We start from the raw sequence: 55,990 nt of genomic DNA, 5'->3' as shown, positions 1-55,990 counted from the left end.
CCGGGGAAGAAAGCTTAGCCACGCGATCGGCGTGGCGTCCGCCACCGAAGTCAGTAGAGAGAAATGCTTCAACGCAGGCCTTGGCCATATCGGGGCCGGTCAGTCGCGCACCCATGGCCAACACATTGGCGTCGTTATGCTCGCGTGACAGTGCCGCCGACAATGGCTCGGACACCAGCGCCGCGCGGCAGGCAGGGTTGCGATTGACGGCAATCGAAATGCCGATGCCCGATCCGCACAAAGCAATGCCCCGCTCGGCACTACCACTGGCAATGGCAGCGGCCAGCTTGTAGCCATAATCGGGATAATCCACGCGGTCGGCCGTCATCGGGCCAAGGTCATCGACCTTGTACCCGCTCTCCCGCAGCCAGTCGGCAAGCAATGCTTTTAACTCAACGGCGGCATGATCGGACGCGATGATGATACGCATGGGATGGGCGATCCTACGGCGGCTATGATTCGGATGCCGTCTCTCTAGTGCCGATCACGGCATTTGGCCATGTTACGATTTTGGGACTGCCATTTTGGATGGCTGAGACAGATCTGTTTGCAGGCGGCACATCCGTCTTGCCTGATTGTTTCAGGCGTTAAACCTGACCATGCGATGAACTCCCGGTTCGGTTCATCCCATTTGCAGGACATCATAACTATTTGAACAGTATGCATTTTTTACCTGATTTCGGATCGATAATCGGGCAAGGGCGTTCTTTCCGCGAATGAATTGAAAGAAATGTGATTATTTAATGGTCGATCAAAGTTTGAGCAGAAGCAGTGTCATTCTGGAGCTTGAGCGTTGCATGGTTCCCGCGTCCTTGGCTGAGAATTCGTTGCAGGATGATATTCGCTCGCTCACTTTCTATAGTGTCGCTCGCTTACCCCAAGAAACTTTGGAGCAAATGAGCATGCTTCCGCAGCAGTGCCATAACAATGTTCATACCTATACGAAGGCTGACCCTACGGGCGAATCCAAAGTGGTGCCCGGCTGGTGGAAGCGAGGCGATGTATTTGTTCTTCACTCAGTCGTTCTATCGCGGGATTTGCTGCACTGTGTAACACCTCATGCAGACGGCGAACCGATATTGTTCGCCCCCGACCCCGCGATTGCTTGGGCTGATACCGATCAGGTGCTGCGTGATGGCCAGTCTTTCCCGACAATCGTCCGCAATGAGCCTGAAGCCGTCATTGCAAAAGCCAAAAAGGCCAGGGACGCCTTGCTTGCGGGGGCGGATCTTGGTTCTGTGGCCTTCCCGTTTTAGAAAGGCGGCGGTGAAGCGTCGCCCGGTTCAATGTAAAGGCCTTGGCCGGTGATCGATAACTGGCTCTCTTTCCCTATCAGCCGTGCTTAGGTATGGCGGGTCTATGTTATTTATAACTCAGTCTTACGTGCGTCATTTCCACGTCAAATATAGCGTTCCCGTATGAGCGGGACGATCCTGTCGCTACTTATGCTCGCGGGGTTGGCGTTACTTGGCGGTGGAACATATCTGCTCTTCAAGAAGCGTGACCGGAAGCAAGCATTGTTGATGCTTGCCGCCGGTGTCGTGATGCTGGGCAATGTAGCGATATGGGCGGTGCCGATGTGATGCCTCCCCTGGTGGGGAGGCATGACGTTCACCGGATGGGTGAGTCTGGCGAAAGGCGCATATCGAGATAATTGTCGACCGATTTCATCAACTGGTCGAGTTCATGTTCGAAAAAGTGGTTTGCGCCACGAATTTCGTCATGGTGGATCGTAATGCCCTTCTGGGTGCGTAGCTTGTCTACCAGCTTCTGAACGGCGCTGGCCGTGACAACTTCATCATTGGTCCCCTGCACAATGATGCCCGATGAGGGGCAAGGCGCCAGAAAGCTGAAATCATACATATTGGCAGGCGGAGCCACCGAGATGAAGCCGCGAATTTCTGGGCGACGCATCAGCAACTGCATGGAAATCCAAGCGCCGAAGGAGAAACCGGCAATCCAGGTGGTCTGCGCTTCGGGATGAAAGCTTTGTACCCAATCGAGCGCCGACGCGGCATCGGACAGTTCGCCGATCCCGTTGTCGAACGTGCCCTGGCTGCGGCCAACGCCGCGGAAGTTGAAGCGAAGCACCGCAAAGCCACGCTTCACGAATGTCTTATACAGCGCCTGCGTAATGCGGTCGTTCATCGTGCCGCCGCCCTGCGGATGTGGGTGCAGGATCATCGCCACGGGCGCACGGGGGCGGGGCGGCGGGCTGAAGCGCCCTTCGAGACGACCTTCGGGGCCAGTGAAAATCACGTCAGGCATGGGACTTGCTCTATGTTTTGGGCCGGGGCGGACGGCAGGCGCGGATGCGGTCTGCTTTCGCCTGTGGCTATGGCGGGTTTGCCGCCTATATAGATGTCGCGCCCTTTTTCGCAATCAATGAGTGTATCTTCCCCTTGGATCGTCTCTATCTGGATCACGCCGCCACGACCCCGATGCTGCCTGAGGCGGTCGCAGCGATGGTCGACGCCATGCAAAGCTGGGCCAATCCTTCCAGCCCCCACGCCGATGGGCGCGCAGCCAGAGCGAAGCTGGAGGATGCCCGCGCCCGGATAGCAAAAGCGCTGGATTGGCCAGGCCACATCATTTTTACATCCGGCGCCAGCGAAGCGATCGCCATTGCGCTAACCCGCGCGAAAGCGGAAGCAATCGTAACTTCATCAGTCGAGCACGACGCCGTGTTACGGGTCACACCCGGGAGCAAGCGGTTGGAAGTAGGGGCCGATGGCTTAGTCATCCTGCCCTCGAATGTTGGAAAGGAAGGACTGCGGGCCATCCAACACGCCAACAACGAAACCGGAGTCGTTCAGCCTCTCGATGACATTCCTCATCTCTTCGCCGATTGCGCCCAAACAGCAGGAAAGCTTTCACTTCCGAACGCCGACATGATCGCGATCAGCGCGCATAAATTCGGTGGCCCGCCAGGTATCGGTGCGCTCCTGATCCGAGACCTCACGACTATCCATCCCAGCGGCGGGCAGGAACAAGGCTATCGCGCTGGCACGGAGAACCTGCCCGCAATCATGGCCATGGCCGCAGCGCTCGAAGCGCCACGCGAATGGCTCAAGGTCGCCGCAAACCTTAGAATGCAGCTCGACAGCGCCATAGCCGACGCTGGGGGCGATGTGGTGGCCGGAGCGTCGCCCCGCATACCAACCATCGCAAGCTATCGTATGCCGGGCGTCTCGGCCCGCGCGCAGCTTATCCGCTTTGACATGGCAGGCATCTCGGTATCCGCAGGCAGCGCCTGCTCTTCGGGCACGTTAAAAGCCAGCCACGTTCTGACCGCAATGGGCTGGGACGAAACGGCGGCAGGCGAAGTAATCCGCGTCAGCTTCGGTCCGCAAACCAGCGCTGCTGATATCGATCGCTTCGTCGCTACATGGCGGACCGTCGCGTCGTGATCTATCTCGATTATCAGGCGACGACGCCCCTCGCGCCAGAAGCGTTCGAAGCGATGGTGCCGTTGCTTCGTGATCAATTCGGCAATCCGCACAGCACCCATCGCGCCGGGCGGCAGGCGGCTGCGCAAGTCGAACTCGCCCGCGACCGAATCCTGATGGCGATGGCTATGCCACTAGGAAAGCTCGTGTTTACCTCCGGCGCAACCGAAGCAATCAACATTTCGCTCATCGGCTTATTACGCTCGGCACCGCCTGCCCGCCGCCGGATCGTGGCGCTCGCTACCGAGCATGCCGCTGTTCGCGATACCGTGCTGGCGATGGACGGCTATGAAACGATCCTGCTGCCTGTCGGACCGGACGGCTTGGTCGATCTGGAAACAGCGCGCGCTGCCATCACGTCCGACACTGCGCTAGTTACGGCTATGCTTGTGAATAACGAGATTGGCGTCATTCAACCTGTCGATGCGCTATGTGACCTGGCCCACGCAGCGGGCGCGGTCTTTCTTTGCGACGCCGTACAGGGCTTCGGGCGTGTCCCGCTCCCCCAGCAGGCCGATGCGCTCACGATCAGCGCGCACAAGGTCCACGGCCCAAAGGGCGTCGGCGCGCTTTGGCTGTGCGATGGCATCACAATCCCCCCGCTGCTTCATGGCGGCGGTCAGGAGGGCGGCCTAAGATCCGGCACGCTCTCGCCAGCTTTGTGTGCGGGCTTTGGTGTGGCCGCGGACCTCATGCATCGCCTTCGGGACAGTGACACCCAACATACCGAAATGCTGTGGCAAGCCGCATTGCGCCTGTTCGACGACTGGACGATAAACGGCAGCATGGGTGCGCGTTATCACGGCAATTTGAATATCCGCCGTGACGGAATAGACGGCGCGCGGTTGCTGTCCGAATGCCGCGACATTGCCTTTTCGCTGGGGTCCGCCTGTGCCAGTGGATCGGGTCGTCCCAGTCATGTCTTGCAAGCTATCGGTCTATCCGACAAAGAAGCCCGGGGATCGGTTCGGATCGGCTTTGGCCGGTACACGACTATCGACGAACTGGAGGATGCTGCGAAGGCGATCACGCAAGCGGCCGAGCGTCAGCTATCGGTCGCCAATGGAGCGCACGGGTCATGACGAAAGTCACATTCATCAGCGCCGACGGCAGGCAGCGGCAAGAGGTGGATGCACCCACCGGCGCCAATTTGCTGGATATTGCTCAAGCTGCCGGACAGCCGCTGGAAGGAACATGCGAAGGGCAGATGGCGTGTTCGACATGCCATGTGATTGTCACGCCGGAAGATTTTGCCCAACTCCCCCGCGCCAGCGAGGGGGAAGAGGACATGCTGGATCTCGCTGCATCGGCCACGCGCAACAGCCGCCTTGCGTGTCAGATATTGCTGACCGATGCGATTGCCAGCCTGACCGTGCAAATCCCGCCGGAAAGCCACAACATGCAGGGAATGTAAGGGATATGCGGTACGTTTTCGTGCTGGCAGCCATGGCCGCGACGACCGGCGTGCCGTCGCACGCCCAATCCGATGTAGGCCGTTTTAAGCTCGAAAGTTTAGAGCAAGCCGCCAAACCGGTGGCAGTGGCGAATCCACGTCAGATCGAGGAATCTACTGGCGGGCGCCTGGGCATCGCTCTGGTGGATGCCGAAGGGAAACTGCTCCTTGGCTTCAATCGCGAAGAGCGCTTTGCGATGTGTTCCACATTCAAGGCACCGCTCGCAGCAGCAGTGCTGATGGGCGCGGAACAGGGTCGCTATGGTATGGATGGCACCCTTCCTGTCGCGCAATCCGATTTGCTCGACTACGCGCCCGTGGTGGCGGCCAGTTTGAAAAAGGGCCGTATGCCAATTTCGGAACTAGCGAAGGCGGCCGTTGAAGTCAGCGACAACAGCGCGGCCAACCTACTTCTGCCGCTGGTGGGTGGTCCGGAAGGTTTTACCCGTTTTTTGCGGGCTCATGGCGACGATGTGACACGTCTGGACCGCACCGAACCCACGCTTAACGAAAATGCCCAAGGCGATGAACGGGACACGACCAGTCCGGCGTCGATGGTGACGGTGATGGCGCGGCTTTTGTTCCAGGATATGCCGACGTCCGCTGCGCAGCAGCTTCGCGGATGGCTGGAAAGCAGTACGACCGGCAAAGCCCGTATCCGCGCCGGTCTGCCCAAAGGGTGGCAGGTAGGCGACAAGACCGGCTCTTGCGGCACGGCCAATAACGACGTCGCGGTGTTGAAATCGCCTGGAGGCAAGGATTACGTGCTGGCGATCTATCTCGACCGTCCGACGGTGGACGCAGAAAATGCTGATGCAGCCATCGCGAGTACGGCGCGCGCTGCTGTAACGATCCTCACTGAGATCGAAAAGCGCGCAGCGCAGTGATCACGGGCTGAATACCAGAATAAGAAACACTGCAAACAAGGTGAGGTGCACTGCGCCCTCCAGCGTAGTGGTCCTCGTTCCTGAAAATGTCAGCGTGTTAAGCACCAGGGTAATCGCCAACAGCACCATGTTGGCCGCAGAAAGACCCAGAACGACGGGTTGGTCTGTAAGCAAGCCGATCAGGAGAACGGCAGGCACGGTCAGCCCAAGGGTCGAAGTTGCCGCGCCAAGGCACAGGTTTATGGCGCGGGTCAACTCGTTCGCCGCCACCGCGCGTAAGGCGGAAATGCCTTCGGGTGTGAAGACGATCATGGCGATGATGATGCCGCTTAACGCAGTAGGCGCGCCGAGTTGGCCGATCCCTGCATCCAGCAATTTCGCAAGGCTTTTCGACAGAATGACGATAGGCAGGATGTTGGCTAGCAAAAGGATGACATGCCGACTGACTGGCGCGGAATTTGGGTTGGCATGAGGCAAGGGTGTCGCGCCGGGCGTATCGTTAGCCGCTCCTGCAGCCATAAAGAAACTCTTGTGCCGTCCCGTTTGCAGCCAAAGAAAAAGACCATAAAGCGTGATAGTCAGTATGGAAAACAATGCTGATTGCACTGGCGATAACGTGCCTGCCCCAGTCGAGGTTGTGAAATTTGGCAGCACAAGCGCAATCATCGCCAACGGGATCGTCAATGCCAGATATGCACTGGCTCCCTGGAGATTGAAGCTTTGCTGACCGTGTCGTAGCCCCCCCACGAGAAGGCCCAGCCCGACTACGCCGTTGAGCACGATCATGAGCACCGCGTACATCGTATCCCGCCCTAACGTCGGCACGTCTTTGGCGCTGAGCATCACGGCTGAAATCAGCGCAACTTCGATGATCACGATGGATAAGGTCAGCACCAATGTGCCCAGTGGCTCACCCAGCGCCTCGGCCAATTCTTCAGCTTCATGAACGACGCCAAAGGCCGCCCAGAAAATTACCCCAAGCAGCCAGATGAACAGGCCGAATGCTATGACCGGCGACATATCCATCGGCTTTATGGCAGGGGCGAACATTACGGCGGCTACGGTTAGCCATGCAATGGGAAGGCGGAACGATGTCAATGTCATGCCATGACCCTAGGCAAAACATGCTCGCTTGTCATTCGCCGCATGGCGCCCAGTCTGCAAATATGGTGCGCATCTCGATACTTGCGCAGCGCGGGTAAAGCCGCCATATGCGCGACGGGAGTCGGGCGGACGTGGTCGTCGCCAACCGGGTCAGGTCCTGACGGAAGCAGCCACAACGATTTCGCTGCGGGTCGTTCCGGCTCCCACCTTTAATCCATGTGACGGCGCACCGTTCGTTTCATGATGATGCGTGGTTTACTCGCGCCAAGCCTTCGACAATATCCATCCAACCCGCTACATCCAGTCGATGACCGATTCCTCTCAGCCTTACCGCGTACTTGCTCGCAAATATCGACCAGGCAATTTCCGCGAACTGATCGGTCAGGATGCCATGGTGCAAACGCTGGGTAACGCGATCAAGCGTGGCCGCCTTGCCCATGCCTTCCTGATGACCGGTGTGCGCGGTGTTGGTAAAACCTCGACGGCCCGCCTCATTGCAAAGGCGTTGAATTGCATCGGCCCGGATGGGCAGGGCGGCCCCACCATCGATCCATGTGGTGTATGTGAGCCGTGCACCGCCATTGCGGAAGGTCGCCATATCGACGTAATTGAAATGGACGCCGCCAGCCATACCGGCGTCGATGACGTCCGTGAGATCATCGAGGCTGTCCGCTATTCCGCCGTGTCAGCACGATACAAGGTTTATATCATCGACGAAGTGCACATGCTGTCGAAGAACGCCTTCAACGCATTGCTCAAGACGTTGGAAGAGCCGCCGGAACACGTAAAGTTCCTGTTCGCGACCACCGAAGTAAATAAAGTACCGATCACGGTGCTGTCGCGCTGCCAGCGTTTCGATTTGCGGCGTATCTCCGCGGAAAAGCTCACGGCGCACTTCATGTATGTTACCGATGCCGAGGGCGTGCGTGCCGAACCGGCTGCGCTGGCTCTGATTGCGCAAGCTGCGGAAGGTTCTGCGCGCGACGGCCTCTCGATACTCGATCAGGCCATCGCGCATGCGGATATGGATGATGGCGGCCCGCTGGTAACGGCTGCGCAGGTGCGCGATATGCTTGGCCTGTCCGATCGTGGGTCCGTGCGTCGTCTTCTGGGCCTGATGCTAGGCGGGGAAGCTGCGCCGATGCTGGAGGCTGTGCGAGAACAGCATGATCTGGGCGTAGAACCGCTGGCATTGATACGCGGACTGCTTGAGATCGTACATGCGGTAACTGTAACCAAGGCCGGCCGGGGCGGAGACGATCCCGCGCAATCGGCCGAGGAGCGCGATGCGCTGGCCGAATGGGCATCCGCACTCAACTTCGCGGCGTTGCATCGGCTGTGGCAGTTGTTGCTCAAGGGGCATGATGAAGTTGCCAGCGCCATTCTCCCGCTGGAAGCGTGCGAGATGGCACTACTGCGCACGGTTCATGCGGCGACTTTGCCGGATCCAGGCGAACTGGCCCGGATGCTGCGCGAGGGAGGTGGCATGCCAATCGCCCCTCAGGCTATCGCTTCCTCGCCATCGCCGGCGGGAAAGCCAATGCCTGACAGCTTCTCGGGACTTATCGAGATGCTGCGTGGCGACCGTAGCTCCGGCAGCGCCAGTATGGCTGTGACACTGCATGATGAGGTTGGTCTGGTGCGCTTTGCACCGCCGGAACTGGTCTTTCGTCCTCGCCGCGCGTTGGAGGCTGGTTTCGTTCAGGAACTGTCAAAGCGGTTGGGTGATATAACGGGGCAACAGTGGCAAGTGATGATCGGCGATGGACCGGTCGAGCCAACCCTTTGGGAGCAAGAGCAGGCCGCCGAGGACGCGGCGCGACAGGCGATATTGGCGACGCCGATTGTCAGTGCGGCGATGGCGGCTTTCCCCGATGCCGAACTGCTGAATACCGAAGACACCGAAAAATGGAGCGTGAGCGCATGAAAGACTTGAATGAAATCCTGGGCATGGCGAGCCGTGTGCAGGAAGAATTGACCAAGGCTCAAGAAAACCTGGATAATATCGAAGTTGAAGGCGTGTCTGGCGGCGGCGTCGTAAAGGTGCGCGCGTCGGCAAAGGGCCGCATCATCGGGGTAAGCATCGACGAAAACCTGCTGGTGCCATCGGAAAAGCAGATCCTGGAGGACTTGATTGCCGCCGCGTTGAACGACGCACGCAAAAAAGCCGATGAGGTCAGCAACGCGGAAATGGGTAAATTGACCAGCGGTATCCCGTTGCCGCCCGGTTTCAAGCTACCGTTCTGAGTAGGTTTTGACGTGTCGGCTTTTCATACCATCGGCCGATTGAACCACTTCCGCCGAACGCCCATATAATAGGGAAGGCGCCATGTTGCGTGCCACGGAGATAGCATGACTACCAATTACCCGTTGTTGCCGTTGCGCGACATAGTCGTATTCCCGCAGATGATCGTTCCGTTGTTCGTCGGACGTGACAAAAGCGTCGTGGCGCTCGAAAAGGCGATGGAAGCCGACAAGGAAATTTTCCTTGTGTCGCAGCTTGATCCTGCGGAGGACGATCCGGATCGCGATGCCTTGTACGACACTGGGGTAATTGCGACCGTCCTGCAATTGTTGAAGCTGCCAGACGGCACCGTTCGCGTTCTGGTAGAAGGCAAACAGCGTGCGCGTTTGGACGAATTGGTTACCCTGTCGGACCACCTAACCGCGAGCGTAGTCGTAATCGAAGATATCGTTGCGGACACGCCGGAAGCGTCTGCGCTTATGCGCTCCGTTGCGGAGCAGTTCGAAAACTACGCCAAACTCAATAAGAAGCTGCCGGCAGAAACGCCTGTGCAGTTGCGCGAGATCGAAGATGCTGGTCGACTTGCCGATGCGGTGTCCGCCAACATCAATGTGAAGGTCGCTGACAAGCAATCGTTGCTGGTGGAAGCCGATCCCGTCAAGCGGCTGGAAATGGTGTTTGCCTTCATGGAAGGTGAACTTGGCGTCTTGCAGGTCGAAAAGAAAATTCGTGGCCGCGTAAAACGGCAGATGGAAAAGACTCAGCGCGAATATTACCTCAACGAGCAGTTGAAGGCGATCCAGCGCGAACTCGGCAATGGCGAAGGTGAAGATGCCGACGAGTTGGCCGAACTTGCGCAGAAGATCGCCAAGACCAAGCTGAGCAAGGAAGCGCGGACAAAGGCGACGGCGGAGCTGAAGAAGCTCAAGACGATGCAGCCGATGTCGGCGGAAGCCACGGTCGTTCGCAATTATCTCGATGTGTTGCTCGGTCTGCCTTGGGGCAAGCGCGGCAAGGTGAAGAACGACTTGCGGCAAGCGCAGGAAATTCTGGATGCCGATCATTTCGCCCTGGAAAAGGTGAAGGACCGGATCGTCGAATATCTGGCGGTTCAGGCACGGACCAACAAGCTGAAGGGGCCGATTCTGTGCCTCGTCGGACCTCCGGGCGTTGGCAAGACGTCGCTCGGTCGATCGATTGCCAAGGCGACAGGCCGCGAATTTGTGCGCCAGTCGTTGGGCGGTGTGCGCGATGAAGCCGAAATTCGCGGCCATCGCCGTACCTATATCGGGTCGCTGCCAGGCAAGATCGTCACGAACCTGAAGAAGGCGGGAACGATGAACCCGCTGTTCCTGCTCGATGAAATAGACAAGCTGGGTCAGGACTTCCGTGGAGATCCTGCGTCGGCTTTGCTCGAAGTGCTTGATCCCGAACAGAACGGTAAGTTCCAGGATCACTATCTGGAAATCGATGTCGATCTGTCCGACGTGATGTTTGTCACGACGGCTAACAGCCTTAACCTGCCTCAAGCTTTGCTCGACCGTATGGAGATCATCCGGCTGGAAGGGTATACCGAGGACGAAAAGGTTGAGATCGCTCAGCGCCATCTGATCGCTAAGCAGGTTGAAGCGCATGGCCTGAAAGATGGCGAATTCGAAGTCACTGAAGCCGCCGTTCGCGACCTTATCCGTTACTACACGCGGGAAGCAGGCGTTCGCACGCTCGAAAGGGAAATTGCCCGACTGGCGCGAAAGGCGCTGCGCAAGATCCTTGAAGGTGAATACAGCCAAGTCGTCATTACGCCGGACAATCTGGCGGACTATGCAGGTGTACGGAAGTTCCGCCATGGCATGGGTGAAGAAGAAAACCAGATCGGCGCCGTGACGGGGCTGGCATGGACCGAAGTAGGCGGCGAGTTGCTTACCATCGAATCCGTGACCGTGCCGGGCAAGGGCGCAATCCGGACCACTGGTAAGCTCGGCGATGTGATGACCGAGTCGATCCAGGCTGCATTTTCCTATGTGAAGGCGCGTTCGCCGGGTTATGGCATCAAGCCGAGCATATTTACGCGCAAGGATATCCATATCCATCTTCCCGAAGGCGCTGTTCCCAAGGACGGCCCATCTGCCGGGATCGGTATGGTTACCTCCATCGTCAGTACCCTGACCGGCATCGCGGTGCACAAGGACGTCGCTATGACCGGCGAGGTTACGTTGCGGGGTCGGGTGTTGCCGATAGGTGGCCTCAAGGAAAAGCTTCTGGCGGCGCTGCGCGGGGGCATCAAAACGGTATTGATACCGGCTGAGAACGAAAAAGATCTCGCGGAGATTCCTGCGAACATCCTTAACGGGCTCGAGATCATTCCTGTCAGCCACGTGGATGAAGTGCTGGCGCGGGCTTTGATTACGCCATTGGAAGCGATCACCTGGACTGAAGAAGACGATCTCGCGGCGCAGCCACGTCCTCTTGGAAATGGGGAAAATGATGTTGCAGTGCGGCATTAAAGGCCGGTTTTTCGGGCTATTGTCTCGAAAAGGGGCATTTTGAAGCTTTGAAACTTCCAAGGCGCAGGATTTTGTCGCTTTCTCTTTGACAGCGGCAAAATCCTGCGCCTTTATTGCCTGCCTAGCCCGCGATTCCCGACGATCAAACCAACAAGGGGTTCCCAGAACATGAATAAACAGGATCTCATTAGCGCAGTAGCGGACAGTAGCGGCCTTTCCAAAAGCGATGCGATCAAGGCAGTCGAAGGCATGTTCGAAGCTGTGACCGGTGCATTGAAGAAGGGCGACGAAGTCCGGCTGGTAGGCTTTGGAACATTTTCGGTCACCAAGCGCAAAGCGTCGACCGGACGTAACCCGCGTACGGGCGAGACCATGACGATCAAGGCATCGACCCAGCCCAAGTTCAAGGCAGGCAAAGGTCTTAAGGACGCCGTCAACTAAACGACCGCTGCGACGAAAGGCGACAGGCGCAACATCTCTCAGTCGTAGTGACGAGCGGTCGGCGATAATCTCGCCGAGCGGTTGGCACGTGTGGCTAGGGCTGGAGAAAAGCGGGGCACGGTGCCCCGCTTTTTCCGTTTTCGGCCCTTCGACGGCACAAGCCGTGCATTGGCCGCAAATGCGTACTTGACGGTTGGGTCCGCTGCGCCCTATGGGCCGTCTTCCCCGCAATTCGCGGGTGTGGCGATCGTAGCTCAGTTGGTTAGAGCGCCGGTTTGTGGTACCGGAGGTCGTGGGTTCAAGACCCATCGGTCGCCCCATTATTTTTATTTTTGCGCATGACGCCGCTGCGCTAAAGCGCGCGGCACATCGCGTTTTCGGGTGGCTTTTCCCGCATCGGCGCATTATTGCGTGGTTCAGTAATTTTATTACGAGGACCATATGACCGCTGCCTGGGATCTGCCTGACTTTGACGACCATGAGGGTGTCCACCTGTTTCGTGACCGGGCTAGCGGCCTGACGGCTGTTATCGCCATTCATTCCACGACTTTGGGTGCGGGTGCCGGTGGCACGCGGTTCTGGCATTATGCCGACCGGACCGACGCAATCACCGACGCGCTGCGGCTGTCGCGCGGCATGAGTTATAAAAACGCCATGGCGGGGCTTCCCATGGGTGGGGCAAAGGGCGTGATCCTGGCAGATGCGGCGAAAACCAAAACGCCTGCAATGCTCGAAGCGTTCGGGCGCGCGGTCGATTCGCTTGGCGGTCGTTACGTGACGGCGGAGGATGTCGGCATTTCCGAAAGCGACATGATTACGATATCCAAGGGGACACGGCACGTCTCCGGCTTGCCGGTCGCGGCCGGTGATGCGGGCGGCGATCCGGGGCCGTTCACCGCCTATGGCATCTATCTGGGCGTCAAGGCTGCGGTCGGGCACGCCTTGGGCAAAAGCGACATGGCGGGTGTGCATGTCGCCATTCAGGGCGTTGGCAGCGTAGGCGGCGGCCTTGCCCGCTATCTGGCCAAGGATGGCGCGAAGCTGACGCTGGCCGATGTGAACAGCGACCGGGCCAAGGCGCTGGCGGCGGAGCTGGGTGGCGAGGCCGTTGAAGCTGAGGCGATCATCGGCGTGGAAGCGGATGTGTTCAGCCCCAATGCGTTGGGTGCGATCCTGAATGAATATAGTATTCCTTTGCTTAAGACGGGAATCGTCGCGGGCGGCGCCAACAACCAGCTTGCGACCCCTGCGGATGCAGCGCGGCTCCATGGGCGCGGTATCCTGTATGCGCCGGATTATGTCATCAACGCAGGCGGGATCATCAACGTCGCCCTTGAATATCTGGGGCAGGGCGACCGAGATGAAGTGAACGGGCGGATCGAGATGATTCCCGACCGGCTGCGCGCGATCTGGACGGAGAGTGCTGCAAGCGGCCGACCGGCGGCCGATGTCGCCGATGCGATGGCGCAGAAGCTGATCGGGCGCGGGTAAGCGCGTCGGTCGGTTGAGCGCGGCTTCGTTTTGAGGGCTGTCGATGCTCGGAAGGTTACAAAGGTGACACTACGTTACCTCCCCGTGGGCGTGTCATAGGGAGGGGTGGCGAGCGAAGATTTTCGCGGAAAGCCTCAAAGGCCCCACTACGTCACCACCCATTGTGGCTGTCCGGGGTTAGATCCCGGATGAAACTTCCCGAAGCCCGACGCGCGCGCTTCCATGTTCCTGTCTGCGCAGGAACATGGTGGACTGTGGTTCTAGGTTGTTCCCCGGCCTTCGCCGGGGAACGGGATGGATCATGTGGTCAGCACCGTCTAATGCCATCATTGTATTTCTCCCTCGCCGCACAGGCTCAGGCCAGCCACAGGCTCCCCGCCTGAGAGACTTAGTGTTGTTGCAGCATGAGGCGCTGCGGTCCTATTCGGCCGCACGAATGTCGCCAGAATGCACATAGTGCAGTCAAATTGCCGCCTGGCTGTCGTGCCTTTGCGTCATGAGCGCAGAGGCGAGAGGGGATACGCGAACAAGGACTTCGTGCAGGGCAACGGGCTAAGCACGGGCGGGGTTTAGCGGAGTGGGGTGTGTGTAGGACAGGGGAATATCTGAGGTTGCCGTTTATCAATTCATGATATATCGATATTCAATAATTTCAGGCATCGGGATTGTCATGCTGCGTGCGACTCGGCTTTCGATTGTGGTGTTGACCTTCGCCAATTGGGTGGCAATTGCGTTCTTCACCTTAACCGTCCTTTGCGTGCTGCTGGACGTTCCGCTTGCTGCAGATCGCGTGAAACGGGTTGCTTTGCCGGGCAACGCTGACACCCTTAAGCAGATTGTTGTGACCATCCTACTGATAGGCATTACGACCAGCGTAGCCGTAGATCGAATTTTCCGCCAAATTCTGTGCATCCTTGATTCTGTCGTAGCAGGTCAGCCGTTTGTGTCGGCAAATGGCTCACGGCTCCGAGCTATGGCGTGGTATTTATTAGTAATTCAGATTCTTGACACCGGCTTCGCTTTTGCAATTCGCACAATCAACCATCTCGTTAATCACGCGCCTTTTGGTTGGGGACCGTCTGCAACCGGATGGATTGCGATACTGCTTCTTTTTGTTCTAGCCCATGTTTTTACACAGGGAGCAGCTATGCAGGATGAACTGGAGGGTACAGTTTGATGCCTGTCAGAGTGCAACTTGACGATCTTCTCTGGCAGCGGCGCATGACGCTCACTGACCTTGCAGATCGCGTCGGCATCACGCTGGCAAACCTCTCGATCCTAAAGACAGGCAAGGCCAAGGCTATCCGTTTTTCAACATTGGAAGCGATCTGTCGGGAGCTTGGCTGCCAACCGGGAGATTTGCTGAGTTTCGAGCTGGAGTGAACGCCATGCTATGGTCGTTACGGAGCGTCTATGTGCGTTGCTGGCGCTATGCTTTTGCTTGCCCTGTGCTATTCAGCTTACCGATCGTGACCGAAGCGATGCAGCACGTCGCTGAGTATAGCCAAGGCTTTTATGCCGATCTCGCCAGCGCCAAGGCAAACGAGCATAGCATGCTCAGGATGGCGTTCGGCACCGTGAAAATATTGTCGGTGCTGATAGCGCGCTATTGGGTTATTCGCTGGTTAGAATGGGGCGATGGCAAACGAACTTTCGGTTTTGATGGTCGAAGCATTGCGACATTCACGCCTTGGCTGATTTTCGAAGCTGCAATCACCTTTCCAACGATCTGGCTACCCGTTTTTGCGCCCTCGCTCGGTAGACCTGTCATGATTCTTAGCATCATCTCATTTGTTCTTAGTCTGCTCTTTTCCGATTGGAGCCGAGCAGCTTCAATAGGTCAGAGCGGCGGTCCGGTCCGTTCAGCCCGAAAGGTCGCACCAGTATTTCTTTGGGCGTTAGCGTTCAATCTAATTGCATTGCTGCCTATAATGACTTTGCATTACGCATTGATGATGGTCGCAATGAACGGACACCACGTAATACGATGGATAGTATTAGCGGCAGACACAATAGTCGTAGGATACTTAAGCGCTATCGTTTGTGGCGTACCTTGGTTTGTTTCCGAGCATGCTTTAGCGCGGTTCGCTGTTAGGCACGCTAAACTACAGTAACTGAAATAGCAGCATCTCGCCAACCCATCAATTATACCGTCGAAGAAGCCCCGCCAGTTTGCCCTGGATGCGGACCTGTTGCGCGTTGTAGATCTGCGGTTCGTAAGCGCTGTTGGCGGGGTCCAGGCGGACGCGGGGGCCGTCTTTGCGGAAATATTTTAGGGTGGCTTCGGCATCGTCGATGAGAGCGACGACGATCTGGCCGTCGCGCGCAACTTCCGTACGCTGGATGAGTGCGAAGTCACCGTCGAGGATGCCGGCTTCCATCATGGAGTCGCCGGAGACTTCCAGCGCATAATGTTCGCCTGAACCTAGCAGGGCCGCAGGGACGGACAGCATGTTCTGCCCTTCCATCGCTTCGATGGGAACACCGGCGGCGATGCGACCGTGCAGCGGGATTTCGATCACATCGTTGGCGGCGATGGGGATATGCGGCACGGATACCTTGGGCGGAATGACCGCAGGGGTCGCGGCCAGCAGCGCAGCAGCCTTTCGCGCGCGTTCCAGTCCTTCGGGAAGTTTCAGCACTTCGAGCGCACGGGCGCGGTTGGGCAGGCGGCGGATGAAGCCGCGTTCCTCCAGCGCGTTGATGAGGCGATGGATGCCGGACTTGGAACGCAAGTCGAGCGCTTCCTTCATCTCCTCGAACGACGGGGAAACACCGCCTTCCTCAAGGCGATTGTGGATGAACGTGAGCAATTCTTGCTGCTTGGGCGTTAGCATATCAGACCTCATCCTTTGGAACGGACGGGGAACGTATAGGAAACGCATGGGGTCACGTCAAGCGTTTGGCGATTATGCGCGTGAGGACATGCAAGATGCCGTTCCCCTGCGAAAGCAGGGGGCCAGAGGGCAACAAAGCACTGCGCGTGAGACCCTGTTCCCCTGCTTTCGCAGGGGAACAGGTACATGCTCAAGGGCGATACGTGCCGCGATTGCCGATTATATCGGCAGGATCGTGACTGGGGTGCCTTTCTCTGCGGCGGCGGAGCCTGCGGAGCGGACGATCAGGCAATCGGCGGCGGCGAGGGCGCGGGTGGCGGCGCTGTCCTGCGCGGTGAGGGCGACGGCACCTTCCTGCGTCATCCGGGCGCGCAGATATTCGTCGCGGGTGCCGGTGGCACCCAGATCGGTGGCCAGCGGCGCCGTGGTGAGGCGCGGCAAGGGCGTGGGATCGCCGGACAGATGACGGACGAGCGGGAGCAGGAACAAGGTTGCGGTGACGAAGGCAGATACCGGATTGCCGGGAAGGCCTAGGAAGGTCGCGCTGCCCAGCGTTCCGGCGATCAACGGCTTGCCGGGGCGCATCCGGATCTTCCAGAAGTCGAGCGTACCGCCTGCCGCTGCGAAGGCAGGGCGGACGAGGTCGTGATCGCCCACTGACGCGCCGCCAGTCGATACGATGATATCGGCGTGGCGGGCATCGAAGGCTGACGTCATGGCGGCAAGATCATCGGGAATTATGCCCATATCGTCGACATCGCAGGGGAACGCGGCGAGCATGGCGGCGAGGAGTATGGCGTTGGAGGAGGGCAGCTTGCCCGCCGGAATAGGCGCGCCGGGGGCCACGAGTTCGTTGCCGGTGGACAAGATGGCTATGCGGGGGCGTCTGTGGACGGGGAGCGCGCCGTATCCGCCGAGCGCGGCGAGGCTGAGTTGTGTCGGGCCGAGGCGGGTTCCGGCGGGGAAGAGCAGATCGCCGCTGGCAAAGTCCGATCCGCGCGGACGGATGTGGAGGCCGGGGGGCAAGGGGTCGTCGGTCGCGGGGGTAAGGGTGTCGCCCTCGCGTGTTGCATTTTCCTGGATGAGTATGGCGTCCGCGCCGAACGGAACGGCGGCGCCGGTGAAGATGCGCGCGGCTTCGCCTGCGCCGAGCGGTCGGGGGAGCGGGCCGCCTGCGCAGCTTTCCTGCGTGACATGCCAGGGGCCATCGCCCGCCGCGAGCGCATATCCGTCCATCGCGGACAGGTCAGCGAAGGGTTGATCGCGTAGGGAGGCTATGTCGGATGCGAGCCAGCGGTTGGTGCAATGGGCGAGGGGCGCGTCCTCGTGGGGTAGCGGACTGGCCAGCGCGAACAGTCGCGCCTGTGCGTCCGCTACGGCGAGCAGGCTCATCGTGCTGCGTGCCAATCGCCCGACTTGCCGCCGGTTTTGGATAGCAGGGCGATGCTGTGGATTGTCATGCCCTTATCGAGCGCCTTTGCCATGTCGTATACGGTAAGCAGGGCGACCGAGACAGCGGTGAGCGCTTCCATTTCCACGCCCGTTTGCGCGGCGGTGCGGGCGGTCGCCTTTGCGGTGACGCCGGTGTCGTCGAGGTCGAAGTCTACCGTCACGGCGCTGAGCGGGAGCGGGTGGCACAGGGGAATGAGATCGGCGGTCTTTTTCGCGGCCATGATCCCGGCGACGCGCGCAACGGCGAGGACATCGCCCTTTTTTACCAGTCCCTGCGCGATGGCCTCGGCAGCTTCGGGGATCATGTCGATACGGCCAGTGGCGACGGCTTCGCGCACGGTGGTCGCCTTGGCCGAGACATCGACCATGCGAGCGGCGCCTTCGGCGTCGAGATGGGTGAGGCCTGTCATGCGCCGAGCAATTCGCGGGTGGCGGCTTCGACATCGGGCTGGCGCATCAATGCTTCGCCGATGAGGAAGCAGCGGACGCCGCGCTCCGCCATGGCGTTGAGATCGGCGCGTGTCGTGAGGCCGCTTTCGGCGACGAAGGTGCAGCCTTCCGGCGCGCGATCGACCAGTTCGTACGTGCGGGCGAAATCGACGGAGAAATCGCGCAGGTCGCGATTGTTGACGCCGATGAGCCGCGATTTGAGTTTGAGGGCGCGTTCCAGTTCGGCAGCGTCGTGGACCTCGACCAATGCGTCCATGCCGAGCGCGAGGGCGGCATCTTCGATATCGGCCATCTGCGCATCGTCGAGCGCGGCGGCGATGATGAGGATCGCGTCTGCACCGATGGCGCGGCTTTCCAGCACTTGCCAGGGGTCGACCATGAAGTCTTTCCGCAGGACGGGAAGAGTACAGGCCGCGCGGGCGGCGATGAGATAATCCTCATGCCCCTGAAAATAGGGCGCGTCTGTCAGGACCGAGAGACAGGCCGCACCGCCCGCCTGATAGGCGGCGGCGTGGGAGGCTGGATCGAAATCGGCGCGGATGAGGCCTTTGGAGGGGCTGGCTTTCTTGACCTCTGCGATGAGGCCGTAGCGGGTGCTGGCCTTGCGGTCGAGCGCCTGACGGAAGCCGCGGGGCGGGGTCTGATGCAGCGCCCGATCGTGTAGGTCTGCGACGGCGATGGCGCTGCGGCGCGCGGCAACTTCCTCGCGCTTGGTTGCGCAGATTTCGGTGAGTTTGTTGGTCATGTGTACGCTATCCAGCAGTTCAGCAGGGCGTTGGCCAGCCCCTTGTTGATGGCTTCGGCAGCTTCTTCGACGCCCGTGGGCAAATCTGGCACGGCGCCCGCGACCATCAGCGCTGCGGCGGCGTTGAAGAGGACGGCATCGCGATAGGCACCGGGTTCGCCCTGTAACAGTGCGCGCAGGGCAGCGGCGTTGTGGGTGGCATCGCCGCCACGGATGGCGTCGATCGAATGGGCAGGAAGGCCCGCATCGGTAGGCGACCAGCGGCGCATGGAGACGATCCCGCTACTCGTAATATCGGCAATGTCGTTGCCGCCTGCGACGGAAAGTTCGTCCAGTCCTTCGTCGCCCGAGACCACCATCGCCCGGTCCGCGCCAAGCATCGCGAGCGCTTCGGCATAGATCGGCACGTAAGCGGGGCGCGCGATGCCGATAAGCTGGCGGCGCACTTTGGCCGGATTGGCGAGGGGACCCATGAGGTTGAAGATGGTGCGGCGGGCCAGAGCCTTACGGATCGGACCAAGGCGTTTGAGGGCAGGATGGTGATTTTGCGCGAACAGGAAGCAGATGCCCAGATCGGCCAGAGAGCGTTCGGCAAGTTCTGCGGCGCGGGTCAGATCGAGGCCGAGGGCCTCGAGCGTATCAGCCGCACCGGATTTGGACGAAGCGGCGCGGTTGCCATGTTTAGCGACTGGCACATCGCAGGCGGCCACGACCAAGGCTACCGCGGTGGACACGTTGAGCGTGTGGTGCCCGTCGCCGCCGGTTCCACACACATCGATGGCATTGGCAGGTGCGGAGATAGGGATCATCCGGTCGCGCATTGCCTCGGCAGCGGCAGCGATCTCAATGGAGGTTTCCCCCCTATCGCTCATGACGATCAGGAAATGGGCGATGTCTTCGTCCGACGAGCCGCCGTCGAGCATGGTTGCGAAAGCCTGCGCGGCGGTAACCGGATCTAGGGGCAGGGACGGATCGGGAAGCGCGGACATGGTTGCTCCCTTAGCCACAGCGCGCGAATCCTGTCGAGCGATAAACCGCTTAATCTCAGGCGCGCTCTTTGACCTTCATGCCTGCAGCCGTCATGAAATTGGCGAGCATCGCGTGGCCATGCTCGGTGGCAATGCTTTCGGGATGGAACTGAACGCTGTGGATGGGCAGGTCGCGATGGCGAAAGCCCATGACCGATCCGTCATCGCTGGTGGCGTTGACGAGCAGGCAGTCGGGAATATCCTCCACGATGAGCGAGTGATAGCGCGTCGCGGTAAAGGGCGAAGGGATATCAACGAAAAGCCCGGTGCCGTCATGGGTGATCGGCGATGTCTTGCCGTGCATCAGACCGCCGCGCACCACGCGCCCGCCGAAATATTGTCCGATGGACTGATGGCCTAGACACACGCCCAGCAACGGCTTGCGCGCATCGGCGCAGGCACCCACGATGTCGAGGCTGATCCCGGCTTCATTGGGGGTGCAGGGACCGGGCGAGAGCAGGAACGCTTCTGCGCCGGAGGACATGGCCTGTCCGGCAGACATGGCATCATTGCGGACGACTTCGACTTCGGCCCCCAGTTCCATCAGATAATGGACGAGGTTCCAAGTGAAGCTGTCGTAGTTGTCGATGACAAGGATCATGACCGCATTACTGCCCGAAACCAGCGGAGCGTGCAATCGCCACCGCTTCGCGCGCTGCGGCAAGAAGTGCCCCACTCTTGGCTTCGCATTCGCGTTGCTCATATTCGGGCACGCTGTCTGCGACGATGCCTGCCCCTGCCTGAACGTGCATCACGCCGTCTTTGAGGACTGCGGTGCGCAGGACGATGCAGCTATCCATATTGCCGTCCGGGCTGAAGTAGCCGACGCCGCCAGCATAAGCGCCGCGCGTTTCCGGTTCCAGTTCGGCGATGATCTCGCACGCGCGCACCTTTGGCGCGCCGCTGACGGTACCTGCGGGGAAGCCCGCGAACAGCGCGTCGAGGGCGTCTTTGCCGGGTGCAAGCTGACCCACGACGTTGGAGACGACGTGCATGACGTGGCTGTAAAATTCCACGCCATAGCTGTCGGTCACGGTGACGCTGCCAGCACTGGCGACGCGGCCGACATCGTTGCGACCAAGGTCCAGCAGCATCAGATGCTCGGCGCGTTCCTTGGGATCGGCGAGCAGGCTGTCGCGATTGGCTGCGTCCTCGGTTGCCGTTTTGCCGCGCGGTCGGGTGCCGGCGATGGGGCGAATAGTGACTTCGCCGTCACGTGCGCGGACGAGGATTTCCGGGCTGGACCCGATCAGCGCAAAGCCGGGGAGATCGAGATAATAGAGGAAGGGCGACGGATTGATCCGGCGCAGCGCGCGATAAAGCGCGATCGGCGGGAGTGTAAAGGGGCTGGTGAAGCGTTGGGCCAGCACGACCTGAAAGATATCGCCCGCGACGATATAGTCCTTTGCCGCGTTCACCATTTCGCCATAGCGGCCATCGGGCAGGATCGGTGTGACGACGACGTCAGGCAGCTCGATAGATGGCGCGGCGTCGGGTATTGGCCCGGCGAGACGCGCCGCTGCAGCATCGATGCGATCATGCGCGGCGGCTATGGCTTTGTCCGGGTCGGTGAAGCTGCCCTTCCAGACAGGCGCAACGAGAAACAGCGCATCGGCCAATCGGTCGAAGATCAGGATGACGGTCGGACGGACGAACAGCATGTCCGGCACGTCGATGGGATTGGCAGCCGGGCGAGGCAGCTTTTCAACCAGCCCGATGGTTTCATAGCCGAAATAGCCGACGAGACAGGCCAGCGCCGAAGGCAGCGCGGGGTCCATATCTGCCTTGCATTCTTCGACGAGCGCCCGAAGTGCGGCGAGTGCGCCATGATCGGTCGGCACGAACGCATCGCGATCGGTCTGCCAGTGCCGGTTGATTGCCGCTTCGTCACCGACAGCGCGGAACACAAGGTCGGGTGCGAGGCCGATAAGACTGTAGCGCCCACGCACCGCGCCGCCCTCGACGGACTCCAGCAGGAAGTCGCCGCGATCCGGCTCGAACAGTTTCAGCGCAGCGGAGATTGGCGTGTCGGTATCGGCAATCTGGCGACGCCAGATGAGTGCCGACCGGCCCTCCGCCAGCGCTTGCCGTGCCGAAGCGTTCCCTTCCAGCTCCGTCGTCATAGGATCAGGGGGTTACGCCGTTGGCGGCGCGCAAAGCCTGCTTCACGGTTGCGAGCGCAGCGGCATCGCGCTTCACACCAAGCTGCTTTTCCATCGCGCGTTCAAACTGATCGGCATATTCGCTGCCCGCGACCTGCGAAAGCTGCCCGCGGACATTCTCGACCAATGCAGGTTGCTTGGCTGCGTCGGCGCGCTGAATGGCGTCAAGCTGGACGATGAAGGTGCCTTGATCGTTCGGAATGGCCAATGTCTTGACGCTTTTGGGTGCCATGGCAAAGAGCAGCGCGATTTCCTCGGGCGGGCGTTCCTGACCGCGCATCAGATCGGCGCGGCGACCGGCAACCTTTTGTGGCGCAGGGAGAGGAACGCCGACGGACTTGATCGCATCGTCGAGCGACATGCCCTTGGCAATCTTCGTCCGTAATTCCTCGGCAACGGCCTTGGCTTTGATCGCACCCTGATTAAGCTGATACTGCCTGGCGACGATGTCCCGCACCTTCGCCAGCGGGGGCGGAGCAGCGGGAATGATTTCGCTCACATCCAGCAGGGCATAGCGCTGATTAGGAATGATCGGCACAAGCTGGCCGTCGTCGTCTGCCGTCATGTCGAAACCGGGCTTCAAAAGCGCCTGCAGATCGGCGCTTGGTTTGAAAATGCTATCCTGCACAGCCTGACCGGTGGAGATAACCGCTGGCGAGGTTTCGATGGCAAGGCCGTTGTCCTTTGCAACTTCGTCGAATGTTGCGCCTTCGGCTACCTGATCTTCAATCCTGCCAGTGAAATCGCTGATGAGTTGGGCCGTCTTCTGCCCCTTAAGTGTTGCGATCAATTCCGGGCGAACCTGTGCCAGCGTACGTTCTGCTACCGTGTCGATTGCGGTGACACGCAATACTTGCCAGCCCAGCCCGGTACGAATGGGGCCGACGACACCATCCTTAGGTGCAGCAAAGGCGGCTTGCACAACGGCATCGTTGCCGTCCTTCGCCAGCATCGCCTTGGTCTGCTTGGTCAGCGTGGCGACAGCAAGTCCGGCTGCGCGCGCGGCGTCCGCCATCGACTTACCGGCCTTCACATCGGCAGCAATCGTCTTCGCGGCTGCTTCGGTCGGCAAAACGAGGCGGTCGAAATTGCGTGTCTGAGTGGCGGCGTAGCTTACTTTGTTCTGATTGTAGGCCGCAGCAATTTCCGCATCGGTAGGATTAGCTGCACCGGCGAAGCGGGCCGCGTCGATCACCGCATAACGCAACTTGCGCTGTTCCGGGATCGAATAGCGATCCGCGTTCTTCGTGTAGAAGTCCTGCAACTGCGCATCGGTGGGCGCAGTCTTCGGCAGGAATGCCGCCGCCGGAATCGCTGCGATGCGGCCAGCGCGTGCTTCGAGAAGCAGCGACGCATAGGGCAGCACGAGGCTGTCGCCCAATCGCACGCCAAGGCTGGCAGGACCGACAAGCTGCTTGCCGATCAGGTCGCGAGACATGTCATCGCGCAACGCCTGCTCGCTGATCCCTTCACGTGCCAGAAGCTGACGGAACAAATCCTGGCTGAATTTGCCCGACGCATCCTGAAAAGCAGGAATGCCGGCGATCTGGCCATCGACCATACGCTTCGACACGCTCATGCCCTGATCGTCGGCATAGGCGCTGACGGTCAGGCCTGCCACCATCTGGTCATAAATTTGCTCGACGGCTCCCTTGGCGATGAACTCGCCAATTTGCAGCCCGGGGTTTTGCTTGCGCTCCTGCTCGAAGGCCCGCTGCACACGCGACTGTAGCTCCGTGACGGAAAGCTTCTCTCCACCGACTTTCGCCGCTGTGCCACCGCCTCCGCCAAGATTGCCGAGACCGCCGGTGTTGGTGATATCGCCAGCCGCAAAAGCAAAAGCAATGACGCCCAAAAATGCCAGCGCAATGAATGCGCCCACTTTGGAACCGAGAAAACGACGGAAAAAACTGAGCATAAGGGTCCGGAACTGAGGGCCAAAGACAAGTCGACCGCCGCTTTAGGGTCGAATCCGGCTGCTGTCGAGTGCAGGCGACGAGTTCGGGTCGTAGGGGTGGACAATATGGCATGAGCCGCTATCGCTGCGCCGCAACATCCCATTTCGTGCAGGAGATCAGGGGTAATGACAAGACGTAAGCTGGTTGTCGGCAACTGGAAAATGAACGGACTGCGCGCGCATCTGCCGCAGGTGGCAGCGATTGGCGCGGAAGCCAGCGCTCATGGCGCAGTCGAAGTAGGCCTGTGTGTGCCCGCGACGCTGATCGGCATAGCGAACGAAGCGCGAGGCGGTGCCTTCATCGGCGGGCAGGATTGCCACGCCAAGGCGACGGGCGCGCATACCGGATGCCTGTCCGCCGAAATGCTCAGAGAAGCAGGAGCGACTTGGGTGATCGTCGGCCATAGCGAACGCCGCGCCGACCAAGACGAAACGGATGCCGATGTGGCTGGGAAAGCGTTGGCTGGCCATGCGCAGGGACTGAAGGTGATCCTGTGCGTCGGCGAAAGCCTCGAAATACGCGACAGTGGGGAGGCCGTTCCCTTTGTGCTGGCGCAACTGGAAGCTTCCCTGCCGGAAGGGGCAGCAGCACAGTGGCTGTCAATTGCCTATGAGCCAGTGTGGTGCATTGGTACGGGCCGCATTCCGACCATGGAGCAGATCGCCGAAATGCACAGCGCCATTCGCGGTGCTCTGGTCAAGCGGATCGGCGAAGACGGCAACGCGATGCGCATCCTGTATGGCGGGTCGGTCAATGCCGCCAACGCAGCCGAAGTCTTTGCCGTGGCAGATGTCGACGGTGGACTGGTGGGCGGCGCAAGCCTGAAAGTCGACAGCTTCGGACCGATCATCGAAGCTGCGGCAGCGTAACGATACGCCAGCGCGAGGTTGAACCGAAAGGACAACCTCGCTATGTGCGCGGCAACAGATATTATCCGGACAGCATAGTCGCATGATTTTCACGTTTCTTCTCGTCGTTCAGGCGATCATCGCAGCCGCCTTGGTCACCGTTATCCTGATGCAGCAGTCGGAAGGCGGCGGCTTGGGCGTTGGCGGCAGTCCTTCGGGTCTGATGTCGGCGCGCGGAGCGGCAAACTTTCTGACGCGTGCGACGACGATTCTTGCGACCATGTTCGTCAGCCTCAGCGTCGTTCTGGCGGTTATCGCATCGGTCCAGCATGCGCCGAGCAGCATCGATACATCGCTTGCCAAGACGGCTCCGGCAGCCCCTGCAAACAACGCCGCGCCGCTGGCGGGTGGCGATCCGCTTGCCGGGGCGGCGCAGTCCGTCGGCAATAGCGCAACGCCCGCAACCAACGAGAGCGTTCCGCTCGCCAACTAACCTTCGCGTTTCGACGTAAAACTTCTTCGCTCGAAACTATTTTTGCGGGCGTGCGGATTCGCGCGCTTGCCCAACACGTTCGTAAAAGGCTAAGCCTCTCATCCCATGGCGCGGTATATATTCATAACCGGCGGCGTGGTCTCCTCGCTTGGCAAGGGCCTCATGGCCGCCAGTCTTGCAGCATTGCTGCAGGCACGAGGATATCGCGTGCGAATCCGGAAGTTCGATCCTTATCTCAACGTCGATCCCGGCACGATGTCGCCGTATCAGCATGGCGAAGTCTATGTGACTGACGACGGGGCGGAGACCGATCTCGACCTCGGTCATTATGAGCGCTTTACCGGCGTCCCCAGTCGGCAGTCGGACAATGTGACGCAGGGTCGCGTCTATCAGACGATCATCACCAAGGAACGGCGCGGCGACTATCTAGGCGCGACGGTGCAAGTCATTCCGCACGTCACCGATGAGATCAAGGCGTTCGCGACGGCTGACACCGATGGCATCGATTTCGTGCTGTGCGAGATCGGCGGCACGGTTGGCGATATCGAAAGCCTTCCGTTCATGGAGGCGATCCGCCAGTTGCACAACGACCTCGGCCGTTTGCAGTCGATCTTCGTCCATGTGACGCTGGTGCCGTACATTGCGGCAGCGGGTGAGTTGAAGACAAAGCCCACGCAGCACAGCGTGCGCGAACTGACGTCGCTGGGCATTCAACCGCACATCCTGCTGTGCCGGTGCGAGCAACCCTTGCCTGACAGCGAACGCGCGAAGATCGCGCTGTTCTGCAACGTACGCAAGGAAGCGGTGATTCCCGCTCTCGACGCGCCGAGCATCTATTCGGTGCCGACGCAATATCATGCCGAGGGACTGGATGACGAAGTGCTGCGTGCCTTCGGTATCGAGGGGGCCAAGGAGCCGGTGCTCGATCGCTGGATCGACATCATGGACCGTCATGCCAATCCCGAAGGCGAAGTGACTATCGGCGTTGTCGGCAAATATGTCGGCCTGCCTGACGCCTACAAGTCGCTCCATGAGGCGCTGGTGCATGGCGGCCTGCATAACCGGGTGAAGGTGCATATCCGCTGGATCGATGCGGAATTGTTCGAGAAGGACGATGACAGCATCACTGCTGCGCTTGAACCGCTGCACGGCATTCTGGTGCCCGGTGGCTTCGGTGTGCGCGGAAGCGAAGGCAAGATCGCGAGCGTCCGTTTTGCGCGTCAGCGGAACGTGCCGTTCTTCGGCATTTGTCTGGGTATGCAGATGGCCTGCATCGAAGGGGCGCGGAACACGGCGGGCATTGCCGATGCGTCCACGACCGAATTTGGTGAAACGAGCGAGCCGGTCGTCGGCCTGATTACCGAATGGATGGGATCGGCAGGCCTGCAGAAGCGGCAGGAAGGCGGCGATCTGGGCGGCACCATGCGGCTCGGCGCGTATCCGGCCAAGCTGAGCGGCAACAGCGTCGTCGCTGGCATTTATGAGACCGATGAAATCAGTGAGCGGCATCGTCACCGATATGAGGTGAACGCAGGCTATCGCGAACCGCTGGAAAAGGGCGGCCTCATCTTCTCGGGCATGTCCCCGGATGGCACTTTGCCCGAAATCGTCGAGCGGCCCGATCATCCCTGGTTCGTCGGGGTGCAGTTCCACCCGGAATTGAAATCCAAGCCTTTCGATCCGCATCCGCTATTTGCCAGCTTCATCGGTGCAGCGCTGAAGCAAAGCCGACTCGTCTAAGAGGGGCTTGGATTCGCGCGCGCCTCGCCGCATAACGGCGGCGAGGGGGCCTCATGGACATTACAGCACTTTACGCAAAGCTGCCGGAACATAGCTTGCTTCGGTCATTGGGGCCGGACGATCTGGCTTATCTGCTGACCGATGCGCGCGAGCATAAGGCGAAAAAAGGCGCGGTCCTTCTGCAGCAGGGCGATCCGGGGGATTTCCTGCTGATCCTCATGGAGGGGCGCGCGCGCGTGACGGTCTATTCCGCCAACGGGCGGGAAATCGTGCTGGAATATGTCGAGGCTGGCACAGTGCTGGGCGAAATCGCGCTGATCGACGGCGGCTTGCGCACAGCCAGCGTCATCGCCCTTGGTCCTGTGCGCTACCTGACCTTGCCGCGCGCGGTGTTCGAGCGCGTGATTGCCGCCAATCACCGCATTGCGCTCCGCCTGATGCGGGAGCTGGCGATGCGGTTGCGGCTCGCCAATGAGACCATCGAAACGGATCGGGCCTATGGTGCGGCACCGCGTCTCGCGCGGTTCCTCCTTCGATTGCTCAAGAACAGCGAAACCGGCGTTATCAGCCTTAGCCAGACCGAACTCGCGATGTTTGCCGGCATCAGCCGTGAGAATATCAACCGGCAACTCGCGCTGTGGGCACAGGGCGGTATCGTCGAACTGGAGCACGGCAAGATCCGCGTGATGGATGTCGATTCGCTGGAGGAAATAGCCGACGCGATGGAATGAGCGGTGCGCCGCACGCTTGACAGCCCCGCAGCACAATGCCAATGCGCGGCTCCCTTCGGGGGCGCGTAGCTCAGTGGTAGAGCACACCCTTCACACGGGTGGGGTCGCAAGTTCAATCCTTGCCGCGCCCACCATTTGCAAATCCGGAAGCTTCCAGACGCTTCCGCATTTCTCCAAAATGCCAAAGAAGTGTAGACGTGCGGCAGCTTCGCGTCCGCATGCGCCGGGGGTCTTGCACATCCAGACGAATTCGCTGTGGGCATTCTGTCGCGGAGTATCGGAAAGGAGAGATATGAAGCGGTCCCGCCTTCATGGTCGGTTTGGCGGCTAAGTTAAGCTAATCCCTGATATAGTTATGCGCCCCCCCATGATCTGATTGCCTGTTCCGACGATAGGCCTTGACCGGGGTTCTCCCGGCCAGACCCGAGTGCCGACGCTGCGTGTTGTAATAGGTGATCCACCGGCCAAGGCCGACCCGCAGTTCCGAGCCGGTCTCGAAGGCATGGAGGTACACACACTCGTACTTCAGTGATCGCCAGATGGGTTCAATACAGACATTGTCCATCCATCGGCCCCGGCTTTCCATGCTGATGCCAATATCGGCGTCAAGCAGCACGCTGGCGAAGGCTTGCGACGTAAATTGGCTGCCCTGATTGGTATTGAGGTCTCTGGCTTGCCGAAGCGGCCCAGTGCCTCCTTCGGCGCCGCGACACAGAATCCAGGTTCATCGTATTCGACAGCTCCCAGGCCAGCACCATGCACATTGCCATCTTCACTTGCGGTAATTGCTGGGAAAACTGGAGGCCAGATTCCAGATATGCGTGATCCAGTTTTATTGATCTTACGCAAAGTCGCGACATTAGCCACTGGCCTAAGCTGGCGCGGCATAAATTGGAGGATGTGATAGCTATGGAAACTCGAGGATATACAACCGCAGCAGAGCATGTCGACGTGATCATCGTCGGCGCCGGAATTTCCGGAGTCGGCTCGGCCTATCGCTTGCAGCAGGACTGCCCGGAGAAAACCTATCTGGTGCTCGAGGGCAAAGATACTTTCGGCGGAACCTGGGAAACCCACAAATATCCGGGCGTGCGCTCGGATTCCGATCTCTACACTTTCGGCTACAGCTTCCGGCCATGGCTTGGCAACCCGATCGCGAGTGCCGAGGATATTCTGGCCTATATGGGCACGGTGATCGAAGAGAACGGGATCGGACCACGCATCCGTTATGGACATTGGATCACGGCCTGTTCCTTTTCCCGCGAAACCGACCTCTGGACGGTCGAAGCCACCCGCAAGTCCGATGGAGCGAAGCTGGTCTTCACATGCAACTTCCTGTGGATGTGCCAAGGATATTATGATCACGAAACCCCTCACATCCCCGATTGGGCGGGCATGGCCGACTATAAGGGTCTATTCGTTCACGCCCAGAAATGGGATCCCGCGACCGACTACACCGGCAAGCGGGTGCTGGTGATCGGTTCGGGCGCGACTGCGGCAACGGTGGTTCCGGCATTTGCCGAAAAGGCGGCGCATGTCGTGATGCTGCAGCGCTCACCAACCTATTTCCTCTGCCGACCGAACCAGAACGACCTGGCCGACCGCTTGCGCGAAATCGGCATGGACGAGCCGACCATCCACAGGGTGGCGCGTACTCAGATTCTCCACGATCAGCTGAACTTCATCAATCGCTGCAATGCCGACTCGAACGAAGTATTCGAGGAACTCAAGACCAATATCCGCGCGTTTGCGGGTGAGGATTTCCCGATCGAGCCGCACTTCGTGCCGAAGTACAAGGTCTGGCAGCAGCGCATCGCATTCTGTCCGAACGGCGACCTGTTCCAGGCGGCGGCTGCTGGCAAGGTCTCCGTGGTAACCGACACCATCGACAGGTTCACCGAAAAGGGCGTGCGGACTGCTTCGGGCGAGGAGATCGAGGCGGACATCATCGTCGCCTGCACCGGCTTCAACTTGCTGGTGATGGGCGGCATTCCGTTCACGGTCGACGGCAAGCCAATCGATTGGCACGAGACCGTTACCTACCGTGGCGCAATGTTCACCGGAGTGCCCAATATGGTCTGGGTCATGGGCTATTTCCGCGCGTCCTGGACACTGCGGGTTGAAATGATCAGCGAGTTCGTCTGCAAGCTGCTTAACCGCATGAGCGAGCGCAAGGCGACGCGGGTCGAGGTGACCTACCGGCCACAGGACGAAAGCATGGCTCTGGCGGACTGGATCGAGGAAGACAATTTCAATCCTGGGTACCTGATGCGCGGCCTCAAGGATCTGCCCCGCCGCGGCGACCAGCCAGAATGGCGCCACAATCAGGACTACTGGGCCGAGCGTCACGAGTTACCGAACATAGACCTCGATGGCCCGGAATTCCTCTACGATGGCCAACGCACCAACTCAGAACCATTGGTCGCGATATGATTATAGGCTTCCGGCCGCATGCCTTTTGGGCAGATTGAACGCTACTGTCCAATCGTCGAGATGTCATCTGTTCCGTATCGATGACATCTCGACCCGTATGAGAAAGAGTCGCGCCCCAACGCCTGGCTCATCAGATCGTTTGCCGAGAAAGTTTGCCGTAATCTGCCTGGGTGGCGATCCTCGCCGGACTATCCCCGGCGCCGCTGGGACGCCGGGGACATGTGCGTGCCTATAAAGTAGCTTACAGCTTCTCGGTGAGTTCCGGCACGATCTTGAAGAGGTCGCCGACCAAGCCGATGTCGGCGACTTGGAAGATGGGGGCGTCCTCGTCCTTGTTGATGGCGATGATGGTCTTTGAGTCCTTCATGCCGGCGAGATGCTGGATCGCGCCCGAGATGCCGATGGCGACATAGACTTCGGGTGCGACGATCTTGCCGGTCTGGCCGACCTGATAGTCGTTGGGGACATAGCCCGCATCGACCGCAGCACGGCTGGCGCCCACGGCTGCGCCGAGCTTGTCGGCGAGCGGGAAGATGTTAGCCTTGAACGTGTCGCCATCCTTGAGCGCGCGACCGCCCGAGACAATGATCTTCGCGCTGGTCAGTTCAGGGCGCTCCATCTTCGCGATCTCCGAGCCGATGAAGCTGGAGAGTCCCTTGTCCCCCGTAGAGGATACCGCCTCGACGGTGCCGGATCCGCCGGTGGCGTCTGCCTTCTCAAAGGCCGTGCCGCGCACGGTGATCACCTTCTTGGCGTCTTTGCTCTTGACCGTGGCAATGGCGTTGCCCGCATAGGTGGGGCGGGTGAACGTGTCTTGGCTCTCGACTGAGAGGATGTCGCTGATCTGCATTACGTCGAGCAGCGCAGCTACGCGCGGGGCGATGTTCTTGCCGTTGGAGGTGGCGGGCGCGATGAACGCATCATGGTGGCTCATCAGTTCCACGATCAGCGGCGCGACGTTTTCCGGCAGCGCATTCGCAAAGGCGGCGTCATCGGCGACATGGACTTTGCCCACGCCAGCGATCTGCGCGGCGGCGCTCGCTGCAGCAGCGCAGCCGGAACCTGCGACGAGCAGATGCACTTCACCCAGTTTGCTGGCGGCAGTGACAGCAGCCAGCGTTGCATCCTTGACCGACGCATTGTCATGTTCGACCCAAACGAGCGTCTTCATGCGGCTACTCCCATGGCTTTGAGTTTGGCGACCAGTTCATCAACGTCGGCGACCCTGATCCCTGCCTGACGCACCGGCGGTTCGACAACCTTGAGCGTTTCGAGCCGGGGGCTGATGTCGACGCCATAGTCGGCGGGGGTCTTCTGCGCGAGCGGCTTTGACTTGGCCTTCATGATGTTGGGCAGCGAGGCATAGCGCGGCTCGTTCAAACGCAGGTCGGTGGTGACGATCGCGGGAAGGGTGAGCTTCACCGTCTCCAGACCGCCGTCGACTTCGCGCGTCACCGAGACGCTGTCGCCCTCGACCTCGACCTTGCTGGCGAACGTACCCTGCGGACGGCCCAGCAGCGCGGCGAGCATCTGGCCGGTCTGGTTGCAGTCGTTGTCGATCGCCTGCTTTCCCAGGATGATCAGGCCAGCCAGCTCTTCTTCCTGCACCTTGGCGAGCAGCTTGGCCACGCCCAGCGGCTCCACATCCTCAGCTTCGATCAGGATCGCCCGGTCCGCGCCCATGGCCAGCGCCGTGCGCAGCGTCTCCTGTGCCTTGGCCGGTCCGATCGAAACCACCACCACTTCCGTGGCAGCACCCTTCTCCTTGAGACGTAGCGCTTCTTCCACCGCGATCTCGTCAAAAGGGTTCATCGACATCTTCACATTGGCCAGGTCGACACCCGTTCCGTCCGCCTTCACCCGTGGCTTCACGTTGTAATCTATCACCCGCTTTACGGGCACGATAATCTTCATCGAGTGGCTTCCTTTCAATCTTTTTATATAATCCTGCTGAGGTCCGTATTCTGCACCATGTTCGCACCGCAAATACAGGTACATAGCTAGCCGGAGAACAGGCTAAGCCTACATTGAGGGAGGCGCATTCCTCATGTGTATCAGGCACGGCAAAGGGTGTTTTACAGTACGGTTTCGAGCATCTTGCTTAAAGCTTCCCGATCCCGCTCGGCAAGTATTTGGATGCATGAACGGGAGGCGGGGAGATGATTTCATGGATGTGGTAAGTAGGACATCCCGAGTCAGCTAAGCGCTATGGGGGTGATCCATTGAGCGCTTCAACCCAATCGACACATTCGTAGCCAGCAACGGCGCACTGAGACAAGTCGCTTCAATCTCGAAGAGCGTAGCACGACAGCTTTGATTGGCATCATCCTGCTTGGTTCATAAATCAGTGCGGTGGCCCGGCCACTTCCTGAACCGCTTGCTGCAGCCATTCCATTACTGCCGAAACCCGCGCCAGCCGTCGCAGTTCGTGATGTACGACGACCCAGAAGCTGCGCTGGACCATGACTGCGTCTGCAAGCTGCGGTACCAGCACCGGATCATTCAAGCCGATAAAATTGGGCAGGATTGCTACTCCAATCCCGCCACGTATCATCGCATGCTGCACATTTATGCTGGAGCTTGCGAAATTCGGCGAGAGTTGCACGTCAACCTCATGCAGATAGCGCAGCTCGTCAGCATAAATGAAATCAGGGATGTAGCCGATTAATGTGCGGCTTCGCAGGTCCTCGATATCCTGCACTCCGCCATGATCACGGATATAGTCTCGCGAGGCATACAGGCCGAGCCGATAGTCCGCGAGTTTGCGCGACAGCAGCGCCCCGCGCGAGGGGCGGGCGAGCATGACTGCCATATCCGCCTCGCGCTTCGAGGGATTGAGAAAACCGTTTGTCGTCACGATTTCGAGCGATATATCGGGATGACGCTCGTGGAATTGTGACAATTGGGGTGCGACTACCCACGTCGCAAACCCTTCTGACATGCTAATCCGTACCGTTCCGGCATAACGGCTGCGCTCTCCAGAAAGATCGCCGCTGGCCGACAGCAGCGACCGTTCCATTTCCTCGGCATGGGCAAGCAGCTTTTTTCCGCTCGGTGTGAGTGCATGCCCGCGCGGCCCGACTTCGAACAGGCTGGTGTTGAGAGACGCCGCCAGCCGATCAATCCTGCGGCCGACCGTGGTTGCATCTACCCCCAGCCGGGCCGCTGCCGTCGCCAACGTCCGTCCGCGTTCGACCGCCAGAAAATAGCGGAGATCATCCCAATGTATCATCGCACCCCTTCCTGCAATAATGCAGCCTATCGATGCAATATGATCTGTTAACAAGCAGAATGATTGGGTCTAGCGTGATCGTCATCTTATTTTGGGTGGTCCGAATAGATGTGCCCTAACGGGCGACAATACTTGGCAGGAGAGTAGAAATGGACCTCCAATTACGCGGGAAGCATGCTGTCGTGACCGGCGCTTCGCAAGGGATCGGACTCGCCGTTGCGACGCTGCTGGCGGAGGAGGGGTGCGACCTAACTCTCGTGGCGCGGAACCGGACAAGCCTGCAGAATGCCGCTGACCAGATCGCCGCCGTAGCGCACGCTGTGCCGCGGTTGATCGTCGCTGACCTGTCCCTACCCGGCGCGATTGACGAATTGGCGAAGGAAGTGACGTCTCTGGACATCCTGGTCAACAATGCCGGTGCGATACCGCCGGGTGGATTATTGGATATTTCATCCGAGCGATGGCGTGCCGCCTGGGATCTCAAGGTGTATGGTTATATTGACCTGACCCGCAGCCTTTATACGCTGCTCACAGTTAGTCGGGGCGTGGTGGTCAACATCATCGGAACGGCGGGTGAACGGCCTGATCCGTCCTATATTGCCGGTGCAGCCGGTAACAGCGCGCTGATGGCTTTTACCAAAGGCATGGCGAAGGGGGCTGCGGTTGACGGGGTGCGCGTCGTCGGCATCAACCCGGGGCCCGTACGGACGGAGCGGATCAAGCTGATGCTGCGTAATCAGGCGGAGCGCAAACTGGGGGATGCCGAACGCTGGCCGGAGCTGGTGGCGAACATGCCGTTTGGACGCATGGCGGAGCCACAAGAGATCGCCCAGGCCGTGGCGTTTTTGGCCTCGCCGCTATCGGCCTACACGTCCGGGGCGATCCTTACGATCGATGGAGGTGGCGCGTAGTCGCTCTCCCTCTCTGACGTCATTGCCCATCGTGGGCTTCAAGCTGAGCGTTAGCTAGAGCGCTCCTACAGTTCGTTCGGTTTGCCTGCATTGCGAACCATAGCCAGAGTTGTGATCACAAGTAGCGGCCAGCTGATTAATGAAAGCGTGATGAGGCCTGTGCGAATGCCTTGCCCCTCTCCTGCAACCCACGTTCCAATCTCGACCGCAGCCAGTGGCCCCAGTCCATAGCCGAGAACGGAGATGATAAGGAAATTGAGGCTGACAATACGGGCTCTCATTCGAGTGGGAGTGTATGACTGAATTGCGATGGGCGTCATGACATTGAATGCCGATCCCATGAACATACCAACGGCGAACCCGGAAAGCTGGAGAACAATGCTGTCTGAGAGCAGTCCCGCAGCATAGCAAGGTGCTGCAAAAAGTGATGGAAGGACGAAGGTGCGCAGAATGCCTTTCTCTGGATCACGATGATACAATCGCAATCCGCGCCACTGCCAGAAAAAGTTTCCGGCCAGTGCGGCGGGAACGCCTACGAGACCCAGAAGATAACCTGCTTCAGAGGCGTTCATGCCATGTTCGCGGATCAGCACCGTTGGAAGCCATATTATGATTGCCAGGCTATAGATGCAATTTATGCCGGTGAGGGACAGCAGCGGTCCCATGAAGCGCATGCGCTTCTTCAAATATTGGATTAGCGCCGCCATGCTTACTTCGGCCGCTGGAAGCGCCTCGGAGATGCTTCGTGTCGGTATCTTTGCTGTGAAGGCGAATATCAGGGCCAGCAATAATCCGGGTAGCCCGACTATGATTAGCGTTGTCCTCCATGTCGTCAGCCCAATGTCGCTGCTGACCGCTTCGGCGAGCCCTATCGCGGCCGCTCCGAGCGCATAAGCACCGATTGTCATGAAGCTGCCGATGGAAGTGAAGAATGCAACCGGCAGGCCACGTTGTGCCGGTTTGAACAAATCGGCAATCAGAGAAATGGCTGCTGGCATGAGCACGGCTTCGCCCAACGCCACACCGCATCTCAGCAGGAATATCATCTCGAAATTCGTTGAGAAAGCGCTCAATATGGTCGCTAGGCTCCAAATGATTACGCCGATAGTCACGACAGTCCGCCGGTTGCGGGTGTCGACAAAATGACCCAGAGCTACGCCTCCGATGGCGTAAACCAATGCGAAGCCCAAGCCTAACAACAGAGCCAATTGCCGGTCGTCAAGGCCGAGGGAAGCAGCAAGCGGTTGGGCCAGCAGAGCCAGAATGCCGCGGTCGAGCCATGAAACGACATAGAGAGCCGCAAGCAACCAGACGGTGTACCAGGCCTGCCTGTTGCTGACACCGGCGGGCGGCAAGATTGCAGCGTCTTGCTCGTTGATGGTGTTGATGGGGTTTCTCGGCACAACTGCTCTCCCAAGACATATTATGTTTATTTGATTTCTGGATTCTGGCGTCAGCCGGAGCTGCCAACTGCTTCCGTCGCCTGCCATTGCTCTAACCGGGCGCTCACCAATTGTAGCGAGTCGACACCGAAATACATGTCGGTGCCACCCAGGAAAGTCGTGGGAACACCGAAGGCACCCCGCGCAATAGCTTCGTCCACTTTTGCACGCAGCGCATCTTTGGCATCCTGCTGGGTGATCTGCCCGAGCAGCCAGTCCCCATCGACGCCTACTTCCCGACAGATATCGAGAAGGACCGAGTTTTCCGAAAGGGGAAGCTCGTCCCTAAAATAGGCCTGATAGCAAGCACGGGCGAACGGGATGAGATGACCGATGGGCTGGAGAACCAGACAGGCACGCATCGCCTTGACGCTGTTAATGGGGTGACCTGCTGGCGGGAAGTTGATCTTTATCCCTGTGATATCGGCCCAGTCCTGCATGACCTTTGCATGGTAGTCTACCTTGCGCGGCGGGAACTTCTCCTTGAAAAGGTTGAATTCGACGCCTGGGTTGACCGCATTGAAGATGCCGCCGACGAGGACCGGATGCCATTCGACAGTGAGGCCGAAGCTTTCGGCCAGCGGCATGATCCGTTCGAAACCGAGATAGCTCCACGGACTGGAGCAATCAAAGAACATTTCAAGTTTCATGGCCGCTCCTCAACTTTGGATGATGCTAGTGGAAAGATTGGCCTCGGGAGGGCGCGCATGGCATCGATGCCGCCGCCCGCAGCGATCCCCCGCTGAACGGCAGGACGGGCGCGGACGAGCGCGAACCACGTTTTCAGGGCCGGATAGTCGTCAAGGGTGAGGCCTTGCGCCTTGTGGGTCATGATCCACGGAAAGCAGGCTATGTCGGCGATTGAGTAGCTGCTGCCAGAAACAAATGCGCCTGTGCGGGCCAATTGGGCATTGAGCACGGTATAAAGCTGACGGACTTCCTTGCCGTAGCGCTCAATGGCGTAGGGGATCTTCTCCGGGGCGTAGAGCAGAAAATGGCCATTCTGCCCGACCATAGGGCCGAGGCCAGCAACCTGCCAGATCAGCCACTGGATAGCGGCATATCGTTCTGCCGGCTCCGGATCAAGGAACAGGCCAGTTTTATCGGCCAGATAGAGCAGGATGGCGGCGCTTTCAAATAGGGTGGTGGGCTTGCCGCCGAGTCCCTGTGCATCGATGAGCGCGGGAATTTTGCCATTGGGGCTCGCCATCAGGAACCCTTCGGGCGGGTCACTTCCCCAACGGACGGGAATAAGCCTGTAAGGAAGGCCCATTTCCTCCAGGCAGATCGTGATCTTCCATCCGTTTGGAGTGGGTGCATAATAGACCGCGAGATCGGCCTCCGACCCGGTCATGGCGCCTGCAGCGTGGATAGCAGCCGGCGGGTGAGAGGATAACCGCGGTCCTCCGGAATACATATCCACGACTCACCATGTTCATCGCCCTCAATGCAAGGCGAAATGGGGATGCACTCGATGTTGCCGAGATGCTCCTTGGCGGCCTCGAACGCCGGATAGGCAGCGAGACGTTCCAGATTGTACAATGTGGGAAAGATTATCTTGGCGGTGCCAGCCTCAGCTTCATTGATGGCTTCATGGGCATGGAGCCAGCGTGCCTGACCAACCTCGTCGACATCGGCAGTAACGGTGCGATCTCCCTCGTGACGGGTGATATAGAAGCGGGTGTCGAAGCGACGATGCGATTGAAATTTTGGATGCCACTGGGCCCAAGGCAGGAGCGCCGCCAGATCAAGCTTGATACCGTTATCACCCAGCAAGGTGCTGAATGGGACTTTCCGCTTCAACTCTGTCTGCAGGGCGACAGCATCCACCGGCATCGACGACTGAAAGGCTACCAGGATACCAACTTCTTCCAGCATTTCGCGAATGGCCGTTACGCGGTGCGCCAGCTCGACCGGTTCGCCGAGTGTGACATCGACCAGGTTCGCATCTGTAGCGGTACGGTGGTCGTCTTCATCTACCCGGCCGCCGGGGAACACCAGCGCGTTGGGAGCAAAGCGCATTTGTGCTGTGCGCTGGATCATCAGATGGCGCGCGGCTTGCCCGTCACTTTCGTAATACAGGATCAGCGTGGCTGCTGCGATCCCTGGCCCCGACACCGTTTCACCGCGTCCATCGCTCATCCTCTGTCTCCCGGTCCTGTTTCCTATCATCATTCCTGTGACGGATAAAGCAACCGACCTATATCTGCATCGATAGTAAATAAATATCGCTTACAAACTGGGACTTTCCATATCTGTGTTGCTTTCAATCGATATGAATAATGGTTTTATGTTTTCGTTCCCCTGTGGGTCGTGGCGGATTAGAACCGTTCGAAATGCTGGCGGGTTCTGCCAGTGCAGGGGAGGATGGAGTCGTGCTTAATACGAATTCCCGCCAAGGCTTTGACGAAAGCCATGAGCAGTACAGAGACACGGTGCGCAGGTTTCTCGCCAAGGAGGCCGAGCCTTATCTCGACAAGTGGGAAGCAGAGGGGATTACCAGCAAATATTTTTGGAAAGCGGCTGGCGATGCCGGTTTGCTTTGTTCCAGCATGCCAGAGATCTATGGTGGCATCGGCCTCGACATCTCCTACGATCTGGTTTTTCTTGAGGAATTATACTATTTGAACTGCCCGGTAGGGGTCAGCCTGCAGTCGTTGATTACTGCACCGTATCTCCTGAACTACGGTTCGGAGGAATTAAAAGCCCGCTACCTTCCCGGCATGATCAGCGGTGAGATCATTACGGCCTTGGGCATGACGGAGCCGGGTGGCGGTTCCGATGTCAAAAGTCTGCGCACGACGGCACGCCGCGACGGTGATTACTATGTAATCAATGGGAGCAAGCTCTACATCTCGAACGGCTTGCTGTCGGACCTGGTATTTCTGGCGGCGCGGACCGGCGGAGAGGGGGCAAAGGGCGTGTCTCTGATCCTGGTCGAAGCCAATTCCCCAGGCTTCGAGAGAGGGCGCAATCTCGACAAGATCGGCCTGCATGGTGCCGATACATCGGAGCTGTTTTTCAACGATGTGCGGGTGCCAATTTCGAACCTGCTGGGCGAAGAGGGGCAGGGCTTTCGTTACATGATGTCCGAACTTGGCCAGGAGCGGCTGGCGATCTCGACAACCGCCCAGGCGCAGGCGCAACGCGCCTTCGACGAAGCAGTCCAGTTCGTGAAGGAGCGCAAGGCTTTTGGCCAGCCGATATTCGATTTCCAGAATACGCGCTTCACGTTGGCGGACATGGCGACACGTCTGCAGGCAGGTTGGGCGCACCTCGACTGGGCCCGCATGAGGCACATGAAAGGCCTGTTGACGTCTGAAGAGGCGGCGGCATCCAAATTATGGCACTCCGAGAATGTCTGGTACATTGTCGATGCGGCGCTCCAGCTGCATGGCGGTGCGGGCTATATGAACGAATATCCGATAGCGCGACTGTGGCGGGATACGCGGATACATCGCATCCATGGTGGAACTTCGGAAATCATGAAGGAAGTGATCGGTCGCCGAATTTGATACATCATCCATCTCTTGGTGGTGCGCTGTCGGCTGACAGGGCGCAGTCATGCGGTCACGCCCCTTCGGCAGCAGGATAGGTTTCAAAGCATGTCTACCTTCATCGATGTTCATTCCCACGTCTCGCCGTTGAATTTCCCTTCTGCGCCGCATTCAGATGTGGCGCCGCGCTGGCCCTGCATGCAGTGCCAGTCGTCGGTCGAAGGCACTTTGATGATCGGCGAAATGCCGTTCAGGAAGCTGGATGCCCGTTCGTGGGACGTGGCAAGACGGATAGAAGACATGGATCGCGAGGCGGTGGACATGCAGGTGCTGTCGCCGATGCCTGAGTTGCTGTCCTATTGGCTAGACCTGGCCGACGCCCAGATCCTGTGCGATGCGTCCAACCACTTGATCGCCAGCATGGTCAGCGCTGCTCCGCGCCGTTTTCGCGGTCTCGGGTCAGTGCCGCTGCAAAATCCGGAGGCAGCGGCGCGCATGTTGCCGCGCCTGAAGTCGGATTTTGGTCTGAAGGGTGTAGAGATCGGCAGCAACATCAACGGCAAGATGCTGGGTTCTGCGGAGTTCGATCCCTTCTGGGCAGCGGCCGAGGCAGAGGGGATGCCGGTTTTCGTCCATGCGCTGCATCCGGTTGCCGCCAAGGGTCTAGAAAAGCCTGACATCAACTTTACCGGATTTGCTTTGTTTCCCGTTGATACGGGTATGGCCGCAGCTTCCATCATCATGGGTGGCGTTCTTGATAGATATCCCGGCCTTCGCATCGCCTTTAGCCACGGCGGGGGCACCCTTGGCGCGATGTTGGGGCGGTTGCAGCTTGGTTGGACAACGACCAAGGGTTTCGAGGGACGAAGCCAGCTTGCCCCGATCGAGCAGGCGCGACGCTTCTTTTACGACACCAATGTCTATGACCCGGAATATTTGGCCTACCTCGCCGTTCGCATGGCGCCGGGTCAGGTATTTGCCGGTACGGATTATCCCTACATGATCATGCAGAACGACCCGGCCCGATGGATTCGCTCGGCCTGCCTGGGGAAGTCGAGCGGAGCATCTGCTCAGAGGCCGCTGGACGGTTTCTCGCCGAGCCGCTCTGATCCGAACGCCGGGCGCATAGCGGCGGTCAGCCCATCTTCCAACGCTCCAGCATGGCCTCTCCGGATTCGTCGGGACCAATTGCGCCTGGCGTGCGCGAGAACCGCGGGGCGGGTGCCTGCTGCACGATGCCCTCGTGCAGAGCATAACCGTTTCGCTCCGCGATCTGGGGATGGGTCAGGACCTCGGCCAGCTCGAGCACCGGCGCCCCGCAAGCGTCGGAGTCTTCAAGGATCGCCGTCCATTCGTCACGGGTGCGGGTGAGGAAGATCGCCGCCATTGCGGCCGACCTTTCGGGCCAGACCGAAGGATCGTGTTGGTCCTCCGCCCACTCCACTGGCGCTCCGATCCGTTGGAGCAGGGTGCGGTAGAACTGCGGCTCGATCGCGGCGACGGCGAATTCCCTGCCGTCCTTGCACAGATAGGGGCGATAGTAGTTAGACGCTCCGACCAGCACGTTATGTCCGCGCGCCAACGACAGGCCGCCAGTGGGCACATGCCCGGCCGCACCGGCGAGCAGGGCGGCGACCCCGTCGACAATCGCCGCATCGACCACCTGCCCGAGGCCCGAACGCTCCCGCTCCCACAAGGCGGCGAGAATGCCCAGCACAAGGAACATCGAGCCGCCGCCAAAATCGGCGACGAGGTTCATCGGTGGCACGGGCAACTCACCAGGGCGGGCAAAGGTATGGAGCGCCCCGGTGATCGCGAGGTAGCTGAGGTCGTGTCCGGCGCGCAGCGCGAGGGGGCCATCCTGGCCCCAGCCAGTCATGCGGGCATAGATCAGGCGCGGATTGGCCGCCATTGCTACCTCTGGACTGAGCCCGAGCCGCTCCATCACCCCAGGCCGGTTGCCTTCGATCAGCACGTCAGCATGCCGAGCGATGTCGAGGGCGCGGGCGACGTCCTCCGGCTGGCGCAAGTCGAGGACCAGCTTGCCCCGCCCGCGCTCCGTGATCGGATTGATGGTGAAGGCCGGCCGATTGGGCCGCTCAATCCGCAGCACTTCGGCGCCGAGGTCGGACAGCAGCATCGCACCGTGCGAACCTGGCCCCATTCCGGCGAATTCGACACACCGCAATCCCTCCAGCGGACCGCGCCTGCCCCCATGCTGCGTCATTCCCGGGTCTCCATCAGCATGTGTGTAACCCTTAGCGATCGCGGCCCATCGGGTGCTGTCCGCTCGGTCGCAATGATCGGGGGCACCGCGTTCCGAAAACGCTGTTGAGAAGGTGTTACATCCCCACTCGCACTGTCAACATACTTGTATCGTTTAACAGCAGTACAGTGTTTGCGACGGAAGTTGCCGGAACGCAGGAGTTTCCTTTTCGCCTTACGGTATCGCAGGTATGCAAGAAGACGATATGCTTCATGTTTCGCGATAGAAGGACATATCGCCCTGAAAATTGGACCGAAAGAGCTGGCGGGGGAAGAGCAACCTCGGCGGGTTGGTTAGTTGGTGGCTGTAGGCCCAACCCAACAGTTGGTGCGCGGTATTTTCAGGTTTGATCTTCAATTGGCTGCTGCAAGGCAGGAGCCGCATCCTTCGTAAGAGGTCGACATGGTCTTACCGTACCCGGAACTAATGAAACTGGAGCGCAATTTCAGTCATAGCTGGAACGAGCGCGACCTCATGATCTACGCTCTCGGACTTGGAATGCCGTCTGACCCGGTAGATGAACGCCAACTGGCCTATGTTTACGAGGAACGTCTCGCAGTCCTGCCGACCTTCCTTTCGACGATCGTGGTTGGGCGGAGCCCGGTTGCCTTCGCAGGCATCGACTATACGACGGTTCTCCACGGTGAGATTGCCGTGACGCTGCACAAGTCGATTCCGACGCGGGGCGAGGCCCTGGTTCAGTCGAGGATTGCTGGCGCCTGGGACAAGGGGGCTGGCAAGGGCGCGGTCTTCAGGGATCATTCGGATTTGTATCTGGCGGGTGAGCAAGCGCCGTTTGCGTCGGTTGTGAACACTGCGTTTGGACGCTCGGAAGGCGGATTTGGTGGACCGAGGGAGGGGCAGCCGATGCCCCACCCCATACCCCAACGCGATCCCGACCGGATAGTGACGCTATCTACCTCGCGGCAGCAGGCCCTTCTGTATCGGCAAACGGGCGACCTGAACCCGCTCCATGTCGATCCCGCTTCGGCGCGCGCCGCAGGGTTTCGGGAGCCGATCTTGCACGGGCTTTGTACCTTTGGCATTTGCCAGCGCGCAGTTTTAGGCGAGTATTGCGGGTATGCAGCCGATGCCCTCAAGCAAATTGGGGTTCGCTTCACGGGAATTGTGTATCCTGGCGATTCCATTCGCGTTGAGATGTGGCGAGATGGCGAGGTCGTATCGTTTGAGGCGTTTGCAGTAGAGCGGGCGCAAAAGGTGATTGGTAACGGCAAAGCAGTCCTAGCCAAGTAGCCCGACGCTGAAATTGGTGCGTGTGGCGAACCTGAGTTCCACCACACGCTAGCTCACGTCGCAGAGCGCAATTGGCTGGATGGGGTGCAGTTTGGCGGACATGAAGGGTCGAGGTCTTGGCCTCCGCATCAGGGTGCCGGTTTAGCGGCGGTGGATCGAACATTCGTTTCAAAGATAAAGTAACATATGGGCGGCACTCCTGCGCATGGGATTGTGAGACGTGCCCCGCGCATTAGTTGGTCGATCGTCTATTCAACTAAATGATATTAAACCATAAAATCAGGTGTCCGAGTATCTATCAGGGCATGCATATCCAATTGCATCAAAGTGGCAGAATGGGATTGGCAGCGTAGCAGATCCACAGTAGATAAAACGCTGGTATAAACCGAAAATGCCTCGTCAGGTTTTCTACCTGCTTCCGGGAGCATGGGGTCGATGGAGAGATGATCATGGAGGATGAAGCGAGCACAGGGCCACTTGTCGGGGTGAAGGTGCTTGAAATCACCACGATGGTCGCCGGCCCGCTGGCGGGAACGATACTTGCAGACTTGGGTGCTTCGGTTATCAAGGTCGAGGGCTTGACCGGCGATCCTTTCCGCAACGTCAGTCCGCAGCATAAGGGCATGTGCTCACACTTTTTTGCCGTGAACCGCCATAAGCATAGCATCCAGCTTGACCTTAAGTCCGAGGATGGGCGCGCTATTGCGCAATCACTGGCTGCCGAATGCGATGTTATGCTCGTCAATACCCGGCCTGCGGTGATGAAACGTCTCGGGCTTGACTACGATCAGTTGAAGCAGGCCAATCCCGGCTTGATATACGTAATGATAACCGGCTTTGGCCCGGACGGACCATATGAAGATCGGCCCGCTTACGATCAGGTCATTCAATCATTGACCGGTGCGATGTTCCTGCAAAGTCCGGAAGGACCACCTGCACCGCTCCGTTCATTTTTTGTCGACAAGTTTGCTGGCACGGCCGCAGTCAGCGCGATAAACGCGGCCCTTTATCACCGCGAACGCAACGGCGGCCAAGGGCAGTTTATTTCCGTTCCACTGATGAAATCTTTCGCGTTTTTTAGCCTCGTCGACAATCTGCACAATCATTGCTTTGTCGAGGGTGAAGAGAAGACGGGGATCGTCAATGTCACGCGCCCCTTTCGGACGAGCGATGGGACGTTCATGGGCTACTTCCAGACCGATGGGCAATTTCAACAGATTTGCGCTGTCTTCGGCGTTGAACATTTGCTTGAGGATGAGCGATTCTCAAACCCTATAAAGCGCGTCAACAACTCCGCCGAGCTGTGGCAAGAGCTTGAGAAAGGCGCCATCAAGTTCAGTTCAGATGAACTTGAAGCAATAGCTGTGCGTGAGGGCGTGCCGATCGGCAAGGTCAATACGGTCGACGAGTTCATCGCCGACCCGCAGAGCCGCCATCTGGAGTGCGTCAAGCAGTATGAGACGGATGAGTACGGCCCGGTTCGGGTTTCGGGCCACCCTGTCGATTTCTCGGGAACACCCACAAACGTCGGCGGAATTGCGCCACGGGCTGGGCAGCATACCGATGCAGTGCTGCAAGACCTTGGCTTCGATGCGGAGCGCATAAGCGAATTGCGTGCCAAAGGCGTAATCCGCTGAATTCGGGTCTTTCAAACAGGACTATGAAAAGGATGAGGTGCCATGGCTGACGTTTTGATTTTGGGTATCAGTCATTATCCAATGCTGATCTGGCCTGATAAGAGCATGGCCGGACTGCTGCAAAAGATGCTGACCAATCCCAATCTTCCCGAGGAATTGAAAACTCCGGCGGGATGGTCGGAGAACATGCGGGAAGAGTGGGGCACCGATCAGGGTGAAGCCGCGGCGGCAGCGCATCGCAAGACGATGCTGGATTGGACGCGCAAGGCACGTGAAGCTCTGGATGAGTTCAATCCCGATTTTGTGTTGATCTGGGGTGATGACCAATACGAAAACTTCAAGGAAGATGTCGTTCCGCCGTACTGCATCAATGCCCATCCGGAGTTTCGATTCCATAACTTCCCCAATAATGTCTGGGGCGAGCCGGTGGAGAAGGAGTTTGTGCTGCCTGGCGTTCAGGCTGCCGCAAAACATCTGGCTAGCGAGTTGATTTCGGCTGGGTTTGACACAGCCTATTCGTACAAGCCGCTGCACCATCCGCTTGGCCATGCCTTCACTAATGCGATCTTTTATCTCGATTATGATCGCAAGGGTTTTAATTATCCCATCCTACCGGTTTCTATAAACTGTTATGGCCGCCATGTTATTTGCCAGAAGGGCGGACTGCCCAATTTCGACAAGGAACTGTCAGAAGCGGATCTCGATCCGCCCGCGCCCACGTCAAAAAGGCTGTTCGACATGGGCGCCGAGACAGCACGCATTTTGTCGGAATCGCCTTATCGCGTTGCGCTGATTGCATCGTCCAGTTGGTCACATGCTTTTCTGACCCAGAAGAACCACTATCTGTGGCCCGATATCCCTGCCGATCGCGCCCTTTTCGATGCGCTGGTAAAACGTGATTATGATTATTGGCGGAACTATCCGGCTGCTGCGATTGAAGAAAGTGGACAGCAGGAAGTGCTGAACTGGTCATGCCTTGTGGGCGCAATGAGTGCGCTGGGGCGTGGCGAGCCGGACGTTGCTGCGTTCGTGGAGACGTGGATATTCAATTCGTGCAAGGCCTTCCTTGTGTCGAAGCCGTGACGTGATGGTCCGGCAGCGGCGGGCCATGGCAATGAAAATGCCCGGTCGCCGGCGGTCTCCGGGCAAAACAAACGGCAGCTCGAGAGACGGGCTTGACTCAATATCCATTGCCATGAAGATATAGAACAAATGTATTATACCTACGGCTGACGGTCCGTCACTGATTGCACATGGTCGGTGATGAAATTCGAATGCCAAGGCCAGCGATCTGGCCCAACCGGGAGAATAAAAGTGGACTTTAACTTACCTGCCGAAAATGACCCCCGACGCCTGGAAGTCCGTCGCTGGTTCCAAGACAACCCAAATCCATCCTACCAGCAGCTAGCCGAAAAGGGGTACACTGTCCCTCACTGGCCAGCCCCCTGGGGGTTATCGGCCGATCCTGAAACGCAGCTGATCATTGAAGATGAAATCAAGCGCGCGGGGATCGCGCATCCGATGAGCATCAATTCGATCGCGGTCAACCAGTGCGGGCAGTCGCTGCTGGTTTACGGGACCGAAGAGATGCGCCAGCGGTTCCTGCCGCCGGCGCTGGCCTGCCGCGAATTGTGGACGATGCTGTTCTCTGAGCCTTCCTGCGGTTCGGACCTTGGGGCATTGCGCACCAACGCCCGGCGCGATGGGGATGATTACATCATCAACGGCCAGAAGATCTGGAATTCCAATGCGCATATTGCCAGCATTGGCGTGGTAATCGTTCGTACCGATCCAAGCGTGCCCAAGCACCGGGGCCTCACCATATTTCTGATCGATATGAAGTCGCCCGCGGTAGAGGTTCGCCCGATCCTCGACATGTCCGGCCACGCTCCGGAATATAATGAGGTGTTTCTGACGGATGTCCGGGTTCCCGCAAGCCAGCGCCTCGGAGAAGAAGGTCAAGGCTGGCAGATCGTGGTCGAACAGCTTCAGACCGAGCGTATGAGCATGGCCAAGCCAGCGGCAGTATGGGGCCACGGTCCAACGGCCCGGGAACTGGTTTACGGCCTGATCGAGACTGGCAAAATCAAGGATCCGCTGATCCGGGAAGAAGCTGCAAAGCTTTACGCCGAAGGAGAATTGCTCCGTCTGCTGAGCGCCCGGAACCTTAGCAACCGAATTAACGGTGCACCGGCAGGGCTGGAGGCCAATCTCGGCAAGATGATTGCGTCTCCCCATGGGCAGCAACTGTCCACGCTTGCCAAGCGCACCGAGGGCGTCGCAGGCATGGTGCGCGATGACGATGAGTTGCCCCGCCCCGATATGGACTATGGCATGTTCGATACCTGGGACTATTGCTATTGGTTCGGTCCAGCCGCGACGCTGGGCGTGGGCACTCAGGAAGTACTCAAGAACACCATTTCCGAGCGCGTTCTCGGCCTTCCCCGCGACCTCGATCCCACGGCCAAGATTCCGTACAGCGAGATCGGCAAGGTGCCAGCGAAGGCTGCAGGCTGAGATAGCACATACCCATCAGCGATCCGGGCGGCCTTAATATGCTGCAGCGATCATTGTAACGAAAGATCAGAATTATGAATTTCACCCTGAGCGAAGATCATCTCAGCCTGCGCGATTCCGCCCGTACTTTCCTTTCGAAGGAAGTGAAGCTGGAGCCCTACCTGCGGCCCGAAACGAACGTAACGCCCGTTGAGCGCGATGGGTTGTGGCAAGCAATTCAGGGTATGGGCTGGCCTGGCATGGTGATACCTGAGAATTATGGCGGGCTGGGCATGACTTACGTCGATCTCGTCATGGTCGTCGCGGAAATGGGGCGGACATTGGCGCCGTCTCCGTTCTTCGGCACACTGGCTGGCGCGTGGGCAATTGAACGGTGCGGCAGTGAAGAGCAGAAGCAGGCATTGCTTCCGCAAGTGGCCGCCGGTGAACTGACGCTCGCTCTGGCCGTGGCCGACCCAAATGGTGACACTAACGGCTTGTCCGGCGGCGCCAAGGCCACGCTCAGCGGTGACCAGTGGACGATCGACGGGCAAAAATCTTTCGTCGTTGAAGCGGGATCGGCAGATAAAATCGTCGTTATTGCCGATGTCGACGGGCAGCAAGGGTTCTTCTTGATCGACGCTGATGCAGTCGGCGTTCAGATGGAGCGGCTTGACTGGCGGGACGTGACCCGTGAAGTCAATGCCATCAGCCTTAACAACGTTGCAGCAGAGCGGCTCTCTCAGGCAGATGCCGATAGCTGGCCTTGGCTTCGCGATCGCCTGTACCTCGTGCTTGCAGCGGAGAGCGCCGCTGGTGCTGAGCAATCGCTTGCCGATACTGTGGCATATGCGAAGGAGCGAGTTGCTTTCGGGCGCCCGATCGGTTCCTACCAGTCGCTCAAACACGGCTTGGCAGAGCTTGCCGGAGGGATCGAGCTGGCCACCGCTGGCGTGCAATTCGCCGCCTGGGCGTTGAATGAGGGTCAGCCCGAGGGCCGAAAGGCTGCGGCAATTGCTCAGAGCTATGCCAGCGACCAATATTGTGCGACCACGTTCCGCAGCATTCAGGTTTTCGGTGCCATCGGTTTCACTTGGGAAATGCGCAATCATTTATATTATAAACGCGCCCGGGCCAATGCAGAGCTGTTGGGTTCGCCACGCGAGCAGCGGGAACAGCTGATATGCCTTCTCGAAACAGAGCATCGCAAAGCAGCGTGAACAATCCGGCGGCGTTTCGATAGGCTGCCGCAATCGACCAATGGAGAAATGAATGCCTCTGGTAAAGTTCGTCAGTGCAGATGGAGTTGAAACAGACGTCCAGATTGATGACGGCATATCGGTTATGGAAGGTGCGGTTAAGGCTGGCATTGATGGCATTGACGCCGATTGTGGCGGCCAGTTGTCGTGCGCGACTTGCCATGTTTATGTCGGTGCGGACTGGATTGAGCAGGTGCCGCAGATGACAAGTGACGAGGAAGCCCTTCTCGAATTCGCAGCAGAGCGCAGAGAGACTTCTCGCCTCTGCTGTCAGATCATGGTCCGAACCGATATGGATGGACTGGAGATACATATCCCCATCTGTCAGGCGGCGTGATAGCCAGGCGGATTGTGATCCATTTGCACTAAATCGCGCGGATGTGGATACTGTTACCTACGCTACCAGTAAACCATGGAGTTAGCTATTCCGTTTTAGGGCATGGAGAGCTAAGCAGCACGCTACCAAAGGGGGGCGTGCTGCGTACTCCTGTCAAACTGGATGGAATTTCGCGAAGATGCCCATTGCCCAAATTGTGAGTTTGGAAGCTGAAGAGCGTACCGACACTCGAACGAATATCAAGGTCGCTGCCCGGATGCTTTTTGCCGAGCGGGGTGTTGAAGCGGTAACGGTAAGAGAAATCGTTGCCGCTGCCGGCGCGAAGAACGGTGGATCTCTCAATTACTATTTCAAATCCAAGGATGGCCTAATCCTTGAGCTGATAAATGAGATTTTTGTCGACCTTAGCAGCGCTTGGCTGGAAGGCCTTTCTACTTTGGACAAAAAGGGTGGTGCCACCTGCGTCCGCGATATCGTAGATGTAATTGTGACGGCCCCCAATGCCGAGTCCTATTCGGACCCCTCGCCGACGGCGAACCGCTTTCTTGCCAGTGTCCTTTTTACCCGACGCAAGCAGCTATCCACCTATCTGGATCAGATGAACTTCCTGGTATTCAGGCGCCTGCTTCAACTGATTTCGACTCTGCGATCTGACATCCCGGAACCGGTCATGCGGCAGCGCCTGATATTCTTTGCGTGGTATCTGCTTTCCGTCCAGTCCGCACATGAATCGTGGAAAGCATCTCGTAAGCGGAGCGATGTGTGGAGCGATGTTGATCCTCTCCACAACCTCGTCGATACGGCAACCGCCCTGCTTGAGGCGGGGACGGCCCTTGGCGTTCCGGGGGGCGCGCCTGGAGGGACCATTCGGCCTCAGAGGCGCCGCACCAAGGCACCCACCCGGTAGGACGTTCCGAACTCCTGACACTGCCCTTAGACAGTCGGCTGGCGCGTTGGTAGCTGCTCAACTGGCCCGCTTCAGCATGTCGAGCGCGATATCGACGATCATATCCTCCTGTCCACCGACCATTTTGCGTCGGCCAGCTTCGGCCAGGATCGAGCGCGTGTCGAGGCCATGGTCGGCGGCCGCCTTCTCGGCGTGGCGCAGGAAGCTGGAATAGACGCCCGCGTAGCCGAGCGTAAGTGTCTCCCGGTCCACTCGGACTGGCCTGTCCTGAAGCGGGCGAACGAGGTCCTCGGCTGCATCCATGAGGGCGTAGAGATCGCAGCCATGGTTCCAGCCGCAGCGCTCGGCGGCGGCAATGAATACTTCGAGCGGGGCGTTGCCAGCGCCAGCGCCCATGCCTGCCAGGCTGGCATCGACACGGATCGCGCCGTTCTGGACAGCCACGATGGAGTTGGCGACGCCGAGAGACAGATTGTGATGTGCATGCACGCCGCGCTGCGTTTCCGGCTTCAGCACCCGGTCATAGGCCTGGAGCCGGGCGGCATATTCGTCCATGTTCATCGCGCCGCCGCTATCGGTGACGTAGACACAGTGGGCTCCGTAGTCCTCCATCAACTTGGCTTGCTGCGCGAGTGCTTCGGGGGGGCTCATGTGGCTCATCATGAGGAAGCCGGAGACGTCCATCCCAAGTCCGCGCGCCGCCTCGATATGCTGCTTGGATACGTCCGCTTCGGTACAGTGTGTTGCCACGCGGACCGAACGGACGCCTATTTCATAGGCGTGCTTGAGATCGTGCACCGTGCCGATTCCGGGCAACAACAGGGTGGTCAGCACGGCATGTTCGAGCACTTCGGCCACTGCGCCGATCCAGTCCCAGTCGGTATGTGCGCCGAACCCGTAGTTAAACGATGAGCCCTGCAGGCCGTCGCCATGGGCCACCTCGATGGCATCTACCTTCGCCCGATCGAGAGCCCGCGCGATCGCCTGGACATGATCGAGACCATATTGATGGCGGATTGCATGCATCCCATCGCGCAGCGTTACATCCTGAATGTAAAGCTTGGTTGCGGTTGGATTGAGAGTCATGCGCGTTCTCCTGCATAATGGCGGACCGCGATCTTCTCGGCGGTCTTCAGCGCGGCAGAGGTCATGATATCCAGATTACCCGCATAGGCAGGCAGGTAGTGCGCTGCGCCCTCCACTTCGAGGAACACCGATACCTTGAGCCCGGTAAAATCTGTCATGCCGGTCGAGGCCATTTCGGGAATGTGCAGCGGCAGGTTGGAACCGATATGTTCGAATTGCACCGCCTGTTTCAGGCTGTACCCAGGGACATAGGTCTGCACATCTGCGACCATATCTTCAACGGACTGGCGAATGGCGTCCTGATCGGCTTCGTCACACAGGCAGTAGACGGTGTCGCGCATAATGAGCGGCGGTTCGGCCGGGTTGAGAATGATGATAGCCTTGCCCCGTGTCGCACCGCCCACATCGACAATCGCCTGGCTGGTCGTTTCGGTGAACTCGTCGATGTTAGCTCGCGTTCCGGGGCCGGCGCTTTTGGAACTGATCGACGCAACGATCTCGCCATAATGGACCTTGGCGACACGATTGACCGCCGCGACGATCGGGATCGTTGCCTGGCCACCGCATGTCACCATGTTCACGTTTGGCGCGTCGAGGTTTGCCTCGCCATTTACTGGCGGGATTGTGTAGGGGCCGATGGCCGCGGGGGTAAGGTCGATGACCCGTTTCCCGTGCGCTTGCAGCAACGCGTTGTGGTGCTTGTGTGCACCGGCGCTCGTCGCGTCGAATACAATCTTGATGTCGGCGAACTCGGGCAGGGCGATCAACCCATCAATGCCCTCTGCCGTCACGGGCACCCCCATGCGGGCGGCACGTTTGAGACCGTCGCTTTCGGGATCAATGCCGACGAATGCCCCCATTTCCAGCACATCGGAGAGGCGCATGACCTTTATCATCAGGTCGGTGCCAATGTTCCCCGAGCCAATGATCGCAACCTTGATCTTTTCCATGCTTCAGTCCCCGTAGTGAAATGAGCACACGCCGATGCCACCGACACTCGCGCGAACTTGATCACCCGGCTGGAGCGCGACCATGGGCCCCAGCGCACCGGCCAAGAGCACGTCACCTGCTTTCAATGGTTCGCCGCGTTCCGCTAGCGTACGGGCAAGCCATGCCGCTGCATTAAGCGGATGTCCCAGTGCGGCGGCGCCGACACCCGTAGAAACAATAGTACCGTTGATCTCCATGACCATCCCTGCTGTCCACAGATCGAGGCCGGGCAGGGACCTGCCATCGTCGGAGAGCACGAAGAACGCGGATGAACCGTTATCCGCAACGGTATCGGCGAATGTGATTTTCCAGTCGGCAATGCGACTGTCGACGATCTCGATCGCTGCGTGGACAGTGGCGACAGCGGAAGCGACCTGATCGGACGTTGTGCCGGGTGAAGGAAGGTCGGCGCCGAGCACGAAGGCGATCTCCGCTTCCGCCTTGGGTTGAAGACATTTGGCCGGGGCGAGCAAACCACCGTCTGGGATGCGCATATCTTCGAACAGCACGCCGAAGTCAGGCTGATCGACACCAAGCTGGGTTTGAACGGCCTTGGCGGTCAGTCCAGCCTTGCGGCCTACTATCCGCCGCCCCTGGGCTTCCCAGAAGCGCGTGTTGATAGTCTGCACGGCATAGGCGCCTGCGACGTCGACCGGGTCGAGACCGTCACGCAGGGGAGGCACAGCGCCTGAAACATAGGCCTCGCGCAGACGGCGAGCCATAACCTCATGGGTGGTGTCGGTCATTTGAAGTTTCCCCTCCGTATCGTGCTGTTTGTCAGGATAAGGCGATGCGATCGTTGATGCCAGCGCGTGACGGTATTGCATTCTCACCTGACAAGAATGCGGAATTCCGCACATTTGTCCGCCGACGCGTGGGTCAGCATCTCATGGCGATGGATAGGGGAAAGCCATTGAAAGCCGTATCCGAAACGAAGCTGGAATTCGGAACTGGGATCATCCGCCGGCCAACCACTAAAGCTTGTCGAGCATCAAGTGGCCAGCGATCGGCCTGCCGAATGCTACGGCCGAAATGAGTGGGTTGTAATATTCCCGAAAATGCCGAATTTTGCCGTTTTGGATGTCATAACGGATGGCATACCGGTTTCTATACTCTGCGCCGGTAGTCATTACCATATCGCCCTTGGCTTCGAGAAATATGCGCGAACCATCGGGATTAACGGTCAGGTTCAGGTCCGTGAAGGGATGAACGGACTCTTCAAGCTGGAAGGCGTTTTTCCAGAATTCCCGGCATTCGTCGAGGCCCCTGAAGGCACGGTAAAGACCCGGTTCGGTGCGTCCGCTCTCGCTCAGGGGAAAATCGATCAGGATATCTTCGTGCATAATGCTTTCCATTAATGCGACGTCCTTCGTCTCCATGGCGAGCATCCAGTTTCTAAGGGTTTCCAAAGACTGGGCACGCGCCTCAGCGTCATCAGGTGGGCTGATATAGCCATCGATCAAAGCATCAAGGTGCGTTGCTCGTTTGGTCATTGCCGTCATCCTCTCTCGTTGAATTGTAGTCGGATTGGGGTGAAAGTGGCTGCCGCCCGACCCGCCAGCATGCCAAAGGTCGATGAGGAGGACAGCGAGGTGCCGCTGTAGTAACCGGCACCGTGAAATCCTCCAACCACCTCGCCTGCAGCGAACAGCCCCGGGATCGGTTCCCCCATCCAGTCGACCACCGCCATATCGCGGTTTGTTGTGATGCCGCCGTAAGTCGAAGTCAGGGCGTTCGCGCTGGCTGCGATACAATATGGCGGCGTATCGACAGGAATGAGGTTGCTCGTCCTGCCAAAATCTGGATCGGAACCACTACAGACACTGGCGTTGTAGCGGTCGATCGTTTGTTCGAGCACTACCGGATCGATTTGCATGCTCGCCGCGAGATCGGGGATCGTATCAGCTGTCCTGATGTAGCCGTTCGCAATCCCTTCGGGATAATTGTTCACTGAACTGTCGTCGATTGCGGTGTTGAGCAGTTTGGCATCGAAAATCTGGAACGCCACACCGCCTGTTTGGCGCATGCCAGCGCTACCCAGGGCCTTGTAGTTTTGTCCCTCGTTGACGAACCGTCGTCCCTCAACATTGACCATGATGCCGCCGGCCATGAAACTGAAGAGCAAGGGCGGCACTTCATCCGCACCCTGAACGCCATGCGGGTAGTTGCGGATAGCGCCGCCGAACGACCCGGACACATAGCCGAGATCGGCCAGACCTGCGCCCAGGTCACAGGCCATGATGATACCGTCGCCGGTGTTCGCAACGCCGCCATGCTTGACGGCATCGAGAAGTTCGGGTGCGAAGATGCCCAGTAACTCCCGCGATCGGGAAAATCCACCGGTGGCGAGGACCACGCCTCGTCGTGCCTCAATCGCCATGATCCGGTCACCAAAGGCGACCATGGCTTCCTTTACCCGGCCATTCTCTGCGTCGCGAAACAGCTTCATTCCCGCACATTTCGATGCATATATAATGTTTGAATGGGCACGGGCGGCCATATGCATATTGGTGATAACCCGCCCTGTGCCCGTTTCGTGAAGGCATCGGTCCATGGCGCTGAGTTTGAACTTCGCGCCATGCTTTTTCAGAAACTCATAGGCTTCGAGCTGATGGTTGACATAGGCATCGACCAGATCGGGATTGTTTTTGTTCTTGCCCGACAGGAACAATCGCTCGCGTAATTCTTCCGGGCCATCGTCGTAACCCGCCTCCTTCATCAGATCGGTACCGGCGAAGATAAAGCCTCCCCCGGCCATCGCCGAACTGCCTCCGGCTTGGGAGGCTTTTTCCAGCAGGAGAACCTGAAGTCCATATTCCGCCGCCGCCAGCGCGGCGCAATGTCCGGCTATACCCGCGCCAAACACGATGACGTCAGCGGACAGGGGAATGTCATCTGTTTCGTGCAACACGCGCAGGTCTCCCGCTCATGCCTGGAAACCAGGGCCATGCCCGGTCACGACACGCGCAAGATCCGCGATAGACACGGGATAGCCGCGATTTCGCCAAGCGATGTGCAGGTCCGGGCGTAGCAAAAGCACCGAGGCATTCAAGGTCTCGCGGGTGTGCGGCTCGTCCAAATGGATCACTTCGAGTGGCGCGCCGATTTTGGCGAACGCCGCTTCAATGGCCGAACTGTCGTAATTCCCCGTAAGATCGAGCAATGTGTAGTCGTTGCCGACAACGTCCTGAATGGCGCGTCCGTCCTTTAACCACATATGTGGAATTCGTATGCCGGGACGACTGTGTATCCGGAGCGGGATGAACTACTCGCCTACTTTACGGAATTCGGAAAGAAGCACGAGCTCATGGAGCACGTACGTCTGTCGACCGAAGTTACGACGGCGACATACGATGAAGCACAAGGAGAATGGACCCTTACGATCGCCGGTTCAGAGCGCACGGAGACGTTCGACTATCTGATCGCGGCAACGGGTTTTTACAACGAAGCCTCCCTCCCCAAAATTCGGGGGAGGGAGCGCTTCAAGGGCGCCTCATTCCACTCTTCGCACTGGCAGCAGAATATAGACCTCAAGGGAAAGCGGGTCGGAATTGTTGGCACCGCTGCGGCGGCCGTTCAGATCGTGCCGGCCATCTATCCGGAGGTGGGCGAACTCAAGATATTCCAACGCACTCCCTCATGGATCGTCCCTCGAAACAACGTCGTTTATTCTGAAGAGCAACAGCGTGAGTTTGCCCAAGACACTGATTCCTGGCGCAAGCATCGCGATGAACTTTATGAGTTCTCGAAAGCGTTTCTCGACAGCGTGTCGGGAAACCCGGAAAAACTCGAAGAGCTTCGAAGCGTTTGCCTAGCTTACTTGGAGGAACAGATTGCCGATCCAGTGCTACGCGCGAAGCTCACGCCGGACTATGATCCGGGTTGCAAGCGGCTGCTGATCACGGGCGACTATTACAAAACGGTGGCGAACTCCAACGTCGCTATCGTGACTGACTCTATAGAGAGCATGGATGAATCCGGTATCGTTACCGGTGACGGAGCCCATCACGATCTTGACGTGGTGATCTGGTGCACTGGCTACAAGATGCCTAACTATCACGGCCCCGTCCACACCACGGGCCTTGATGGCAAGGCCCTAGCCCGTCTTATTCACCGTGCTTAGTTAGAAGGGTTGGCGGGAGTGGCCTAAGCAGTTGCTTTATAGTAGGAAAATGGGTGTCGAAGCCAATCCTGCAACGAGGCAAAAAATGCCACAAGCCACACC

Annotated in this window: 54 protein-coding genes, 2 tRNA genes, 1 other RNA gene and 2 pseudogenes (1 of these 59 cut by a window edge); 33 read left to right on the top strand and 26 right to left on the bottom strand. The window is 59.0% G+C overall.

Features of this window, described 5'->3' with window-relative positions:
• On the bottom strand, positions 1 to 430 hold the 5' portion of the coding sequence (rpiB, locus tag QMG56_RS02710) for a ribose 5-phosphate isomerase B (RefSeq protein ID WP_281821041.1). Its footprint begins 8 nt before the window's first position; only the first 430 of its 438 coding nucleotides appear in the window; the start codon lies at positions 428 to 430; the stop codon falls past the left edge of the window.
• A 313-nt stretch (positions 431 to 743) separates the two neighbouring features.
• Between rpiB and QMG56_RS02705 the strand changes: the two genes are divergently transcribed.
• Both QMG56_RS02705 and QMG56_RS02700 read left to right on the top strand, forming a co-directional pair.
• On the top strand, positions 744 to 1,256 hold the full coding sequence (locus QMG56_RS02705) for a hypothetical protein (RefSeq protein WP_281821040.1): 513 nt from the start codon (positions 744 to 746) through the stop codon (positions 1,254 to 1,256).
• Positions 1,257 to 1,418: 162 nt separating this feature from the next.
• Positions 1,419 to 1,583 (top strand): LPXTG cell wall anchor domain-containing protein, encoded by a 165-nt coding sequence (locus tag QMG56_RS02700; protein ID WP_230188173.1) that lies wholly within the window; start codon positions 1,419 to 1,421, stop codon positions 1,581 to 1,583.
• Between the two features lie 28 nt (positions 1,584 to 1,611).
• Here QMG56_RS02700 and QMG56_RS02695 read toward each other — a convergent pair whose 3' ends face one another.
• The gene (locus tag QMG56_RS02695; protein WP_230188174.1) at positions 1,612 to 2,268 is read right to left on the bottom strand and encodes an alpha/beta hydrolase; all 657 of its coding nucleotides are present in this window, start codon (positions 2,266 to 2,268) and stop codon (positions 1,612 to 1,614) included.
• 173 nt (positions 2,269 to 2,441) lie between these two features.
• Between QMG56_RS02695 and QMG56_RS02690 the strand changes: the two genes are divergently transcribed.
• The 4 genes from QMG56_RS02690 to bla are packed head-to-tail and all read left to right on the top strand — an operon-like array spanning position 2,442 to position 5,789.
• Positions 2,442 to 3,410, top strand: coding sequence for a cysteine desulfurase family protein (locus tag QMG56_RS02690; protein WP_375713633.1), 969 nt, complete (start codon positions 2,442 to 2,444; stop codon positions 3,408 to 3,410).
• Entirely contained in the window at positions 3,389 to 4,531 is a 1,143-nt protein-coding gene (locus QMG56_RS02685; RefSeq protein ID WP_281821038.1) for a cysteine desulfurase family protein, read from the top strand. Before QMG56_RS02690 ends, QMG56_RS02685 begins: the two co-directional genes overlap by 22 nt.
• Entirely contained in the window at positions 4,528 to 4,863 is a 336-nt protein-coding gene (locus tag QMG56_RS02680) for a 2Fe-2S iron-sulfur cluster-binding protein (RefSeq protein WP_281821037.1), read from the top strand. Before QMG56_RS02685 ends, QMG56_RS02680 begins: the two co-directional genes overlap by 4 nt.
• Positions 4,864 to 4,868: 5 nt before the next feature.
• Complete coding sequence (bla, locus tag QMG56_RS02675; RefSeq protein ID WP_375713625.1) at positions 4,869 to 5,789, top strand: class A beta-lactamase; 921 nt, start codon at positions 4,869 to 4,871, stop codon at positions 5,787 to 5,789.
• Here bla and QMG56_RS02670 read toward each other — a convergent pair whose 3' ends face one another.
• A complete protein-coding gene (locus QMG56_RS02670) occupies positions 5,790 to 6,893 on the bottom strand; it encodes a calcium:proton antiporter (RefSeq protein WP_230188177.1) in 1,104 nt (367 codons plus the stop codon).
• Positions 6,894 to 7,006: 113 nt separating this feature from the next.
• Here QMG56_RS02670 and ffs point away from each other — a divergent pair.
• The 10 genes from ffs (at position 7,007) to QMG56_RS02620 (ending at position 15,688) form a co-directional block, all read left to right on the top strand.
• An RNA gene (gene ffs, locus QMG56_RS02665) (signal recognition particle sRNA small type) lies at positions 7,007 to 7,104 on the top strand.
• Between the two features lie 96 nt (positions 7,105 to 7,200).
• Positions 7,201 to 8,820: a DNA polymerase III subunit gamma/tau gene (locus QMG56_RS02660; protein ID WP_281821036.1), complete on the top strand. Its 1,620-nt coding sequence runs from the start codon at positions 7,201 to 7,203 to the stop codon at positions 8,818 to 8,820.
• Positions 8,817 to 9,140 carry a YbaB/EbfC family nucleoid-associated protein gene (locus tag QMG56_RS02655; RefSeq protein WP_281821220.1) on the top strand — a complete coding sequence of 108 codons (324 nt, stop codon included), beginning with the start codon at positions 8,817 to 8,819 and terminating at the stop codon, positions 9,138 to 9,140. The genes QMG56_RS02660 and QMG56_RS02655 overlap by 4 nt, the downstream gene beginning before the upstream one ends.
• 105 nt (positions 9,141 to 9,245) lie before the next feature.
• Entirely contained in the window at positions 9,246 to 11,642 is a 2,397-nt protein-coding gene (gene lon, locus QMG56_RS02650; protein ID WP_281821035.1) for an endopeptidase La, read from the top strand.
• 168 nt (positions 11,643 to 11,810) lie between these two features.
• Positions 11,811 to 12,083: an HU family DNA-binding protein gene (locus QMG56_RS02645; RefSeq protein WP_230188179.1), complete on the top strand. Its 273-nt coding sequence runs from the start codon at positions 11,811 to 11,813 to the stop codon at positions 12,081 to 12,083.
• 243 nt (positions 12,084 to 12,326) lie between these two features.
• Positions 12,327 to 12,403, top strand: a tRNA-His gene (locus tag QMG56_RS02640).
• 121 nt (positions 12,404 to 12,524) lie between these two features.
• The gene (locus QMG56_RS02635) at positions 12,525 to 13,574 is read left to right on the top strand and encodes a Glu/Leu/Phe/Val dehydrogenase dimerization domain-containing protein (protein ID WP_281821034.1); all 1,050 of its coding nucleotides are present in this window, start codon (positions 12,525 to 12,527) and stop codon (positions 13,572 to 13,574) included.
• A gap of 670 nt (positions 13,575 to 14,244) precedes the next feature.
• Entirely contained in the window at positions 14,245 to 14,751 is a 507-nt protein-coding gene (locus QMG56_RS02630) for a DUF2975 domain-containing protein (protein WP_230188181.1), read from the top strand.
• Positions 14,751 to 14,957, top strand: a complete 207-nt coding sequence (locus tag QMG56_RS02625; protein WP_230188232.1) for a helix-turn-helix transcriptional regulator — start codon at positions 14,751 to 14,753, stop codon at positions 14,955 to 14,957. Before QMG56_RS02630 ends, QMG56_RS02625 begins: the two co-directional genes overlap by 1 nt.
• The gene (locus QMG56_RS02620) at positions 14,954 to 15,688 is read left to right on the top strand and encodes a hypothetical protein (RefSeq protein ID WP_281821033.1); all 735 of its coding nucleotides are present in this window, start codon (positions 14,954 to 14,956) and stop codon (positions 15,686 to 15,688) included. Before QMG56_RS02625 ends, QMG56_RS02620 begins: the two co-directional genes overlap by 4 nt.
• Positions 15,689 to 15,715: 27 nt before the next feature.
• Here QMG56_RS02620 and lexA read toward each other — a convergent pair whose 3' ends face one another.
• The 8 genes from lexA to QMG56_RS02580 all read right to left on the bottom strand — a co-directional run bounded on the left by lexA (position 15,716) and on the right by QMG56_RS02580 (position 24,166).
• Positions 15,716 to 16,411 (bottom strand): transcriptional repressor LexA, encoded by a 696-nt coding sequence (gene lexA, locus QMG56_RS02615; protein ID WP_230188183.1) that lies wholly within the window; start codon positions 16,409 to 16,411, stop codon positions 15,716 to 15,718.
• Between the two features lie 219 nt (positions 16,412 to 16,630).
• Complete coding sequence (locus QMG56_RS02610; RefSeq protein WP_281821032.1) at positions 16,631 to 17,803, bottom strand: molybdopterin molybdotransferase MoeA; 1,173 nt, start codon at positions 17,801 to 17,803, stop codon at positions 16,631 to 16,633.
• Entirely contained in the window at positions 17,800 to 18,273 is a 474-nt protein-coding gene (gene moaC, locus QMG56_RS02605; protein ID WP_281821030.1) for a cyclic pyranopterin monophosphate synthase MoaC, read from the bottom strand. The genes QMG56_RS02610 and moaC overlap by 4 nt, the downstream gene beginning before the upstream one ends.
• Positions 18,270 to 19,058: an indole-3-glycerol phosphate synthase TrpC gene (gene trpC, locus QMG56_RS02600; protein WP_281821028.1), complete on the bottom strand. Its 789-nt coding sequence runs from the start codon at positions 19,056 to 19,058 to the stop codon at positions 18,270 to 18,272. The genes moaC and trpC overlap by 4 nt, the downstream gene beginning before the upstream one ends.
• Entirely contained in the window at positions 19,055 to 20,047 is a 993-nt protein-coding gene (trpD, locus tag QMG56_RS02595) for an anthranilate phosphoribosyltransferase (RefSeq protein WP_281821027.1), read from the bottom strand. Before trpD ends, trpC begins: the two co-directional genes overlap by 4 nt.
• Positions 20,048 to 20,102: 55 nt before the next feature.
• Entirely contained in the window at positions 20,103 to 20,687 is a 585-nt protein-coding gene (locus QMG56_RS02590) for an aminodeoxychorismate/anthranilate synthase component II (RefSeq protein ID WP_281821026.1), read from the bottom strand.
• Between the two features lie 7 nt (positions 20,688 to 20,694).
• Positions 20,695 to 22,209, bottom strand: coding sequence for an anthranilate synthase component I (trpE, locus tag QMG56_RS02585; RefSeq protein ID WP_281821025.1), 1,515 nt, complete (start codon positions 22,207 to 22,209; stop codon positions 20,695 to 20,697).
• 4 nt (positions 22,210 to 22,213) lie between these two features.
• On the bottom strand, positions 22,214 to 24,166 hold the full coding sequence (locus QMG56_RS02580; protein ID WP_281821024.1) for a SurA N-terminal domain-containing protein: 1,953 nt from the start codon (positions 24,164 to 24,166) through the stop codon (positions 22,214 to 22,216).
• Between the two features lie 165 nt (positions 24,167 to 24,331).
• Between QMG56_RS02580 and tpiA the strand changes: the two genes are divergently transcribed.
• The 5 genes from tpiA (at position 24,332) to QMG56_RS02555 (ending at position 28,152) form a co-directional block, all read left to right on the top strand.
• A complete protein-coding gene (gene tpiA, locus QMG56_RS02575; RefSeq protein WP_281821022.1) occupies positions 24,332 to 25,075 on the top strand; it encodes a triose-phosphate isomerase in 744 nt (247 codons plus the stop codon).
• An 85-nt stretch (positions 25,076 to 25,160) separates the two neighbouring features.
• The gene (gene secG / locus QMG56_RS02570; protein ID WP_281821219.1) at positions 25,161 to 25,547 is read left to right on the top strand and encodes a preprotein translocase subunit SecG; all 387 of its coding nucleotides are present in this window, start codon (positions 25,161 to 25,163) and stop codon (positions 25,545 to 25,547) included.
• A gap of 105 nt (positions 25,548 to 25,652) precedes the next feature.
• Positions 25,653 to 27,287 (top strand): CTP synthase, encoded by a 1,635-nt coding sequence (locus QMG56_RS02565; protein ID WP_281821021.1) that lies wholly within the window; start codon positions 25,653 to 25,655, stop codon positions 27,285 to 27,287.
• A 53-nt stretch (positions 27,288 to 27,340) separates the two neighbouring features.
• Positions 27,341 to 28,018, top strand: coding sequence for a Crp/Fnr family transcriptional regulator (locus QMG56_RS02560; RefSeq protein WP_281821020.1), 678 nt, complete (start codon positions 27,341 to 27,343; stop codon positions 28,016 to 28,018).
• A 59-nt stretch (positions 28,019 to 28,077) separates the two neighbouring features.
• Positions 28,078 to 28,152: transfer RNA gene (locus QMG56_RS02555), tRNA-Val, on the top strand.
• Positions 28,153 to 28,409: 257 nt separating this feature from the next.
• Here QMG56_RS02555 and QMG56_RS02550 read toward each other — a convergent pair.
• Positions 28,410 to 28,773 (bottom strand): annotated as a pseudogene (locus QMG56_RS02550) (transposase); the annotation flags it as partial.
• Between the two features lie 154 nt (positions 28,774 to 28,927).
• On the opposite strand from QMG56_RS02550, the gene QMG56_RS02545 reads away from it, so the two are divergent.
• Positions 28,928 to 30,451 carry an NAD(P)/FAD-dependent oxidoreductase gene (locus tag QMG56_RS02545; protein WP_281821019.1) on the top strand — a complete coding sequence of 508 codons (1,524 nt, stop codon included), beginning with the start codon at positions 28,928 to 28,930 and terminating at the stop codon, positions 30,449 to 30,451.
• 241 nt (positions 30,452 to 30,692) lie between these two features.
• On the opposite strand, the gene QMG56_RS02540 is transcribed toward QMG56_RS02545, so the two are convergent.
• From QMG56_RS02540 to QMG56_RS02530, 3 genes are all read right to left on the bottom strand, one after another.
• On the bottom strand, positions 30,693 to 31,622 hold the full coding sequence (locus QMG56_RS02540) for an electron transfer flavoprotein subunit alpha/FixB family protein (RefSeq protein ID WP_281821018.1): 930 nt from the start codon (positions 31,620 to 31,622) through the stop codon (positions 30,693 to 30,695).
• Positions 31,619 to 32,365, bottom strand: a complete 747-nt coding sequence (locus QMG56_RS02535; protein WP_281821017.1) for an electron transfer flavoprotein subunit beta/FixA family protein — start codon at positions 32,363 to 32,365, stop codon at positions 31,619 to 31,621. Before QMG56_RS02535 ends, QMG56_RS02540 begins: the two co-directional genes overlap by 4 nt.
• A 430-nt stretch (positions 32,366 to 32,795) precedes the next feature.
• Positions 32,796 to 33,683: a LysR family transcriptional regulator gene (locus QMG56_RS02530; protein WP_281821016.1), complete on the bottom strand. Its 888-nt coding sequence runs from the start codon at positions 33,681 to 33,683 to the stop codon at positions 32,796 to 32,798.
• Between the two features lie 149 nt (positions 33,684 to 33,832).
• On the opposite strand from QMG56_RS02530, the gene QMG56_RS02525 reads away from it, so the two are divergent.
• A complete protein-coding gene (locus tag QMG56_RS02525; protein ID WP_281821015.1) occupies positions 33,833 to 34,594 on the top strand; it encodes a short-chain dehydrogenase/reductase in 762 nt (253 codons plus the stop codon).
• A 65-nt stretch (positions 34,595 to 34,659) separates the two neighbouring features.
• On the opposite strand, the gene QMG56_RS02520 is transcribed toward QMG56_RS02525, so the two are convergent.
• From QMG56_RS02520 to QMG56_RS02505, 4 genes are read right to left on the bottom strand one after another with little or no spacing between them, the layout of a single operon-like run.
• Positions 34,660 to 36,084: an MFS transporter gene (locus QMG56_RS02520; protein WP_281821014.1), complete on the bottom strand. Its 1,425-nt coding sequence runs from the start codon at positions 36,082 to 36,084 to the stop codon at positions 34,660 to 34,662.
• A complete protein-coding gene (locus QMG56_RS02515) occupies positions 36,048 to 36,686 on the bottom strand; it encodes a 2-hydroxychromene-2-carboxylate isomerase (RefSeq protein ID WP_281821013.1) in 639 nt (212 codons plus the stop codon). Before QMG56_RS02515 ends, QMG56_RS02520 begins: the two co-directional genes overlap by 37 nt.
• Complete coding sequence (locus QMG56_RS02510) at positions 36,683 to 37,390, bottom strand: glutathione S-transferase N-terminal domain-containing protein (protein WP_281821012.1); 708 nt, start codon at positions 37,388 to 37,390, stop codon at positions 36,683 to 36,685. Before QMG56_RS02510 ends, QMG56_RS02515 begins: the two co-directional genes overlap by 4 nt.
• Positions 37,387 to 38,178 (bottom strand): NUDIX domain-containing protein, encoded by a 792-nt coding sequence (locus tag QMG56_RS02505; RefSeq protein ID WP_281821011.1) that lies wholly within the window; start codon positions 38,176 to 38,178, stop codon positions 37,387 to 37,389. Before QMG56_RS02505 ends, QMG56_RS02510 begins: the two co-directional genes overlap by 4 nt.
• Positions 38,179 to 38,411: 233 nt before the next feature.
• Here QMG56_RS02505 and QMG56_RS02500 point away from each other — a divergent pair, with 233 nt between their 5' ends.
• Together QMG56_RS02500 and QMG56_RS23415 are read left to right on the top strand one after the other, a co-directional pair.
• Positions 38,412 to 39,551, top strand: a complete 1,140-nt coding sequence (locus QMG56_RS02500) for an acyl-CoA dehydrogenase family protein (RefSeq protein WP_281821010.1) — start codon at positions 38,412 to 38,414, stop codon at positions 39,549 to 39,551.
• Between the two features lie 90 nt (positions 39,552 to 39,641).
• Positions 39,642 to 40,517, top strand: a pseudogene (locus QMG56_RS23415) (amidohydrolase family protein); the annotation flags it as partial.
• A 151-nt stretch (positions 40,518 to 40,668) separates the two neighbouring features.
• On the opposite strand, the gene QMG56_RS02485 reads toward QMG56_RS23415, so the two are convergent.
• A complete protein-coding gene (locus QMG56_RS02485) occupies positions 40,669 to 41,760 on the bottom strand; it encodes a CaiB/BaiF CoA-transferase family protein (protein WP_281821005.1) in 1,092 nt (363 codons plus the stop codon).
• A gap of 441 nt (positions 41,761 to 42,201) precedes the next feature.
• Between QMG56_RS02485 and QMG56_RS02480 the strand changes: the two genes are divergently transcribed.
• The 7 genes from QMG56_RS02480 to QMG56_RS02450 all read left to right on the top strand — a co-directional run bounded on the left by QMG56_RS02480 (position 42,202) and on the right by QMG56_RS02450 (position 49,689).
• Positions 42,202 to 43,053 (top strand): MaoC family dehydratase, encoded by an 852-nt coding sequence (locus QMG56_RS02480; protein WP_281821004.1) that lies wholly within the window; start codon positions 42,202 to 42,204, stop codon positions 43,051 to 43,053.
• Positions 43,054 to 43,502: 449 nt separating this feature from the next.
• Positions 43,503 to 44,690, top strand: coding sequence for a CaiB/BaiF CoA-transferase family protein (locus QMG56_RS02475; protein ID WP_281821003.1), 1,188 nt, complete (start codon positions 43,503 to 43,505; stop codon positions 44,688 to 44,690).
• Positions 44,691 to 44,732: 42 nt separating this feature from the next.
• Complete coding sequence (locus QMG56_RS02470; RefSeq protein ID WP_281821002.1) at positions 44,733 to 45,773, top strand: hypothetical protein; 1,041 nt, start codon at positions 44,733 to 44,735, stop codon at positions 45,771 to 45,773.
• Positions 45,774 to 45,953: 180 nt separating this feature from the next.
• Positions 45,954 to 47,207, top strand: a complete 1,254-nt coding sequence (locus QMG56_RS02465) for an acyl-CoA dehydrogenase family protein (protein ID WP_281821217.1) — start codon at positions 45,954 to 45,956, stop codon at positions 47,205 to 47,207.
• A gap of 74 nt (positions 47,208 to 47,281) precedes the next feature.
• Positions 47,282 to 48,406, top strand: coding sequence for an acyl-CoA dehydrogenase family protein (locus QMG56_RS02460; protein WP_281821001.1), 1,125 nt, complete (start codon positions 47,282 to 47,284; stop codon positions 48,404 to 48,406).
• A gap of 52 nt (positions 48,407 to 48,458) precedes the next feature.
• Positions 48,459 to 48,782 (top strand): 2Fe-2S iron-sulfur cluster-binding protein, encoded by a 324-nt coding sequence (locus QMG56_RS02455; RefSeq protein ID WP_281821000.1) that lies wholly within the window; start codon positions 48,459 to 48,461, stop codon positions 48,780 to 48,782.
• A 196-nt stretch (positions 48,783 to 48,978) separates the two neighbouring features.
• On the top strand, positions 48,979 to 49,689 hold the full coding sequence (locus tag QMG56_RS02450; protein ID WP_281820999.1) for a TetR/AcrR family transcriptional regulator: 711 nt from the start codon (positions 48,979 to 48,981) through the stop codon (positions 49,687 to 49,689).
• Positions 49,690 to 49,746: 57 nt separating this feature from the next.
• On the opposite strand, the gene dmpG is transcribed toward QMG56_RS02450, so the two are convergent.
• The 6 genes from dmpG to QMG56_RS02420 form a co-directional block, all read right to left on the bottom strand.
• On the bottom strand, positions 49,747 to 50,775 hold the full coding sequence (dmpG, locus tag QMG56_RS02445) for a 4-hydroxy-2-oxovalerate aldolase (RefSeq protein ID WP_281820998.1): 1,029 nt from the start codon (positions 50,773 to 50,775) through the stop codon (positions 49,747 to 49,749).
• Entirely contained in the window at positions 50,772 to 51,725 is a 954-nt protein-coding gene (locus QMG56_RS02440) for an acetaldehyde dehydrogenase (acetylating) (protein WP_281820997.1), read from the bottom strand. Before QMG56_RS02440 ends, dmpG begins: the two co-directional genes overlap by 4 nt.
• A gap of 3 nt (positions 51,726 to 51,728) precedes the next feature.
• Positions 51,729 to 52,511, bottom strand: a complete 783-nt coding sequence (locus QMG56_RS02435) for a 2-keto-4-pentenoate hydratase (protein ID WP_281820996.1) — start codon at positions 52,509 to 52,511, stop codon at positions 51,729 to 51,731.
• A 228-nt stretch (positions 52,512 to 52,739) separates the two neighbouring features.
• Entirely contained in the window at positions 52,740 to 53,258 is a 519-nt protein-coding gene (locus QMG56_RS02430; protein ID WP_281820995.1) for a nuclear transport factor 2 family protein, read from the bottom strand.
• Between the two features lie 5 nt (positions 53,259 to 53,263).
• Positions 53,264 to 54,676 carry an FAD-dependent oxidoreductase gene (locus tag QMG56_RS02425; protein WP_281820994.1) on the bottom strand — a complete coding sequence of 471 codons (1,413 nt, stop codon included), beginning with the start codon at positions 54,674 to 54,676 and terminating at the stop codon, positions 53,264 to 53,266.
• Positions 54,677 to 54,691: 15 nt separating this feature from the next.
• Positions 54,692 to 55,015, bottom strand: a complete 324-nt coding sequence (locus tag QMG56_RS02420) for a hypothetical protein (protein WP_375713632.1) — start codon at positions 55,013 to 55,015, stop codon at positions 54,692 to 54,694.
• Between QMG56_RS02420 and QMG56_RS02415 the strand changes: the two genes are divergently transcribed.
• Positions 54,983 to 55,888: an NAD(P)/FAD-dependent oxidoreductase gene (locus QMG56_RS02415; protein ID WP_281820991.1), complete on the top strand. Its 906-nt coding sequence runs from the start codon at positions 54,983 to 54,985 to the stop codon at positions 55,886 to 55,888. The two genes, QMG56_RS02420 and QMG56_RS02415, sit on opposite strands and share 33 nt — an antisense overlap.
• The last annotated feature ends 102 nt before the right edge of the window (positions 55,889 to 55,990 follow it).

Source organism: Sphingobium sp. BS19, from assembly GCF_027925545.1.
Classification (GTDB): Bacteria; Pseudomonadota; Alphaproteobacteria; order Sphingomonadales; family Sphingomonadaceae; genus Sphingobium.
This window is presented reverse-complemented; position numbering and strand designations above follow the sequence as displayed.

Bases quoted from the DNA above. Each gene is read 5' to 3' on its own strand.
- QMG56_RS02560 (WP_281821020.1), top strand. From the start codon at position 27,341: ATGGACATTACAGCACTTTACGCAAAGCTGCCGGAACATAGCTTGCTT.
- QMG56_RS02485 (WP_281821005.1), bottom strand. From the start codon at position 41,760: ATGACGCAGCATGGGGGCAGGCGCGGTCCGCTGGAGGGATTGCGGTGT.
- moaC (WP_281821030.1), bottom strand. From the start codon at position 18,273: ATGACAGGCCTCACCCATCTCGACGCCGAAGGCGCCGCTCGCATGGTC.
- QMG56_RS02690 (WP_375713633.1), top strand. From the start codon at position 2,442: ATGCTGCCTGAGGCGGTCGCAGCGATGGTCGACGCCATGCAAAGCTGG.
- QMG56_RS02630 (WP_230188181.1), top strand. From the start codon at position 14,245: ATGCTGCGTGCGACTCGGCTTTCGATTGTGGTGTTGACCTTCGCCAAT.
- trpE (WP_281821025.1), bottom strand. From the start codon at position 22,209: ATGACGACGGAGCTGGAAGGGAACGCTTCGGCACGGCAAGCGCTGGCG.
- QMG56_RS02435 (WP_281820996.1), bottom strand. From the start codon at position 52,511: ATGACCGACACCACCCATGAGGTTATGGCTCGCCGTCTGCGCGAGGCC.
- QMG56_RS02625 (WP_230188232.1), top strand. From the start codon at position 14,751: ATGCCTGTCAGAGTGCAACTTGACGATCTTCTCTGGCAGCGGCGCATG.
- QMG56_RS02515 (WP_281821013.1), bottom strand. From the start codon at position 36,686: ATGAAACTTGAAATGTTCTTTGATTGCTCCAGTCCGTGGAGCTATCTC.
- QMG56_RS02415 (WP_281820991.1), top strand. From the start codon at position 54,983: ATGTGGAATTCGTATGCCGGGACGACTGTGTATCCGGAGCGGGATGAA.
- dmpG (WP_281820998.1), bottom strand. From the start codon at position 50,775: ATGACTCTCAATCCAACCGCAACCAAGCTTTACATTCAGGATGTAACG.
- QMG56_RS02530 (WP_281821016.1), bottom strand. From the start codon at position 33,683: ATGATACATTGGGATGATCTCCGCTATTTTCTGGCGGTCGAACGCGGA.
- QMG56_RS02440 (WP_281820997.1), bottom strand. From the start codon at position 51,725: ATGGAAAAGATCAAGGTTGCGATCATTGGCTCGGGGAACATTGGCACC.
- QMG56_RS02660 (WP_281821036.1), top strand. From the start codon at position 7,201: ATGACCGATTCCTCTCAGCCTTACCGCGTACTTGCTCGCAAATATCGA.
- QMG56_RS02465 (WP_281821217.1), top strand. From the start codon at position 45,954: ATGAAATTCGAATGCCAAGGCCAGCGATCTGGCCCAACCGGGAGAATA.
- QMG56_RS02700 (WP_230188173.1), top strand. From the start codon at position 1,419: ATGAGCGGGACGATCCTGTCGCTACTTATGCTCGCGGGGTTGGCGTTA.
- QMG56_RS02610 (WP_281821032.1), bottom strand. From the start codon at position 17,803: ATGAGCCTGCTCGCCGTAGCGGACGCACAGGCGCGACTGTTCGCGCTG.
- QMG56_RS02525 (WP_281821015.1), top strand. From the start codon at position 33,833: ATGGACCTCCAATTACGCGGGAAGCATGCTGTCGTGACCGGCGCTTCG.
- QMG56_RS02645 (WP_230188179.1), top strand. From the start codon at position 11,811: ATGAATAAACAGGATCTCATTAGCGCAGTAGCGGACAGTAGCGGCCTT.
- QMG56_RS02655 (WP_281821220.1), top strand. From the start codon at position 8,817: ATGAAAGACTTGAATGAAATCCTGGGCATGGCGAGCCGTGTGCAGGAA.
- QMG56_RS02705 (WP_281821040.1), top strand. From the start codon at position 744: ATGGTCGATCAAAGTTTGAGCAGAAGCAGTGTCATTCTGGAGCTTGAG.
- QMG56_RS02470 (WP_281821002.1), top strand. From the start codon at position 44,733: ATGGCTGACGTTTTGATTTTGGGTATCAGTCATTATCCAATGCTGATC.
- QMG56_RS02695 (WP_230188174.1), bottom strand. From the start codon at position 2,268: ATGCCTGACGTGATTTTCACTGGCCCCGAAGGTCGTCTCGAAGGGCGC.
- QMG56_RS02475 (WP_281821003.1), top strand. From the start codon at position 43,503: ATGGAGGATGAAGCGAGCACAGGGCCACTTGTCGGGGTGAAGGTGCTT.
- QMG56_RS02590 (WP_281821026.1), bottom strand. From the start codon at position 20,687: ATGATCCTTGTCATCGACAACTACGACAGCTTCACTTGGAACCTCGTC.
- QMG56_RS02535 (WP_281821017.1), bottom strand. From the start codon at position 32,365: ATGAAGATTATCGTGCCCGTAAAGCGGGTGATAGATTACAACGTGAAG.
- lon (WP_281821035.1), top strand. From the start codon at position 9,246: ATGACTACCAATTACCCGTTGTTGCCGTTGCGCGACATAGTCGTATTC.
- bla (WP_375713625.1), top strand. From the start codon at position 4,869: ATGCGGTACGTTTTCGTGCTGGCAGCCATGGCCGCGACGACCGGCGTG.
- QMG56_RS02685 (WP_281821038.1), top strand. From the start codon at position 3,389: ATGGCGGACCGTCGCGTCGTGATCTATCTCGATTATCAGGCGACGACG.
- lexA (WP_230188183.1), bottom strand. From the start codon at position 16,411: ATGCTAACGCCCAAGCAGCAAGAATTGCTCACGTTCATCCACAATCGC.
- QMG56_RS02455 (WP_281821000.1), top strand. From the start codon at position 48,459: ATGCCTCTGGTAAAGTTCGTCAGTGCAGATGGAGTTGAAACAGACGTC.
- QMG56_RS02565 (WP_281821021.1), top strand. From the start codon at position 25,653: ATGGCGCGGTATATATTCATAACCGGCGGCGTGGTCTCCTCGCTTGGC.
- tpiA (WP_281821022.1), top strand. From the start codon at position 24,332: ATGACAAGACGTAAGCTGGTTGTCGGCAACTGGAAAATGAACGGACTG.
- QMG56_RS02635 (WP_281821034.1), top strand. From the start codon at position 12,525: ATGACCGCTGCCTGGGATCTGCCTGACTTTGACGACCATGAGGGTGTC.
- QMG56_RS02540 (WP_281821018.1), bottom strand. From the start codon at position 31,622: ATGAAGACGCTCGTTTGGGTCGAACATGACAATGCGTCGGTCAAGGAT.
- trpC (WP_281821028.1), bottom strand. From the start codon at position 19,058: ATGACCAACAAACTCACCGAAATCTGCGCAACCAAGCGCGAGGAAGTT.
- QMG56_RS02480 (WP_281821004.1), top strand. From the start codon at position 42,202: ATGGTCTTACCGTACCCGGAACTAATGAAACTGGAGCGCAATTTCAGT.
- QMG56_RS02670 (WP_230188177.1), bottom strand. From the start codon at position 6,893: ATGACATTGACATCGTTCCGCCTTCCCATTGCATGGCTAACCGTAGCC.
- QMG56_RS02520 (WP_281821014.1), bottom strand. From the start codon at position 36,084: ATGGCAGGCGACGGAAGCAGTTGGCAGCTCCGGCTGACGCCAGAATCC.
- QMG56_RS02460 (WP_281821001.1), top strand. From the start codon at position 47,282: ATGAATTTCACCCTGAGCGAAGATCATCTCAGCCTGCGCGATTCCGCC.
- QMG56_RS02680 (WP_281821037.1), top strand. From the start codon at position 4,528: ATGACGAAAGTCACATTCATCAGCGCCGACGGCAGGCAGCGGCAAGAG.
- QMG56_RS02430 (WP_281820995.1), bottom strand. From the start codon at position 53,258: ATGACCAAACGAGCAACGCACCTTGATGCTTTGATCGATGGCTATATC.
- QMG56_RS02510 (WP_281821012.1), bottom strand. From the start codon at position 37,390: ATGACCGGGTCGGAGGCCGATCTCGCGGTCTATTATGCACCCACTCCA.
- QMG56_RS02505 (WP_281821011.1), bottom strand. From the start codon at position 38,178: ATGAGCGATGGACGCGGTGAAACGGTGTCGGGGCCAGGGATCGCAGCA.
- QMG56_RS02580 (WP_281821024.1), bottom strand. From the start codon at position 24,166: ATGCTCAGTTTTTTCCGTCGTTTTCTCGGTTCCAAAGTGGGCGCATTC.
- trpD (WP_281821027.1), bottom strand. From the start codon at position 20,047: ATGTCCGCGCTTCCCGATCCGTCCCTGCCCCTAGATCCGGTTACCGCC.
- QMG56_RS02545 (WP_281821019.1), top strand. From the start codon at position 28,928: ATGGAAACTCGAGGATATACAACCGCAGCAGAGCATGTCGACGTGATC.